The sequence below is a fragment of the Actinomyces sp. oral taxon 170 str. F0386 genome, from assembly GCF_000195595.1.
In the GTDB taxonomy this organism is placed as follows: domain Bacteria; phylum Actinomycetota; class Actinomycetes; order Actinomycetales; family Actinomycetaceae; genus Actinomyces.
Window position 1 is genome coordinate 1 of record NZ_GL882540.1, and the last position, 57671, is coordinate 57671.

The window sequence follows — 57671 nt, forward strand, 5'->3', positions numbered from 1 at the left end:
GCTTGACACACCACATAGGGGCACCCCCCACAACGCGTGCGAGATGTCAGTTGACCTTGTACTGCAGGTGGGTGATCCTGAACCGCTCCATGTCCGAGCTCAGCAGCAGCCAGGACCCGTACTGCTTCTGCTCACTGTTGTTCGTACTCGGCCTGGGTGCCATCCATGGCTTGGACGGATCGTCCAAGGCGATTGGGCAGATGATCGTTCCCTGATCCAGGTTCATGGAGTTGGCGACCGAGGCGCCTGAGGAGTCCTTGGGACCGGCCAGCAGGCAGGCAACCACCTTGCCTCCCTCAGGCAGGAAGGCGCTACGCATCGTGTCGCCCGTGCCCACCCGTTCAGCGGGCTGATCCATGAAGGGCAGGATCGTGGGATCGATATGCCCGGCCGCCTTGTCGTCCTGCCCTGAGGCAAGGGCGTCATAGACCTTCTGCACCTCGGCCAGGGACGGGCGCCGGTGGTCCCCACTCATAGGCAGGCTGCCCGGAATGTGGTAGACGACGTCGGCGAGCGTCAGGGCCTGACCGTCCCACTGCGCGGTGACCGTCGCCGAGGCGCTGCCGCCGCAGGTCCGGCAGGACTCGTCACCGTAGAGCCGCAGCTGCGACTCGTCGAAGATGACGGTGCCGCCGACGACACGCAGGTTCTCCATGCGCGGGGTGGGCACGTAACCGATCTCGTTGCTGCCCTCCATCATGAGGGAGCCGACCATCTCCTTGTCGGCGTTGTAGGCGGCGAGAACATCGAAGCCGTAGTCGGGAAGGTCGGCGTTGCAGTCCAGGACGGTGACCATCACCGGTGAGGTGCCGAACAGGCCCTGCTGGGTCGATTTCATGGCGATCGTGTTCGACGAGCCGCCACCCACACCGTTACCTCTGGCGGTGCCGCTGGCCTTGCCGTCAGAGAACGTGACTTTCGTCTTTTCCGGGGCTTGCTCGACCATGTCGGCCCTCGTCATCCCCCGCCCCCCTCGGCTGAAGGCCTCCGCGCAGATGCCCGGGACGTCGAGGCTCGCGTTCTCAAGCTCCTTCGGGTCGGGGGCGTCTGCGGAGACCGGGGTCGAGGTCGGCAGTGCCGTGGCGCGGGTGGAGCTCGAACCGGAGTCGAAGGCCAGTACCGACGTCGTCGAGCCGTTGAAGACCACGACGTAACCATTACCGGCCGCCCAGGACGTCACCGGCGTGGAGATCTGCCAGATCACGGAGCCGTCGACAGGGTCGAGGGCGCGCAGCGAGTCCGGGTGGGCCATGACGATGGCCCCCTTGCTCATCTGCCAGCGTGGTGGGGCCTCAGTGCCCAACCCGTTAAGGGCACCCACGCCGTCGGGCAGCTTGCTCGACCACAGCACAGTGGTGCCGTCGAGGGCGCCCACGGTGATGCCGTCGCTGACGACCCATGCCTCGCGGTCGACTGGAAGATTGACGCCGACGAGCTTGCGAGGCGCTTCGACCCGGGCCGCCCACACCGGCTTGGAACCGTCCAGAGCCAGACCGGAGACCTTGTCCTTGTTGACACTCACGGCGCCGTCCTTGCTCACGGATAGTGGTACGTCGCCTGTGGGAGCATCCCCCAGCCGCACCGAGGCGGGCGCTGGTACCTGTGCTGGGGCGCCTGACGCCGACGGCGCCGCCGAGCCGGCAGAAGAGGCTGCTGCGGAGCCCCCGGGTGACGGATCGGTAGATGCCGGTGAGGACGCCTCTGGGGAGTGCTCAGAAGAAGCGGCGCTGGACGGCGCGGTCGAGGCTGATTCGTCGGCCGACGTGCTGGATGCCCCCGGTTGCTGGCGGTCCTGTTCCTGTGAGGGGGAAGGGGCCGGTTCAGCAGCGGAGACGGTCGACGGCTTGGCGGGAGTGTTGATTCCGGAGATCAGATCGACGCTGATCCGCTCCCCGCAGTCGAGAGTCTTGGCACTCATCTTGCAATTGAGACTCTGCCCCGCCATCTCGTCGGGGACGGGAACCTGCCAGGCGGCGTAGGAGGCCGATGAGCTCACGTTCAGGGCTACCAGCGTCTCACGGCGATCCGCGATCACTCTTAGGACCATCAGCTGCTGGCTGAGGATTGCCGTTGTGCCGTTGGAGTCGAAGGGCGCCGCCGTGGGCTCCTTGCCGAGGTTGGACAGGTCCTGCTGGGCCTTGAGCAGTGGTGCCTTGACCAGCGAGAGCGGGTCAGAGCCGCGTGTCAGCGCCCATAGGCCTGTGCCACCGAGCGCCAGGACCAGGGCGACGATGACGCCCAGGATCACCAGACGTCCCCTGCGGCGTGGCGATGGTGGTGGGGATGCGAGAGAAGTGGGAGAGGGGGACTGGGATGAGGACGAGGGAGATTCGGGAGACGGAGACATGGGCACAGCGTAGAAGGAAACAAGTCGATCGAAAGGCGAAATAGATGATCGATCAATTGGTAGATATTTGAGTGCGTTCTTTGCTTAGAGGTGCGCGCCCAGGTGTTTTTATTTGTTCTGTTTTCTGACCTACAAAACTGTGTCGTATTTACGTGGTCGCATATTGCTTGCGCCTGAGGTGGCGGGGTGGCGTGTCTGAAGGTTGAGGTTGACGACGACGTCGATCTGTGTCACTGTGTTAGTGCAGTGATACAGAAGGTCTGACGAGGTCGTCTGTGCTGCGCTCATGAGCAGTCTCGTCCCCGAGCATCAGGAGAGCCATGGATCTCGACGACTCCCGTCCGATCTGGGTCCAGCTGGCCGACGACTTCCGTCACCGGATCGTCTCCGGCCAGTGGCCGCCGGGCTCCAAGGTCCCCAGCGTGCGCGAGCTCGCTGCGGGCACCGGAGTCAACCCCAACACCGTTCAGCGCGCACTGGGCGCACTGGACGGTGAGGGGCTCACCGCCACAGAACGCACCGCCGGGCGCTTCGTCACCACAAGGGCGAGCGTCATCGACTCCGTGCGCCGAGGCCTGGCCTCCGGGGCCACGGACGCCTATATCGACACCCTCACCGCCATCGGCATGGACCTGGACCAGACCACAGCGCTTGTCGCCGAGCGCTGGTGGGCTCCGGACCGCCAGGGCCACCAGACAACAGGAGATGCGTCATGAGCGCACACACCCTCAGCAGACCTGCCGCCATTCCCTCCCTCGACGGCGCCGCGCCGCTGGTCGTCGTCGAGAACCTCACCAAGACCTATCGGGGCCGGCCTGCCCTGGATGGGCTGAGCCTCGATCTCCCGTCCGGGCGGATCGTCGGCCTCATGGGCTCCAACGGATCGGGCAAGACCACTCTGCTCAAGATCCTGGCCGGGGTCCTGGCCGACTACGACGGCCGCGTCCGTATCGCCGGACATGATCCCGGTCCCGAGTCCAAGGCGCTCGTCTCCTTCCTGCCCGATGCGAGCTTCCTGGCCTCCGGCCTGACCGCCCCGGCGGCCATTGCTCAGTACCGGCGTTTCTTCGCCGACTTCGACGCCGACAAGGCCGCCGAGCTCGTGCGCTTCTTCAACCTGCCCACTGACCGCACGCTCAAGGAGATGAGCAAGGGCATGGGGGAGAAGCTGCGCATCAGCCTGGCCATGTCTCGCAGAGCCCGCGTCTACCTCCTCGATGAGCCGATCTCCGGCGTCGACCCCGCCGCCCGGGATGTCATCTTGAGCGGCATCCTGCGCGACTTCGACCCCGAGGCCCTCATGCTCATCTCCACCCACCTCATTGCCGACGTTGAGCCGATCATCGACTCCGTCGTCTTCCTCAAGGACGGGCGCCTGCTGCTGGCGGGCGACGCCGACGACCTGCGCCAGGACCGCGGTATGAGCCTGGACGCCCTGTTCAGGAAGGAGTACCGCTGATGTTTACCACACTGCTCATGGAGGAGGTCCGAACCCAGGCTCGGCGCAATGCCGGAGTCGTGGGGATCATCGGGGCCGTCGCGGCCGGTGCCATGCTCATGAGCCTGCTCGAGCTTCCCGTGCTCTCCTCGATGCTGCTGGTTGGCGCGTTCGTGGCGCTCGTGGCCATGCCCGCCGTCGTAAGTGTCCAGGCCGGTATCGAGTACTGGACGTCCATGTACGGAGCCCGCGGCTATCTCACCATGAGCCTGCCGGTGAAGGGACGCTCCGTGTTCGCCGCCAAGACGCTGTACGCGGTCATCGCGGTGCTGGCGTCGGCCGCGGCGGCGACGCTTCTCGGTGTCGGCTGGCTCGCCAGCTATGCGCACCTTCTCGGTACCACGCTGGAGCAGTTTCTCGAGCCGGTGCGTCAGATGATCAGCATGGTGGGAACCGGCGTTCTGGCCTTCTACGGGCTGACCGTGGTTGAGGGCGTTGTCGTGATGATTATCGAGGTCGCAGCGGTGATGAGCATTGGAGCGCAGGGGCGCTGGAATCGGCTTGGTTTCGGGGCGCCCGCAGTCGGCTTCATTGTCCTCTACGCGGTCAACCAGATTGTGGCCCTGGTCGCTACGATGCTGCTCCCGCTGTTGTTCGATGTGACCAGCGGGCGGATCGTCGCACGCATGATGCTCCCGCAGTTCATCGAGGCCGTCCAAGGGGGACAGGAACCGCATCTGGTGGGAATCGGTTCCGTAGTGGCGGCACCGATCATGGCCGCGGCCTTGGCCTGGTGGGCGGTGCACGCGATTGAGAGGCACACCTGCCTCCGTTGAACGGGACTGAGTGAGCTCGACGCCGAGGTGCTTGAGGTGCGGTGACTACGCCGTGGCCTCGGGCACCTCGACGCCGCCGGCCTTGGGGGCGGCCGCGTCGAAGGCGGCGGCGACCACGTCGGCGTAGTCGGCTGGATTGACCAGGGTGATCCCCTGGGTGCGATCCGCCAGGAGGAGCAGGTTGTCCCCCGGAGCCAGGTTGAAGATCTCCCGGACCTCCTTGGGGATGACGATCTGCGACTTGGGGCCGAGCTTGACGGTGGCGATGTAGCGCCCCGGGGCCGGGGCAGTGAGATCAGACGGGGAGCCGGGCTGCGTGTCCGACGGGGAATCGGCGGGCGTGTCGGCTGGCATGGTGGGAGGTCCCTTTCCTGCTGGTCCTGCTGGGCGCCGGGGTGCCTCAACCCTAGTCCTTTTGCACGGCGCTGGCGCGGCGGAAGCCCCAGAGACGCCCGTGAGATCAGGCGACAGTGCGGCTGGGGACCTGCGCGGAGGTGACGGTCGCCTGGGCGAGGACCTGGTCGCCGTTGGTGCCACCGTAGACAACCAGGCTCTGGCCAGCGGCGACGCCGCGCAGGGGAGTAGCCAGCTCGGCGCGTAGGAGGCCTGCGGCCTCATCGACACGGACTCGCGCCGAGACCGGACGGCCGTGGGCGCGCACCTGGACGCTGCCCTCCTGCCAGCCGACGGTGGGGGTATCGGAGTCACCGGTGAGTGGCTCGGGCTCGGCCAGCAGGACGAGCCCGTCGCCGTCGACCGTGGTGCGGCTGAGCAGCTCCTCAGGGCCGACGACGACCTCGTTGGTGGCCGGGCGGGTCTCGATGACGTAGCGGGGGCGGCCGTCGTCGGCTGGGCGGGACAGACCCAGACCCTTGCGCTGGCCGACGGTGAAGCCGAAGTAGCCCTGGTGGGTGCCCAGCACCTCGCCGTCGGGGGAGACCATGGCGCCCTCACTGGCGCCGAGCGAGCGGGTCAGGAAGCCTCTCGTGTCGCCGTCGGCCACGAAGCAGATGTCGTAGGAGTCCGGCTTGGAGGCCACCGGCAGGCCGCGGGCCTCGGCCTCGGCGCGCACCTGCGCCTTGGAGGACGCGTCACCCAGGGGGAGGAGGGCTCGGGCCAGGCCCTCACGGCCGGAGACCGCCAGGACGTAGGACTGGTCCTTGGCGGCGTCGACGGCGCGGCGCAGCGTGAGGCCGTTGGTGTCGCCGGGGCGGCCGGAGGCGGCGCCGCCGCTCAGGCGCGCGTAGTGGCCGGTGGCGACGGCGTCGAATCCCAGTGCCAGGGCGCGCTCCAGGAGGGCGTCGAACTTGACGCGCTCGTTGCAGCGCACGCAGGGGTTGGGGGTGCGGCCGGCGCGGTACTCGTCGAGGAAGTCGGCCACGACGCGCTCCTCGAACTCCTCGGACAGGTCCCACACGTAGAAGGGGATCCCCAGGATCTGGGCGGCCCAGCGAGCGTCGGCGGAGTCCTCGATGGAGCAGCAGCCACGCGAGCCCGAGCGGGTCTGGGACCGGTTGCGGGTCAGGGCCATGTGGACGCCCACGACCTCGTGACCGGCGTCGACGGCGCGCGCAGCGGCCACGGCGGAGTCGACTCCGCCGGACAGAGCGGCCAGGACGCGCACGAGGGTCTCCTTCAGGTGAGTGGTTGTCGGTGACGACGGCCGTGGCAGGCTACCGCAGGTCGGCCGCGGCGGGGCAACCGGAAGAACCCAGGGGACGTTGTGGTGACCGGCGTAGGTAGGATCGTGCTGGGGAAGGAGTTGTCACGACTGACGAGCACGCCATTGATGCCCGCAGCTTCACCCAGCCCCTGCGCGATCAGCGCCGATGCTCGGTGTTCTTCATTGTCCGTTGGGGGAGTACAAGCGCGTTCCCAGCGTGGTGGGCGGACACGAGGCGGTAGCGCCCGAGCATGTTCCAGCAGTGCCTGGACAACGACATCATGCCGTTCATCGTGCTCGACTCGACAAAGGGGGTGGTCGTCCGTGTCATTGTGTTTATGCCCAGTCATTCACGAAAGGAGCCGCGATGGAGGGCTGATCAACGGGCGGCCAACTCGTGGCCTGCGTGAATGAGGTCCCTGAGCCAGCTGCTCTCCGCGGCCTCCATCGTCTTGACGACGACGTGGTGGTTCCACCTGTTCGTGCTGATCTGGGTAATGCGGTGGAAGTGCGGATCCTCCAGGGGGCGGTCTCTTCGTTGTTCTCCTGTGCGGGAACGTCGGGATCCCGAGATACGGAGGACAGGATCTACATTGCCCCGGTCGTCGGTAACCGAGCGTACCTGTATGGACCTGACTGATTGTCAGGCTGCTGTGACTGCGGGCGCTGCAGCGGAATCCACCGCCACCAGGTGATGCAGCGCCACACCCACTCCAGAGGGCCGTAGGTGAACCGGGAGAGCCAAAGACGGCAGAGAATCCACTGGGCGGGGAGAACCACGGCGGCGACGATGAGTCCGGGAACCGTATCCTGGGTCGAACGTGAATGGAGCAGCAGCCCTGCCGGCACCATCACGAAGGTGGCGGTGACGTAGCAGGTCAGCGCCATACGGCCCAGGGGCACGAACACTGTGCTCAGGACCCACCGTACTGGTGTGCGCCACAGCAGTGCCAGGACGCAGACGTACAAGCAGGCCATAAATCCACCGGCAATACCTCCTGGCGTGGAGAACCTGGGGTCACCGATCTGGGTGGCTTGCCAGAGGATCGCGGCCGCGCTGGCGGCTGCGAAGATGAGCGCCGCCGCCCCGATCCGACGGTCGGCGTGCTCGAGCCGTGCCGGAAGGCCGTAGGCCTGGGCCGCCGATCCCAGAAGGAACAGCCCGGGCAGCGATAGTGCCCCTCCTCCTGAGAATGCGTAGGCGCCGACCGTCGCCAGCAGACCGAGTACCAGACGCACGGAGCGCGGGACCTTGAGGGCGAATGGCAAGAGGATGGCTCCCGCAACCGCGTAGTCGCGCAGGATCTCACCGGGATAGAGGATCGAGTGGAGTAGCCCGATCACCAGGAGCGCGGCCAGGCGGCGCAGCAGGATCTTCCAGGCGGGGGCGCCCCGGCGGATCGCGGAATCGATGACGAACCCCATACTCATTCCGAACATGAAGGAGAAGATCGGTACGAAGCGGGTCGCCACCAGGAAGTTCAGGACGTTCTCCGCCAACGGGACGGCTTGGAAGGGCCGGACCGGGACGTCATATCCCAGGCACATGAGATCGGCCGCGTTGACGAGGAGGATGCCCACGATGGCGAAGCCGCGCAAGGAGTCGAGGAAACGAAATCGGGTGCTGGTGCTCATGGAATCGACCGTAGAGTCCGACGGCGGTTATCGTGACTGGCGGGGTCCAGTTTCCATCCGAGGTTGGAAGGTACCGGGGCGGTTTCCAACCGGGGGACGCTCAGCCTGCGGGTTACTCGCCCACGCGCACGAGCCCGCTCTCGTAGGCCAGCACGATGAGCTGGGCGCGGTCCCGCAGTTCCAGCTTGTGCAGGATCCGGTTGAGATGAGACTTGATCGTCGACTCGGCCAGGACAAGGTGTTGCGCGATCTCGGCGTTGCTCATCGCGCGTCCCACCAGGGTGACGATCTCCTTCTCCCGATCGGACAGCGCACCGATGGACTCTGTGTGCACGGCGTCAGCTCTGCGCACCGAGAGTCCGCCCGGACCGGTAGGACCAGAGGGCGCAAACCACTGCTTCAGCAGCCGGCGTGTGGTCGATGGTGCCACCACCGAGTCTCCCCTTGCCACGGCGCGGATCCCGGCCAGCAGCTCGGGCGCCGTCGCGTCCTTGAGCAGGAATCCCGAGGCCCCGGCCCGCATCGCTGCCACAAGGTAGTCATCCAGGTCGAAGGTGGTCAGGATGAGTACCTTGAGGTCGGGATGGCTGCCCAGAACCGCATGGGTGGCGGAGATGCCGTCCAAGGCGGGCATCCTGATGTCCATGAGGACGATGTCGGGGTGAGTGGCCTTGACCATGTCCAGGGCGCTGACGCCGTCGGAGGCCTGACCGACCACACACATGTCCTTCTGGGCATCCAGAATCATGCGGAAGCCGGAGCGAACCAGGTCCTGGTCGTCCACCAGCGCGATGCGCAGCGGTCGGGTCATATCAGCTCACCTCCGGGTTGACGGGTGTCGGCTGCGAGGACTTGGTGGGGATGCGGGCGTACACGATGAATCCCCCATCGGGTCCGGGACCCGTCTTCAGGGATCCACCGACCGCCGCCAGGCGTTGGTGCAGGTTGGCCAGTCCCTGGCCCCTGCCGGCGGGTGCCGGAGTCGGCTCAGGCGAGAGATGACTGCCGAACGCCGGGGGAGAGGTCCCACTGCTGGCCGTGCCGGGGTGGTCGGCGATGGTCAGGACCACGCCCTTGTCGGGCGCGTTGTCACCGTACTCCAGTCTCACCTCGACCGAGGCTGCCTCAGCGTGCTTGAGCACATTGGTCAAGGACTCCTGAGCCGTCCGGTAGAGAGCGAGCTGCGCCTGCGCGCTGAGAAGGTTGAGGCCATTCGGTTGCATGTCCTCGCTCATGAGCCGATCGTCCACTGACAGGGTGACCGTGAGACCGGTCGTGCGAACGTCGTCAATGAGCCCAGGCAGGTCGGAGATCCGCGGGATCGGACGCAGTGTTTTATCGGTGACCTGGGAGGCGGGCCGGGCGTCGTCGGGCTCGGCGGAATCCGCAGCGCCTGGTGGTTCTCCCGGTTGTGGGGGAGAGGCCAGGGTCCGGGTGAGGCTGCGGGTGTCGGCCAGAGCCGAGCGCACCGTCGTCCGGATCTGCCCGAGAGCCTGCGCGGCCTGCTCCAGTCGCTCGTCGGCGGGGACGTCGATGTCATCCGAGCCGGCTGCCAGGTAGTGACCCGCCTCGGCCTGCACGGCGATCAGTGCCAGGGCGTGCCCGACGACGTCGTGAACCTCCCGGGCGATCTCGTTACGCAGCGCGGCGTCGTGCGCCGCCTGGCGGCTGGCCCGTAGCTGGCCGCGCTGCGTCACCAACCTGCCCAGCCCCCAGGTGGCAGCGGCGACGCACAGCTGAGTGACAAAGGCCTGCGCCATGTCCTGAGCCCAGAGGGAGAGCGGGACGACTCCAAGCTCATCCCGGTTCCAGTCCCACGCGCCCAGTGCCGCGCCGACGACGACGGCAGCCGCCCAGACAGGCGTGAGCTCGCGCCTGCCCCGCCGGCCGACCGCATAAAAGGACGCAGCGACCGCAAGGTCCGCAGGAAGCGGGGAGTCGACAACGACGAGCTGTAGCGCGCACAGGACAAGGTGGGTGCCGAGCACGGCATCGGGGTGCTTACGGCACCAGTACAGGACGATGAGGGCCAGGGCAGCGCCCGCTGTGATCCCCCAGGAGCTGGTGAGTGCCCAGGTGCTCGCGGTTGAGACGCATGCCAGGGCGCCGACACCAAGGACCTTCGCGCAACAGATCACAATGCGTTTGTTCTGCCCGAGCATGCTTCCCACTATGGCAGAGAGCGTTGGGCGGTTCTGCGCTTCCTCCAGGACGATGACTGCAGCTACCTCCTCGGGCTCGTTAAGGGCCTATTGGAGGCGAGGGGGCTGGATGCATCAAAGAGGGGAGCGGAGGCCCGAACAATCAACCTTCGCAATGCGGCTTGTGCGTCACTTTCCAAGCGCGCCTGGCCCCCTCAAGAGCCGCGGGGAGCGCGGCGAGCAGCCGGTCGACGTCGTCGGGGCCAGTCTCCCGGCCCAGAGAGCAGCGCAACGTGGAGCGGGCCGGCCCCTCCTCGAAGCCCATCGCCAGGAGCACGTGGCTCGGCTGAGCGACCCCGGCATGGCAGGCCGAACCCGCTGACGCGTCGATCCCCGCCAGGTCCAGGGCCATGAGCAGGGCCTCGGCGTCGGCCTCCTCGAACCACAGGTGCGCCGTGGAGGCCACATGGTCGGTGTCCTCCGGCAGCGTGGCGTGAACGCCCGGAAGCGCATTCACCCGTTCAAGAAGCCGGCGGCGCAGCACCGCCAACCGGGACTCCTGCTCCTCTCTCTCGGCGACCGCCAGCTCCACGGCCAAGGCCAGGGTCCGAGCCGCCACCACGTCCTGCGTACCCGAGCGGACACCCCGCTCCTGACGCCCCCCGCCCGTGGCCGGAGTCAGTGCCAGGTCACGGCGGGCCACGAGCACCCCCACACCCACCGGCGCCCCCAGCTTGTGCCCGCTCAGGCTCATCGCGTCCAGTCCCCAGCCATGGAAGTCCACGGGAACCTTCCCCAGGGCCGCAACGGCATCGGAGTGGACGGGCACGTAACCGGCCTCATTGGGGCGCCCGGCACCGCTGGCCTCGCGCACGCGTGCCACCAGCGCCGCCATGTCCTGAACCACGCCGGTCTCATTGTTCGCCGTCATGACCGAGACCAGGGAAACGTGGGAGCGGCCGGCGTCAGCCGAGGGCGCCATCGCCCGGGCCACCGAGTCGAGCACCACCCGTCCGGTGGCATCGACCTCCAGCAGGCCCAGCTCCGCGCCCAGCTCGGCCATTGCGGTCCGCGCCGAGTCCAGGACCGCCGGGTGCTCGATCGGAGAGACCACCAGCCGCCCACCCGGCACCGCTCGCGCCCGGCCCGAGACCACCAGGGCATCGGCCTCCGTACCTCCGGAGGTGAACATAACCTCGTGCGCGTCCACCCCCAGGGCACCCGCCAGCCGTGCACGCGCCTCCGCCAGCAACGCCCCGGCCCGCCGGCCCGCGGTGTGCTGCGCGCTCGGGTTCGCCCAGCCGCCGAGCCCACCGACCAGGTCCTCAGCGATCTGCTGGGCCACCTCGGGGCGGACCGGGGACGTGGCGGCGTGATCAAGATAGGTGCGCACGCCCCCAGCCTATTCCCCAGCCCGGACGAGCCGGACTTTCCCGCTGACATCGCCCCGGTGCAGGCCCATGCGTCGGGATCAACCAACGGCCCGCACCACCGATGTGGCAGGATCTCGTCTGATACTCAGAATCCAATCACCGGGGGCGTCTCGCTTCGGCCGCCCGTCACCTCACTCCCCGTCCGCGATCACCACTCAGCCCCTGCCCTTCGAACCCCGGAGAAAACGGTATGCGAACCGACAAGGACATCGCCGTCATCGGCTCCAACATGGTCGACCTCATCTCCTACATCCGCCGCATGCCTCGCGAGGGCGAGACCCTGGAGGCCCTCGACTTCCGCATGGACTGCGGCGGCAAGGGCGCCAACCAGGCCATTGCGGCCGCCCGCCTGGGCTCACGGGTCCTCATGCTCACCCGGGTCGGCAACGACGTCTTCGCCGCCAACACGGTGGACAACTTCGCCCGCAACGGCATCGACACCACCCACGTGCTCGCCACGGAGGCCTCCAGCGGTGTCGCCCCGATCTTCGTCGATGAGGCCTCCCGCAACTCGATCCTCATCATCAAGGGCGCCAACGGCCACCTCTCACCGGCCGACGTCCGTGACGCCGAGGAGGACATCGCCGCCTGCCGGCTCATCGTCCTCCAGCTCGAGATCCCCCTGGAGACCGTCTACGAGGCGATCGACCTGGGCCGCAGGCACGGCGTCCCAGTCCTGCTCAACCCCGCTCCCGCCGACCCCGACCTCCAGCTGGAGCGGATCCGCGGCTGCGACTACATCGTCCCCAACGAGACCGAGCTCGCCATGCTCACCGGCATGCCGACCGATACCTCCGACGCCGTCCGCCGGGCCGCCGCCACCTTGCGCGAGACCGGCATTCCCAACGTCATCGTCACCCTCGGGGAACAGGGCGCCCTGTGGCTCTCCGACGCCGGCGCACGACACCTGCCCGGAGTCCCCGTCGCCGCGCGCGACACCACCGGCGCCGGCGACGCCTTCATCGGCTGCTTCAGCCACCACTTGGTGCAAACCGACGACGTGGAGCGCTCCTTGGAGATGGCGGTGCGCTACTCCGCTGACTCCGTCACCAAGCGAGGCACTCAGGCCTCCTTCGCCACCGCCGCCGCGTTCGAGGCCAACCTCCCGGACTGACTCCGGTACCGGTAGGGCGTCCAGGCGTTACTGCCTGGGCCGACGCCTTTCCCCTCTTTGTATAGGTGTGCCCATGTGCACGTTGCAGCACGGGATGGGAGAGTGAGGTCATGCGCACCGACCAGCTCGCCCTGTCCCGCTCCGCCACCGACCGCGACGCCGAGCGGCGCAGTGAGCCCGGGCTGCTAGAGCGCCTCGCCGCCGACCCTGAGACCCGCCTGCTGCTGGTCGACGCCCGCGGCCGCGTCGCCCTGACCGGCCCAGCCATCCACCCCGACCTGCCCGACGACGGCCTCACCCCACCCAGCCTTATCGGCAGCCCCGGCGCCACCGCCTGGGAGGGCCCCGGCACCCGCAGCGGCTGGAGGCTGCCGGACCTGCGCGCCGGCTACCTCGGAGCCTCGGCGCCCACCTGCTGCCCGGATCTGACCATCCTCTACATGGGCCGCGAGCTCTCTGACGACGGCGCCCCCACCGGCCCCAGCTGGATCGCCGTCGTCGTACCTCAGGCCCTCGAGGTCCCCGATGCCCCCGAACCGCCCGCCACCGGCTCCGACGCCGAGGGCACCGCCGTCGACCATCCCGACCTGCGCCGCCTGCTGGAACGCTACCCGCTCTCCGCCCTGCGAGCCATGGGCGCCCAGATGACGGCCCGCGACGCCGGCCTGGCCACCACCGCCACCGCCCTGGCCGCCTGGCACGCCCGCTCCGCCTACTGCCCGGCCTGCGGTGGACGTACCGAGGTCACCGAGGCCGGCTGGGCCCGCAGGTGCACCGACTGCGCGACCGTTCACTTCCCGCGCACCGACCCGGCCGTCATCATGACGGTCTTCGACGAGTCCGACCGTCTCCTCCTTGTGCGCGGCTCCACCTGGGCGCCCCGGCGCTACTCGGTGGTGGCCGGCTTCGTCGAGGCCGGCGAGTCCGTCGAGGCCGCCGTGGCCCGCGAGGTGTGGGAGGAGGCCGGGCTGCGCGTGGCCGACGTCGAGTACGTCGCCTCCCAGCCCTGGCCCTTCCCACGCTCCCTCATGCTCGGCTGCCGCGCCCGTCTGGCCCCCGGCGAGGACCAGCCCCGCCCCGACGGCCAGGAGGTCGTCGAGGCACGCCTCGTCTCCCGTGACGAGCTCACCGCCGGCGTCGACGACGGCAGCATCCTCCTTCCCGGCCCCACCTCCATCGCCCGGCTCCTCATCGAGGACTGGTACGGCGGCCCCGTCGTCAGCTGACGACGGCCGGACAGGGCGACCGACGGCGGCGAATCCGCCTCTCCTCGCCCCGGCCTCGCCGACAACCACGGATTCTTGTCGTCCACCCGTGGCAGGCTGGTCCCGATGAGCCCGACCGCCCCCCGCCCCGCCCCGACCGGCTCGCCGCAGCGCCGGCCCGCCGCCCAGCTGGACGCCGCCCGCCTCCTGGAGGCCCTCGACCCCGACCAGCGCGAGGTCGCCGAGCACCTCGAAGGCCCCCTGTGCGTCCTGGCCGGTGCCGGAACTGGCAAGACCCGGGCCATCACCTACCGCATCGCCCACGGTGTGGTCACCGGCGCCTACCAGGCCACCCAGGTCCTGGCCGTCACCTTCACCGCCCGAGCCGCCGGCGAGATGCGATCGCGCCTGGCCGACCTCGGTGTTCCCGGCGTCCAGGCCCGCACCTTCCACGCTGCCGCCCTGCGCCAGCTCACCTACTTCTGGCCCACCGCCATCGGCGGGCGCCGCCCCGACATCCAGGCCCACAAGGCGCCCCTGGTCGGCGCCGCCGCCCGCCGCCTGGGCCTGCCCACCGACCGGGCCACCGTGCGGGACCTGGCCGCCGAGGTCGAGTGGGCCAAGGTCACCATGACCCTGCCCGAGGACTACGCTCAGGCCGCCGTCGCCGCCGGCCGCACCGGCGTGGCCGGCCAGGAGGCCGCCACGGTCGCCCAGGTGCTGTCCCTCTACGAGGAGGCCAAGAGCGAGCGCGGCGTCATCGACTTCGAGGACGTGCTCCTGCTGACCATCGGCATCCTCCTGGACCGCGAGGACGTCGCCTCCCAGGTGCGCGGCCAGTACAAGCACTTCGTCGTCGACGAGTACCAGGACGTCTCCCCGCTCCAGCAGCGCCTGCTGGACCTGTGGCTGGGGCGACGCCGCCAGCTGTGCGTCGTCGGAGACGTCTCCCAGACCATCTACTCCTTCACCGGGGCCACGCCTGCGTTCCTCACCGGTTTCACCACCCGCTACGAGGGCGCGCGCACCGTACGCCTGAGCCGCGACTACCGCTCCACCCCGCAGGTCGTCTCTCTGGCCAACCAGGTCCTCTCGCGCTCACGGCGAGAGGGAGACGGCCTGCACCTGCCGGCCGGCGCCGTCGAGCTGGTCGCCCAGCGCCCCGGCGGCCCCGCTGTGCGCTTCGAGGCCCACGACGACGATATTGCCGAGGCCGAGGGCGCCGTCGCCCAGGTGCGCCGCCTGCAGGCCGCCGGAGTTCCCCTGAGCGAGATCGCGATCCTGTACCGCACCAACTCCCAGTCCGAGGTCTTCGAGCAGGCCCTGGCCGGTGCCCAGATCGGCTACCTCGTGCGTGGCGGCGAGCGCTTCTTCGAGCGCGAGGAGGTCAAGCGCGCCATGGCCGTCATCCTCGGCGCCGCCCGCACCGAGAAGGCCACCCTGACCGGCGACCTCGGCCAGGACGCGCGCACCGTCCTGTCCCGTGAGGGATGGAGCGAGGAGCCGCCCGCTCCCCGCGGAGCCGTGCGCGAGCGCTGGGACGCTCTCAACGCCCTCGTGGCCCTGGCCGACGAGATGGTCCAGACCCGCGGCGCCGACCTCGACGCCTTCCACACCGAGCTGCGCGAGCGCGCCGACGCCCAGAACGCCCCCACCGTTGAGGGCGTCACCCTCTCCTCCCTGCACGCCGCCAAGGGCCTGGAGTGGGACGCCGTCATCCTCGTGGGCGCCTGCGAGGGCCTGCTGCCGATCTCCCTGGCCGAGGGGCAGGCCGCCATCGAGGAGGAGAGGCGCTTGCTCTACGTCGGTGTCACCCGCGCGCGAGAGCACCTCATCATCTCCTACGCCCGGGCCCGCAACGTCGGTGGCCGAGCCGCCCGCAAGCCCTCCCGCTTCCTGGACGGCCTGTGGCCCACTGCCCATGGCGGCCGAGACGCCTCCCGGCGTCGGAGCCGCCAGAGCGCCAAGGAGCGTTCCCGGCAGTCCGCCGCCGACTTCGAGGCCAGCAACGACCCGCGCACCATCGCCCTGTTCGAGGAGCTGCGGGCCTGGCGCTCACAGGTCGCCAAGGAGCGCTCCAAGCCCGCCTACACGGTCTTCGCCGACGCCACCTTGCGCGACATCGCCGTCGTCAAGCCCACCAGCCTGCCCCAGCTCTCCCTCATCCGGGGTGTGGGCGCCACCAAGCTCCAGGAGTACGGCGGACCGGTCCTCGCCCTCCTGCGGGACTTCGAGGCCGGGAGCTGAGCAGCATGAGCCGACCGGTGGTTGCACCGTTGCGGTTCGGCAACGCTCACAGCTGCGAGCACAGGCACTCGGGGTGGCGCTTCCACGACCGCTGCCGCCCCAGGGGCTCCTGGCCGGTGACCTCCACCGAGTGCGTCGCCCACCAGGCCGCCGAGCGCTCGGCCGGCCCGCTGACGTGGTCGACGTCGCCAGCAGCAACGTCAAGGGGAAGAGCCCGTCGTCCCAGGAGCGTGTCAATGACGGCCCGAGCCGTCAGCGCCGCGGCCTCGTGCAGGACCAGGTGCTCGACGTCGGGCATGGACAGGGTACGCATCTGCGTGGCCAGCGCCGGCCAGCACGGATCGGCGTCCTTCTCCCACAGGTTCAGGCAGGTCGAGCACAGGCCGTCTCCACCCAGCACCGGGCCGATACGCACCCCCGCCTCACCGACGACGACCGGGAGGTGGATGACATCCTCCTGAGCGAGCCTGCGAGCGGTCAGCGGCTCCACCACGTGCGCATCCACCGTCACCATGACATCGGGTCGGGTGCGCAACGGCGCCCGTGTCCTCAGGGCGGGAAAACGCGAGGACAGAAGCGGCTCCAGGCCGCCGTCCCCGGGGGAGCGGGTGGACAGGATCGTGCCCACCCCGGCCTCCGCCAGCCACAGAGCGGCCTCCTGCGCCAGGGCGCTGGTGCCGTGCACGGCCAGGACCGCCTGGGACAGGCCGGCGCTGCGGTCCTTGGCGTCGACGCCGAGCCGGTCCCAGTAGACGCCGTCGGCTCCGCCGAGCTCACTTGTCGCCGAGGAGACCAGAGCGCCCTGATGCTCCAGTTCCTCGACGATCTGCCGCGCCCGGGTCACCGGCACCCGACTGCGCCGAGCGGCCCGGTAGACACCGCCGACCTCCAGGTTGCGTCCGAGCTCGTCCAGCAGTCGCTGCTCGGCCAGGCTCAGGTCGCTGACGATGGTGCGCCGGTCGGGACTCGTGCCGATCTGGCTGACCCCCTGCTCTCGCCACAGAATGGCGCACCCGCCTCGAATACGCATCGTTCCTCCTCAAGCCCTCCTGGCCTCCGCGTGGGAGCACCAGCACCCTGATGTCCTGACGGCGTCGTCAGAACCCGAGCCGAGAGTGGCACGAGCAGGTCCGAGACGGCCAGAGGCGACCGCCGGCCTGTGGATAACTCGCCGAGCGCTCAGCCGGCGGAGCAGGTCGTCAAGCCGGAGGTGTTGCCCGAGGCGATCGCCTCAGTGGCGGTGACCGCCTCGTGCAGGGTGCTCACCGCGAAGACCTGCATCCCCTCGGGCTCGTGGCCCCTGACCTCATCGCAGTTACTGGCCGGGGCCAGGAAGAACCGCGAGCCGGAGTTACGGGCCCCCGCCATCTTCTGCTGGATGCCGCCGATCGGGCCGACCTGACCGTCCATGTTGATCGTCCCGGTTCCGGAGATGTCCTTGCCGCCGGTCAGGGAACCGGGGGTGATCTCGTCGACGACCCCGAGGGCGAACATCATCCCGGCGCTGGGTCCGCCGACGTCGGACAGCCCGAAGGAGGCCTCCACCGTGCTGTCCACCGAGATCTTCAGACTCAGTCCCAGTAGCGACCCGGTCGTTCCCTCCTGCGGGGCGATCGTGGTGAGCGCCGCCGTCGTCTGCTGCTCACCGCGGTTCACGCCGAGTGTCACCCGGGTGCCCTCGGGGATCGTGGTCATCAGCTCACGCAGCTGAGAGAAGGAGGTGATGGTCGTCGCCTCACCGCCTTCGGGCGTGATCGTCTCCAGGACATCCCCGGCCTGGATCTCGGTCGAGGTCTGCTGCTCGATCACCTCGGTGACAGTCAGGTGCATGGCGCCGGCCATACCGGTCTCGATGAGAGCGGCGATGACGGCGGAGTCCTGCGATGCGGTCATCTGGGCCTTACCCGTCTCCTCGACCTGCTGGGCGCTCTGGTCCTGGGGGCACACCTCGTTGCGGTCCACGATCCGCCTGTCCGATGAGATCCAGGCGGCGATGAGATCGGCAGTGGTCACCGGGTAGCCGGGGCAGCCCGACACCGAGACGGTGGTCATCCGCAGGGCGCCCTCGGTCGGATATGTCTCGGTGCCCGAGACCTTCAGGACGTCCTGATCCGCCGACTTGCCGTTGTCCAGCACGTTCCAAGTGGGGCCGGGTGCCTCGATGACCGCGTTGACCGGCACCAGGAAGACAGCCGCGATGAGGACGACAACCAGGACGAACGTCCCAGCGGCCACGGCTCTCCTCAGCCTGCGCCGACGCCGGTCCTCCTGGGACGAGCCCGTGTCAGACTCGTCCGTCTGCTCGGGCTGGCTGGCCTGACCGGGCGAGTTCTCCTCGATCGCCTGGGGCGACGTGGGGCGGCCGGAGCCGGCTGAGTCCGTCGTGTCGGCGGCGTCGGGCTGGTCTGGTTGCGTCACGCGCTCATCATGCGACATCTTTCTGGGGAAGACAGACAGTTATCGATACGAACTTGGCACGAAGACGACACAATGACGACACGGTGAGGGCCTGAGCCGCATCAAGACGCCGGCGGGCACGCCGTCGGCGAACGGATCATGGCCCCAGCACAGGAATGGGTGGGAGCATAAGGCCGTTAGAGACAGTGTCCAAACGGTCCAGACGTTGCCCTAGGGCCACCCGGCGAGAGGAAACCCCGTGAGCGAGGACGCCTTCGACGAGCTCGAGAAGATGCTCGCATCACTGTTCGGCGAGCAGATGGCCTCGGACGCCGTCGGAGCCCTGCGCTCGTCCGGGGTGGACCCCGGCTCCATCGCCCAGATGCCGGGGGTGGGGGACATCTCCCAGCTCAGCCCCGCCCAGCTGCTGGCGATGCGCGCTCAGTTCCAGCAGATGTTCTCTGCCTCCACCTCCGAGCCTGTCAACTGGCAGATGGGCCAGGAGCTGGCCCTTCAGCAGGCACGTGGCGACGGCGATCCCACGGTGACCGCCGCGGTCGCCGACTCCACGCGCCAGGCCCTTCAGGTGGCCGACCTGTGGCTCGATACCGCCACCGAGTTCATGCCCGCCCCCGGGCAGCGGGAGGCCTGGAGCCGCAGCGCTTGGGTCGAGCGCACCCTGCCGGTGTGGAAGGACGTGTGCGCCCCCGTGGCCGAGGCCGTCACCACCGCCCTGGCCCGTACCCTGGAGAAGCAGATCCGCGACATGCCGGCCGAGATGGAGCAGGCCGCCCAGCAGATGGGGGCGCTCGGATCCATCATGCGCACCATGGCCGGCACCGCTTTCGGCCTCCAGATCGGTCAGGCCATCGGCGAGCTCGCCAAGGAGGCCCTGGGCGCCACGGACACGGGCCTTCCTCTGACCCGTGAGCCGGGTACGGCTCTGGTTCCCGCCAACGTGGCCTCCTTCGCCGAGGGGCTGGAGGTCGACGAGGACGAGGCCCGTATGTTCCTGGCGGTGCGTGAGGCCGCCACCGCCCGCCTCTACGCCCACGTGCCCTGGCTGCGCGGACAGGTTCTCCAGGCCGTGGCCGCCTACGCCCGTGAGATCCGCATCGACACCGAGACCCTGGAGTCGGCGGTGGCCCAGGTGGACCCCAACGATCCCGACGCGCTCCGCGAGGCCCTCGAGAGCGGGCTGTTCGCACCTCAGGAGACCGAGGCCCAGCGGGAGGCCCTGGAGAACCTGGAGACCCTGCTGGCCCTCGTCGAGGGCTGGGTCGAGGTGGTCACGGCACGCGCTGCGGCACCCCACCTGCCCCACATCATGGCGCTGGCCGAGATGATGCGCCGACGCCGGGCCCAGGGCGGGGCCGCCGAGCAGGTCTTCGCCCGCCTCATCGGGCTGACCTTCCGACCCCGCCGGGCCCGTGAGGCCGCCGAGCTGTGGGCCCACCTGGGCGCCCAGGCCGACGACGCCGAGCGCGACGCCTTCTGGAACCACCCCGACGTCATGCCCACGGCCTCCGAGCTCGCCAACCCCAAGGACTTCCTCACCATGAGGCGCATGGCCCAGGACATCGACGCCGAGATCGACGCCGACCTGGCCTCCCTGCTGGATGGCACCCTCGGGTACGCCGAGGGCGCCAAGGAGGCGGACGAGAACAGCCCCGAGGGACTCGGGGACCAGATCCCACCGTCCACCCCCGCCTCCGACGGCGACGCTCCGCAGGAGCGCGATGAGTCAGCCGATCCCGCCGCCTCCGACGGTGACGACGATGACCGCTCCGACGGGTCGGGCTCCAGTGGTCCGGCAGCACCCTGAACCAGGCGGGATCGAGAGGAGACGTCGCTCGCCCGCAGGTGACCGGGCCGCACGAACCTCATAGGAATGTCGCCGCCATCGCCTCGACCAGGCCGGGCACCAGCTGCTCGCCCTGGTAGACGGAGGCGTCGTCGTCGTGGGTGCGGGAGCGCAGCGCGCACCAGGACTCGCCGCTGCGCAGGACCCCCACTACCATGCGGATGTCCTCGCGGTCGGGGCGCTCCTGGAGGAAGGCGAGGCGCTCAGCGGCGTCGGTGATGGTGTCGGCCTCCTCCTGTGCCGCGGGCGGCAGAACCAGCCGCTCGACGCTGATCGCGGCGCCGTGGACGGACTCGGGCCAGGCCAGCTGGGCCAGCAGGTGCTCCAGGTCGGCGGCAGCCGGCAGCCCTTCCTGCTCCACCACCATGAGGAGCTCGGGGTCGGCCTGGGCCTCCTCCACGGTGGCGGCGTCCAGGAGCCCGGCCACGTCCGGGTCGGCCCGGATGGCCGCGGCAGTACGCACCAGTGCGAAGACACGCACCGGCTGGTCCCAGCCGAAGGCGGCCACGTGGGCCTCGGTCTCCGTCACCGCGCGAGCCAGGGCCCGGCTCCGAGAGGACGGGGACTGCTGCGTGCTCGAGGCGGTGACATCGTCATGCTTATCGTCGCTCACCCCGTCATCGTCTCACCGGTGCCGGCGTTGGTTCCAATGACTTCCAATGACATGGCCCCGCACGTGCGGCTTCGGCGTTGCGGCTGCCCGGGATCGGTTTCTCATCCTGGAGAAGGTTGTGGGCGCGTCGGCGGTGTGTGGGACGATGGTCTGAGCGGCCCTTCCGGCCGACGGCGCCGCGCTGGACAGTGTGCGACGCAGCGCCACTACGTACGTCAGACAGGGAGCAGGATCGTGAGCAGCACGCCCGACGACGAGTCCCAGGACTCATCCTCCGAGGATTCCTCGAGCAAGCCGAACGGCTCCTCCCGGAAGAAGAAGCCGGGAGACGGGACCGGGCTGTTCGGCCTGGGACGTACGGGTGCCGGCGGAACCCGTCCGCCCCGCACACCGCGCAGCAGGACATCGCGCCGACGTCCGGGGCCTCTGGCACTGACCATCTCGATCCTCGCCGCGACAGCCGTCATCATCGGCATCATGTCCCAGGTGTGGACCGAGGTCCTCTGGTTCAGCCAGACCGGCTACGCCCGCGTGCTGTGGACCCAGTGGATCGCCCTCGTCGTCCTGTTCCTGCTGGGATTCGCGGTGATGTTCGGGGCCGTCTTCGTCTCGATGACCAGTGCCTACCGGGCTCGGGAGATCGGGGTGCCCGACGACGAGGCCACCCGCAACCTTGAGGCCTACCGCACGGTCATCGAGCCCCTGCGCCGTCGGCTGACCTGGGCGGTGCCCGCCGTCCTGGCCCTGTTCGGCTCGGCCTGGGAGCTCGCCCCCAGCTGGCGCGAGATGCTCCTGGCCCTCAATTCACAGTCCTTCGGCGTCAAGGACCCCCAGTTCGGGATCGACATCTCCTTCTACGTGTTCATCCTGCCCGCGGTGCTGACCCTCGTGTCCTTCCTGTCCGGCGTCGTGCTGTTCTCCGGTGTGGCGTCCGTGGTGGTCCACTACCTCTACGGTGGTATCTCCGTGGTGCGCAAACCCCACTTCACCAAGGCCGCACGCATCCACCTGGCGGTCTTCCTGGCGCTGTACGCCGCCATCAGGGCGGTGGGTTACTGGCTGGGTCGATACAGTGCCCTGTACGCCTCCAACTCCAAGTTCGACGGTGCCAACTACACCGACGTCAACGCGGTCATCCCCGCCAACGCGATCCTCGCCGCGATCGGGCTGGCTGTGGCGATCCTCTTCGTCGCCTCGGTGCGCTCCAGCTCCTGGCGCCTGCCGATCATCGGCGTGGCCGTCATGATCGTCTCCTCGCTGGTGGTGGGAACCGCCTACCCGCTGGTCATCCAGAAGTTCGTCGTCGACCCCAACGCCCAGCGCCAGGAGGCGGAGTACATCCAGCGCAACATCAACGCCACCAAGGCCGCCTACGGTCTGGAGAACGTGGAGACCACCAACTACGACGCCAAGACGGAGGCGACGGCCGGCCAGCTGGAGGAGGACGCCGAGGCCACCGCCTCGATCCGCCTGCTCGACCCGGGCCTGGTCTCACCGACCTTCCAGCAGCTCCAGCAGAACAAGCAGTACTACTCCTTCGCCAACCGCCTCAACGTGGACCGCTACAAGGTGGACTCCAGCAGTCGCGACACCGTCATCGCGGTGCGTGAGCTCAACCTGTCCGGCCTCGGTGAGGGGCAGCGGACCTGGGTCAACGAGCACACCGTCTACACCCACGGCTACGGAGTCGTGAACGCCTACGGCAACACGGTGGCCTCCGGTGGCTACCCCTCCTTCTGGGAGGGCGGCATCCCGTCCAAGGGGGACCTGGGCGAGTACGAGCCCCGGATCTACTTCGGCCAGTCCTCGCCCTCGTACTCCATCGTGGGTGGTAGGGACAACGGCTCGCCGCGCGAGCTGGACTACCCCGACGACGAGTCCAAGACCGGACAGGTCAACACCACCTTCTCCGGCAACGGCGGGCCGAGCGTGTCCAACCCGTTCAACCGGCTGCTCTACGCCGCCAAGTTCCAGGAGCCCAACATCCTCTTCTCCCAGGAGGTACGCGAGGGTTCCCAGATCCTCTACGACCGGGACCCGGCCAAGCGGGTCTCCAAGGTGGCTCCCTGGCTGACCCTGGACAACAGCCCCTACCCGGCCGTCGTCGACCATGACGACAACCCGGCCACACCCAAGCGGGTCATGTGGATCCTCGATGGCTACACCACGACGAACAACTACCCCTACGCCCAGCACGAGTCGTTGGCGAAGACGTCCGCGACCGCTGACGGCCAGGGTGGCCTGCTCGGAGCGCCGGAGGAGTCCAACTACGTGCGCAACTCCGTCAAGGCCGTCGTCGACGCCTATGATGGATCCGTCAAGCTCTACCAGTGGGATGACAAGGACCCGGTCCTCAAGACCTGGGAGAAGGTCTTCCCCGGCTCGGTCACGCCCATGAGCCAGATGAGCGCAGACCTCATCGCGCACATGCGCTACCCCGAGGACCTGTTCAACGTCCAGCGCACCATCATGGCGAACTATCACGTCAACGATGCTGCGGAGTTCTACTCCGGCGGTGACTTCTGGAAGATCCCCGACGACCCGACCACGCCCGGGCAGGATCAGCAGGCCCCCTACTACCTGACCCTCAAGATGCCGGGGCAGGAGCAGGCGAGCTTCTCGCTGTCCAGCGCCTACATCATCGGCGGTAACACCAACCGCAACGTGCTCACCGGTTTCCTCGCCGTGGACTCCGAGACCTCCCCCGGCACCGGGAAGAAGGGCGAGCGCAGCTCGAGCTACGGCAAGCTGAGACTTTTGGAGCTGCCGCGGTCCTCGAACGTCTCCGGGCCCGGGCAGGTGCAGAACATCTTCGACTCCAACCCGGATGCGTCTACCACGCTGAACCTGCTCTCCCAGCAGGGATCGCAGGTCATCAAGGGCAACCTGCTGACGCTGCCGGTGGGAGGCGGCCTGCTCTACGTCCAGCCGGTCTATGTCCAGTCCTCGTCCGGCACGCAGTATCCGCTGCTGCGCAAGGTGCTGGTCTCCTTCGGTGACAAGGTCGGCTTCGCAGACACTCTCTCCGGGGCGCTCGACCAGGTCTTTGGGGGCAACTCCGGGGCGACGACGGGGGAGCAGGCCGTCAACGGCGATGCCGGCGCGGCCAACGACACCAACGAGTCCACTGACGGTAAGGATCCGACGGCAGGTGGGGGAGCGGGGGCCTCGCCGGCACCGAGCGCCGAGCCCTCGGCCTCTGCGAGCACGCCGACGTCCCCGTCCGCGGACCCGTCCGCCGCTGGAGGCTCGGACCCGAGGGCGGAGCTCAACCAGGCCCTCTCGGACGCCCAGACCGCAATGACCGACTCGGACACGGCCAGGAGCAAGGGTGACTGGGCGGCCTACGGTGATGCGCAGAAGCGTCTCAACGACGCCGTCAACCGAGCCATCGCCGCACAGCAGAAGATGGGCTGAGTGCGCTCGATCGGCAGCGCGAGGGCGTGCCCTGCGACCCGCCTCACCGGGCGGTGAGCAAGGGCACGCCCTCGCTATTTGCCTCGAGGGCGGGGTGGCTCCTATGGTTGGTCTCACCGACGCGGGGTGGAGCAGTTCGGTAGCTCGCCGGGCTCATAACCCGGAGGTCGCAGGTTCGAATCCTGTCCCCGCTACCACTCCAGAGGAGCCCGATCCTTTCCAGGATCGGGCTCCTCTGCTCTGTCTGAACGGAGATCGTCGGGTTGTCTGCGCGCCTGGATGAGATCTGTGCGAAACTCAGGCATGGTAAAGAAGCACCCCACTATGGACCGTTCCCTGTACGAGGCCGAGCTGCTCAGGCTGCAGGCGGAGCTGGTCGAGATGCAGGAGTGGGTCAGGGCCACCGGAGCCCGCGTCGTCGTCATCTTCGAAGGGCGTGACGCGGCCGGCAAGGGCGGGGCGATCAAGCGGATCACCGAGTACCTCAACCCGCGTGTCGCGCGCGTGGTCGCGCTCCCGGTCCCCACTGAGCGCGAGCGCACCCAGTGGTACTTCCAGCGCTACATCGCACACCTGCCCGCCGCGGGCGAGATCTGCCTGTTCGACCGCTCCTGGTACAACCGCGGCGGTGTCGAGCACGTCATGGGCTACTGCACTCCCGAGGAGCACCGGCGCTTCCTTCAGCAGTGCCCGGTATTCGAGAGGATGCTCGTCGATGACGGCATCCTGCTGCGCAAGTACTGGTTCTCCGTGCCCCAGAAGGAGCAGTACAAGCGATTCAGGTCGAGGATGACCGACCCCATGCGCCGCTGGAAGCTCTCACCCACGGACCTGGAGGCCCTGCCCCGCTGGGAGGACTACTCGCGCGCCAAGGACGAGATGTTCGTCCACACCGACATCGACTCAGCGCGCTGGCACGTCGTGGAGTCGGCGGACAAACGCAAGGCGCGCATCAACATGATCCACCACCTGCTGGAGTCCATTCCCTACGAGCATGTGGAGCGCCCCGAGATGACCTTCCCGAAGAAGTCCTCGTTGCCGTCGTCGGGCTACCGCCGCACTGATCGAACCCTCCAGCACGAGGTGCCCGACTACGCGGCCACGCTCAGCGAGGCCGAGGCGCCCGAGTCCTACGTGGACCTCGAGGACCAGGGGATCGGCTAGGGTCGCGGCCTCAGGCGCTCCAGCTCGTGGAAGACCTGGCCGACCGGCTCGCGGATGATGAGGTCGGCACGGGAGTCGTAGGGTGTGGAGGTCGCGTTCATGAGGACCAGGCGCTCGCCGGTGTAGTAGTCGATGAGGCCTGCCGCCGGATGGACGACCAGGCTCGTGCCGGCCACGATCAGCAGGTCCGCCTCCGTGATCGCCCGGACAGCGCCCTCGATGACGTCGCCGTCCAGCATCTCCCCGTAGAACACGATATCCGGTCGCAGCACCGAGGCGCAGGTGGGGCAGTGGGGGACGGATCCGGAGCGGGCGTCGTCGACGTCGTTGAGGGTGACGTGCTCACCGCAGCCGGTGCAGGTCAGACGTGACCAGTTGCCGTGCAGCTCGAGGACCCGCTTGGAACCGGCCCATTGGTGAAGCCCGTCGATGTTCTGCGTGACCACGGCCGACAGCTTCCCGGCCTGCTCCAGGCTGGCCACGAACCTGTGGGCGGCGTTAGGGGCCACACCCTCGCGGGCGTTCTCCTGGGCGAACCACTCCCAGTAGGCCTGCGGGTGCACGGTGAAGAAGTCGATGGAGAGGACCTGCTCCAGGGGGATCTCCCGGTTCTGGTGGTAAAAGCCCTTGGCGCCGCGGAAGTCCGGGATCCCCGACTCTGTTGAGACCCCCGCCCCACCGAAGAAGACGATGTGCTCGGACTCCGCGATCCACTGAGCGAGCAGGCTCCGCTGGCTGTCCTGTTGGTCCATGCACTCCAGCCTAACGCCGGGCGTTGATTCGGCATGGGCAGAGACGGGTCCCGTCACGGTGCCAGACGAGGTACAGACTCAGGACGCAGGTGAGAGTCGACAGCGTCCCGGTGACGTAGCGTTCGAAGTCGCTGGCTGTGATGAAGAGGTTGAACGCCGAGGCGATGAACAGCCACAGGGTCGAGGCGTACACGATGCCACGTGCGGTGCGCTCCCGTAGAGGGCGACGCAGCAGACCGCCGTACCTGAGGTAGGCCAGGGCGCAACCGGACCAGGCCAGGAAGAAGGCCAGATTGAGCGGCCTGAGCATGACAGGGGAGACGGGGTAGACCCCGCCCAGGACGAACCGCCCCAGAGGAAGCCCCAGGGCCAGCAACAGCTGCAGCACGCCGTTGGCGAGGAAGGAAGCGGCGCACACAGCCGCGATCACGGGTGACCTCATGAGAGCGACTGTACTGGTCCACCTTCCGACGACGTGAGAGGCTGGTGCAGCAGGTAACTGGCGTTGGGCCGTGCGCCAGAGCCCGGCATCTTGACCTGGTCTCGTAGCGAATGGTGTGGGGATTCGAGCGACGGTGAACGCCCGATTCCCCGGACTCCCGGGATGTTGATCTCAGTGCTCTCGTAGGACGCTGAGCAGAACGGCAAAGGCCCAGATCAACGGCGGAACTGTTTGGTTGGACCGTTGTCCGCCAGATCTGGGCTCCTTGCGCGCTCGTCGAGAAGACGAGACTCAGATACCGAAGCCGACCCGGCGGGGCTCGGCCTCCCCGAGCTCGACGTAGGCCAGTGAGCCGGCCGGGACGAAGACCTTGCGGCCCTTGTCGTCGGTGAGGGTGACGGCCTTGGTCTCGGCGTCGGCCACGGCGGCCAGCACCTTCTCCTGAGAGTCGGAGGTCTCCAGCGAGAGCTCGCGGCTAGCGTGCTTGATTCCGATCGTGACCTGCATGGGACTCCTTTGCATCGTCTGTGTGCCGTATTGAGCGGCGTACCGCCCATCGGGGGAGAGGGGCGTGAACCTGACCTGATCCTAGATGTGCCCGGGGCGCTCGACGTCCGAGCGCCCCGGAAACCGCGCCGTTTCGCCTCACGCGGACAGGTGAGTCGTCGGCTTCCTGGGTGTTGAGGAACGGCCCTCGGTGACGATCCTTTAACGGTGCGCGTTCATGTCAGCGGCCCGTGATGAGATGGTCCCATGTCCCAGGACCCTGTTCGTCTCCTCCCGCCCGCAGAGGTGCCGGAGCTCCCCGTTGCCGACGCCGATGGGCGCCGGGTCCTGGATCGTGTGGCTGAAGGGGACAACGTCGTTGTCCTGGGGGCGCCTGGGACCGGCAAGACCTCGCTCGCCCTGAGGCTGCTGGCCGAGGCGGTCGCGGGTGGCCGGGACGCTCTTCTGCTCGCACCCACCCGCGCGCGTGCGGACTGGCTGCGTGGGCGAGCCGCCCTCCTGCTGCGAGAGGGATATGGCGACGGCGTCGTGCGAGTGCGTACCCCCGCCGCTCTCGCCCTGACGATCCTGACCACCTCGCTGACCAAGAGGCCTGCCCCGTTACCGGCCCCGGTTCTCCTGGCCGGTGCGGAGGAGGACTCGGTCCTGGCCTCCATGATCAGTGTCATCAGCTGGCCCGGGCTCCCCGCTGAGACGACCGGTTCGAGGGCCTTCCGCTCCGAGCTTCGCAATCTTCTGGCGCGCGCCGGAGAGCTCGGCATCACTGCTGACGAGCTGGCTGATCTGGGGCGCCGGCTCAACGTCCCCATCTGGGGACCCGCTGCCGAGCTCCTGCGCACCTGGGACGCGCAGGGCAGGCCCAGCGCCGACCGCAGGGCCCAGACCCGCAAGATGGACACCGCCCGCCTCCAGGACCGAGCCGTGGAAGCCCTGCGATCCTGGGACTCCGACGCCGTCACGGACCCTCCGCCCGTCCCGGACCTCGTTATCGTCGACGACTACCAGGACTGCACGGCCGCCACCGCCCGGCTCCTGACGGCCCTGGCCACCCCGGACCCTGATGGGCACCGGGCACAGATCGCGGTGCTGGGAGACCCGGACGTCGCTGTCGAGACCTTTCGTGGTGGTACACCCAGCCTGCTCGTGGCCGCCGAGGATCACTCGGGACTGGGGGCGAGCCGCCTGCAGCTGACCACCTGCTACCGGGGTAACCCGGAAACCGCGTCGGTGGTCGCCGACCAGAGCGCCCGGGTCCCGGTGACGGGCACGGCCTCTCACCGGCAGACGGCCCTGGCTCCCCCTCGATCGTCGTCACGCCTCTCGGAGGAACCCGAGAGGGAAGGGACGGCACCGGTCGGCGTCGAGGCGATCCTGGCCTCCTCCGTCTGGCAGGAACGTGCCCACGTCGCCCGGGCCCTCAGACTCGAGCACGTCCACCGCGGCACTGCCTGGTCGCAGATGGCCGTCATCGTCCGCAGCTCCGCCGACGCCGAGTCACTGGCCAGGGACCTGCGCAGACGGGGTGTGCCCCTGGCCTCCCGTACGCCCGCGGTACTCCTGCGCGCGGAGCCCGCGTCGGCGGCGCTCCTGGACATTGTGCGCGCCGCCGTCTCCGACCAGCTGGGGGGCGGCGGCGAGCTGCCGCAGCGGGAGGCCTCCGTCAACCTGCTCACCAGCCCCCTGGTGGGGCTGACCACCATGGATCTGCGCCGACTGCGCCGCAGGCTGCGCCAGGACATGGACACCGCGGGCAAGGGCGACGGTCGAGCTGAGTCCGCTGAATCCTCCGTGTCGTCTGAGTCAGCCGGGTCCGCCACGGCCACCGAGGCCGCCACGAGGCCCGGTGCTCGGACCGGAGCCGATACCGTACTCCTGTCCCTGGTGGCCGACGCCGGTCAGGCCGCTGCTTTTGCCCGGTCCCTGGATGGGGAGTCCCTCGGCGTCCAGGCGAGCCAGCTCCTCACCGCCGCCCGGATCATCGAGGCCCTGCGCACCCGCCTGCACGGCACACCCGACGACGCACCTCGTGATGTCGAGGCCCTCCTATGGGCCGCCTGGGCCGCATCCGGCAGGGCTGAGGCCTGGCGGTCCGTTGCCCTGCGATCCTCCAGCAGCTCAGTACGCTCGTTGCTGTCCGAGGCCGCCGAGCACGACCTCGACGTCGTCACCACGCTGTTCAAGCGTGCGGAGGTCTGGGCCGAGCGCCACCCCGGCCAGGACGCGTCCAGCTTCCTGGCCGAGCTCGACGCCGAGGTCCTGCCCTCGGACTCCGTCGCTCCCCGGGGACGGCGCCCGGAGGGTGTCGCCGTCATGACCCCGGCGCGCTGCGCGGGCCAGGAGTGGGAGCTCGTCGTTGTGACCGGGCTGGAGCGGGACCGCTGGCCGGACCTGCGCCTGCGGGACTCCCTGACTCGCACCGGCCTCCTCGTTGACGCGGTCACCGACCGTCTGCCGGCAGGAGCTAACGGCCCGGAAGCCGCGAGCGAGGGCAGTGGAGCCATCGCGGCTGCCCGTGCCCAGGTACGCGCCGACGAGCGCCGCATGCTCATCATGGCCCTCTCCCGCGCCACCCGCCGTCTTCTGCTGACAGCCACCGCCGACGCCGAGCACGCCCCGTCGCCCTTCCTGACAGAGATCGCCCAGGCCATTGGGATCCACCTGACCGACTCCGACGGTGCTCCGATCCTCGCCCCCGACACCGGAGACCTCATCCTGCGTGGCCTGGTCGGGGAGCTGCGCCACGCGGCCGTTGCCGGAAACCTGGAGACGGCCACCCCCACAGAACGCCAGCGCGGCCGAGCCGCCGTCGAGCTGCTGGCGGATCTCGCCCGCCAGGATGTTCCCGGCGCCGACCCGGCCGCCTGGATCGGCGCGACTGGTCCTACCTCCACCACCCCCCTCGTTGCCAAGGGGGAGAGAATTCGGGTGAGCCCCTCCGACGTCGAGGGCCTGGCCGCCTGCCCGCTTAAGTGGTTCCTGAACCGCAACGGCGGCTCGGCCCCTGCCAGCGACGCCCAGGCCCTGGGGAGCCTCATCCACGAGATCGCTGAGCGGGCGGAGAGTGAGCACCTGCGCGGTGCCGCCCTACGGGCGGCCTTCGAGGAGCGCCTGGGTGACCTCGGCTACCCCGACACCTGGCTGGGGGGCCTGGCCGCCGAGCGCGCTCGCGCCATGATCGAGCGCCTTGACGCCTACCTGACCGAGTGCGATGCCCTGGGGGTCCGCGCCGATGTCGAGCATCCCGTTCGCGCCGACGTCGACATCCCTCTTCAGGTCCTCAGCCCGGAGGTCCGAGGCCGGGTCGGCGTCCGGATGTCGGTGGGCGGCCTCGATGCCGTCCCCGTCAGGATATCCGGGCGTATTGACCGGCTCGAGCACCTGGGTGACCACGCGGGACAGGACTTGGACGACCCTGCCGCACCCGCTGGGAACAGCAGTGCGCGCGTCATCGACCTCAAGACCGGGCAACGTGTCCCCAAGGACGTCCAGCGCCACCCCCAGCTGGCCACCTACCGGCTCGCCCTGGCCTCGCAGGGCCGCGACGTTACTGGCGGAGCCCTCGTGCTGCTCGGCAAGGAGCCTTCCAAACGATCCGGTGACGGCTACGTCCTGGTCCCACCGGGTGCCGCACTCGACCCCAGCCCCGCATCCCAGGAGCCTGCGGACCGGCCCGGAGACGAGCCCAACGACGGAGACCCGGACGCCTCGGCTGAAGTCCGTGAGGAGTACTGGGCCGAGGACCTCCTGGCCGGTGCGGCAGTGTCCGGCCTGGGTCCCCTGCTTGAGGCCCGCACCGGGGAGCACTGTCGCACCTGCATGGTCAAGGACTCCTGCCCCGTCCAGATCGAGGGAAGGAGAGTCGTCTCATGACCCCCGCTGTCTCCCGTGAAATCACCCCGCAGGCGCTTGCGGCCTCGCTCGGGATCCACACTCCCACCGAGGAGCAGGCGCGCGTCATCGCCCACCGGCTGAGCCCGCTCCTGGTCGTCGCCGGTGCCGGCTCAGGCAAGACCGCCACCATGGCGCAACGGGTCGTCTACCTGGTCGCCACCGGGCAGGTCCGTCCCGACCAGGTCCTTGGACTGACCTTCACCCGCAAGGCCACTGCCGAGCTCGACCAGCGCGTCGCCTCCCGCCTGACCGGCCTCGGTGCCGCCGGCATGCTCCCGGCCACCGCACCCGACGGTGCCGAGACCGGTGGCGACACTGCCGACTCCACCGACGTCGGCGAGCCGATGATCGCCACCTACAACTCCTTCGCAGGCTCACTGGTGCGCGACCACGGCCTGCGCATCGGCGTCGACCCCGACTCGACCCTCATCACCCAGGCCCGATCCTGGCAGATCGTCACCTCCCTGCTCGAGGCGCGCACGCTTCCGCTACCGAGTGAGAGCCTCATCCACAACGCGAGTGCCGCCCTGGTCCTGAGCGACGCCCTGAGCCAGAATCTGCTGAGCCTCGATGAGGCCGCCACGGACCTGGCCGACCTGACCGAGCAGTTCACCGCCCTGGCCGCCATCAAGGGCTGCAAGACCCTGGTCGGCAAGGCACCCGCGGTCATGAGCGAGTGGGAGGCACTGCTCGACGTCGTCGCCGAGCTGCAGGGCTACAAGCGCCGCCACGGCCTGCTCGACTTCGGCGACCAGATCGCCCTGGCCTGCGCCATTGCCGAGTCCGTTCCTGAAGCGGCCGCCCAGGTGCGTTCCCAGTACCCCGCGGTCCTGCTCGACGAGTTCCAGGACACCTCGGTGGCCCAGGTTCGGCTCCTGTCCGCCCTCTTCGCCGACTCCGGGGTGACCGCCGTCGGCGACCCCCACCAGGCCATCTACGGGTGGCGCGGGGCGAGTGCCGGGGCCCTGGACACCTTCCACCAGCGCTTCAACCCCACCGGTAGTTCCGGCACGCCGCCGGCCGACGCCGCCCCCGTCCTGGATCTGTCAACCTCCTGGCGCAACGACTCCACCATCCTCGAGGTGGCCAACGCCGTCTCCGAGCCACTGCGCTCCGGCGTCGTCCAGGATGGTGACCCCATGGGGGAGCACATCGCCGTCGCCCCTCTGCGAGCACGCTCCGTCTCCTTCGGCCTGGAGCCCGGGGCGGTCCACGGAGCCTTCCTCCAGGACCCGGTCGAGGAGGCCCGTACTGTGGCCGCATTCCTCGCCGAGCGCTGGTCGCCCGGCGCCGAGATGGCCGTCCTGTGCCGGACCCGGACGCAGATGGAGCCCATCGCAGCTGAGCTGGAGGCGGCGGGCCTGCCTTACACGATCGTCGGTCTGGGCGGGATGCTCTACGTGCCCGAGGTCGCCGACGTCCGTGCCCTGCTGACCGCCGCCTCCGACCCCGAGCGTGGAGACCGGGTGGTCAGGCTCCTGACCGGCTTCGGCATCGGTGCCGGCGACCTGCGCGCCCTGGCGACGCTGGCCCGCGAGGTCATCAACCCCACCCCGGAGCCGAGCCGGAACGGCACCGAGGGCCGAGCCTCCCAGGACGAGGCCGACTCTCCGCTGCTCAGTGAGGCCCTGGACACCTTGCTGCGATGGGACGAGGAGGGCGTGGACCAGCCAGTGCCCGACGTCGTTCACGACCTGACCGCGGCGGGGCGGGCTGTCGCTCTGCGCACCGCCCGAGCGATCAGATGCGTCCGGGAGGCCATCGCCCTGCCCCTGCCCGACCTCGTCACCCTTGCCGAGCAGGTCCTCGACCTCGACATCGAGATCGCCGCACGCGTCGGTGACCCGATGGGGCACCGGGCCCTCGACTCCTTCCAGGAGACGGCTCTCACCTTCGCAGCCGACACCGACGCGGCCACGCTCACCGGGTTCCTGGAGTGGCTCGACGCCGCTGAGGAGCAGGAGGACGCCATGACCGCCCCCGAGGTGGACACCTCGCCCGGAGCGGTCCAGCTCCTCACCGTCCACGCCGCCAAGGGCCTGGAGTGGGACGTCGTTGCCGTACCCGGCATGGATGAACAGGTCTTCCCCTCCTACACCAGCAGCGTCAAGGAGGACCTGCGCGTGGTGGAGACCGGCTGGATGGGCAGCACCTCGACCTTCCCCTTCCCGCTACGGGCCGACGCCGACGACCTTCCCCCCTTCACCGTCGGAGACCTCGACCCGGCCGTCACGGACAAGCCCCTTCTGACCGAGACGATGAACGCCTACAAGGAGGCCCTGGGCCGTCAGAGCCTGCGCGAGGAGCGCCGCCTGGCCTACGTGGCCTTCACTCGGGCCCGCCACGAGCTCCTCCTGACCGGTTCCCACCTGTCCAAGACCGCATCCAAGCCCCGTCGGCCCTCACGCTTCCTCACCGAGCTCCGACGGCGTGACCTGCTCGCCACTTACGGTGACGGCTGGGTCGACTTCGATGACTCCCGCCCCAACCCGCTGACAGCCCTCACCCAGGTGGGCACCTGGCCGCTCGACGCCGATGAGCCGGAGGCACCGGGCACCGGGACCCCAGGCACCAGGGGAGCGCACGGCGACGAGGAGACGCTCACGGACCGGGCCGGCGGCCTGCGTAGGGCCCGGTGGGCGGCTGCCGCTCAGGTCGCGGCCGCCATGAGCGATACGAGACCCACTGAACCGGCTTCTGCAGAGCCGTCTGCCCCTGCCCAGGTCGCGCAGACGAGCGATGAGACTCTGCAGCGCTGGCAGCTCGAGGCGGGACTCCTCCTGGCCGAGCGCGCCAGAGCCACAACGGCCACGTCTACTGTCCGCCTGCCCGAGCACCTGGCCGCCACCCGCCTGGACGACCTGCGTGCTGACCGGCAGCGATTCGCCCTCGACCTGCGCCGGCCTCTCCCGCCCGAGCCACGCGCCGCGGGCCGGCTCGGAACCGTCTTCCACGACGCCGTCGCCCAGCGCCTGAGCGCCAGAGGCACCCTGTTCAGCCTGGGGGAGGCGGGCGTCCCGGACAATCTCGACCCCCAGGACCGGGCTCGTGTCGAGCGCTGGCTGGACACCGCCGAGAACCTGTCGCTCCTGGACGACTACGTCCTGGCCGAGACCGAGACCGACCGGGAGATCACCGTCGGCGCCACCACCCTGCGCTGCCGCATGGACGCTGTCTTCCGTCGCGTGGACAGGGCCGGTTGGCTCATCGTCGACTGGAAGACCGGGCGCCGCCAGGTCCCCGTGGACCAGCTCAGTGTCTACGTTCACGCCTGGGCGGCCTCCCAGGGCGTCCCCGTCGGCTCGGTGCGCGCTGTCTACGTGTACGTCGACTATCCCGGAGGTCGCGTCGACGAGCTCACCGATGCGGACCTGCTCAGTCTTGACCAGATCGAGTCAGCTCTGACAGTGGGGTAGCAGTGGCAGCGGGCTAGGAGTCGTCCTCGTCGTCGACGCGCACCATTGCCACCGGGTTGGTGACGGCGTCGGGCTCCGCGGGCTCGCGCTCCCCTGGTACCGGCGCCAGCCGGGGCGTGGCCGGCTCCACCAGCGGCGCGTCACCCACCTGGGCGGCCAGATCCTCCAGCATCGCCACCGCGTCATTGATGACCGGCTTGTCCCCGGTCCTCACCCCGTGCAGCAGCCAGCGCGCCAGGCTCAGCTCACTGACCAGCTCGGCCCGCTCGCGCAGGTGCCGGTCGACACCCTCGGAGCGGGCGATGTCGTAGGCGTCCTCGATGGAGTCCAGGCAGTCCACCGGCGCCGAGGAGTACACCCAGGCCAGGTCCTCAGCCGGGTCACCCACATGCGCCTGCGACCATCCGCGCACGGCCACCACCGTGCCCCCGGCCACCAGCACGTTCTCCTCGGCGAGATCGCCGTGGACCACTGTGGGGCGGAAACGCCACAGCGCCGTGTCCTCCAGAGCCTGCTCCCAGCGTCCCAGCAGGGTCGGCGGGGTCTTGCCGGTCGCAGCGGCGTCGTCCAGCAGGCTCAGCCAGCGCCGGCGTACCTCCTCGGCGTCATAGACCGGCATTCCCGCCTCGGAGATCACCGTCATCGCCAGCTCGTGGATCTCACCGAGGGCCTTGCCCAACCCCGCCGACATCCCCGGGCCCGGGCGGAGCGCCTCCACCGGGATCGGCTTGCCCTCCACGTGCGATCGGACCTGGACGTGGGCGCCCTGCTGGCGCAGGGACCCGGCGACGCGAGGCACGTCGAAGGAGAGCCGTCCGTCGTCGACGACCCGGCCGATGCGGCGCAGTACCTCGGCCTCCGCCTCCAGGGATGCGCCGACGGCGTCGGTGCGCGCCTCGTGGACCTCCCAGTGCCGACCCTGGGTGTCGATCACCCCGGTGATGTGCCGCTCCGGCGTCTCGGACTGCGGCAGCGCCAGCCGAGCCGGGTTGAGGCCGGCCACCGTGACCGTCGCCATCGCGGCCAGGGCCAGCGCGGAGTGGTGAGGACGAGGAGCCGCAGCGGGCTCGGACTGCGGAGCCGACTGGCTCTGCCGCGGTGGCCCGGCTGATGCGCCGGGCAGCGGTGCGACGACGACAGGAGCACGGTACTCGTCGTCATGACCTCCGGAGTGCTCAGTCCGGTGCCCGCTGCGCTCGTCGCGACTACCGGCAGCCGGAGCCGCAGCATGCTCGACGTCGGAGGCCGCCTCGTCGGTGAGGCTGCCGACACCGCCGTCGACGTCGGTGGTGCCGGGGGCGTCCGGGGACTGCGGAGGCTGTGACATGGTCCAACCGTAGGCGACAGGTCCTATATCTCGCAGGACAGCCGCGCCCGTCCGCTGGCGGCAAACGTCGAGAACCATGGGACCCCGCCCGACGAATCTGCAAGGCTCTCCGAGTTATCCACAGCCCTCGTTGAGATAGTGGCCATTTCGTGACCAGGTGGCCTAGAGTTTATGGGTGACATCGGTCACCGACCGGCCGGTGTTCCGGGGTTCAACGCTGAACCCCCGCTGGTCGATCCTCAATCATCCTCCCCTTCCCATCCACAACACACGCTGAGAGGCATCATGGATGCTGCCGATCTTCTCCTGACGGAGGTCCGTGAGCTGGTCCGCGCTCGCGGAATCGACCCGCTCAAGGACACCTCAGACCTCGAGCGGCTTGTCGCCGAGGCCGAGGACGACTATCTGCGCCGCTCCGACGCCGGACTCGTCCCGCCGCTCATCGACCCCGATGGCTCTCGCTCACACGTGCTGGACTCCATGGCGGGCCTGGGACCGCTCCAGAGCTATCTCGACGACGAGTCCATCGAGGAGATCTGGGTCAACGCCCCCGGCCGTGTCTTCATCGCCCGCTCCGGGCGCCCCGAGCTGACCACCACGATCCTGGAGAGCGAGGACCTCACGGTCCTGGTCGAGCGGATGCTGAGGGCCTCCGGGCGCCGTCTGGACCTGTCCAGCCCCTTCGTCGACGCCCAGCTGGCCGGGGGACAGCGCCTTCACGTCGTCATTCCGCCCATCACCTCTCAGCACTGGGCGGTCAACATCCGCAAGCACACCTCCCGGGCCTCACGCACCAGCGACCTCGTGCGCATGGGCTCACTGACCAGTCAGGTGGCCGCCTTCCTCGACGCCTCCGTGCAGTCCGGACTCAACATCCTTGTGTCCGGGGCCACCCAGGCCGGGAAGACCACGATGGTCCGGGCGCTGGCCGGAGCCATCCCGGGCGGACAGCGGGTCATCTCCTGCGAGGAGGTCTTCGAGCTGGCCCTGCGGAACCGGGACTGCGTGGCCATGCAGACCCGCCCGCCCAACCTCGAGGGCGTCGGAGAGATCAGCCTGCGTCGCCTGGTCAAGGAGGCCCTGCGCATGCGCCCCGATCGCCTCCTCATCGGAGAGGTGCGCGAGGCCGAGGCCCTCGATCTGCTGATCGCCATGAACTCCGGCCTGCCATCCATGTGCACATTGCATGCCAACTCCGCGCGAGAGGCGGTTATCAAGATCTGCACTCTACCACTGCTGGCGGGGGAGAACGTCTCCAGCGACTTCGTGGTCCCCACTGTCGCCAGTGCTATCGACCTGGTCGTTCACCTCGACCTTGACCTCAGCGGGCGCCGCACCGTCAGGGAGGTCGCGGCTCTGTCCGGCCGGGTCGAGAACGGGGTCATCGAGCTCTCCGACGTCTTCCACCGTGACCCCACCGGCAACCTCGTGCGGGGCACGGGTGTCCCTGGAGCCGCCGAGCGCTTCAGCCGCGCCGGGCACGATCTCGCCGCCCTGTTGAGTGCTCGCCCCGCCACCGGTCAGGAGGTCTACTGATGGGCGCAATCGCCGGTCTCCTCGCAGGTGTGGGGATGCTACTCATCTGGATGGCCTGCACCTCAGACCCGCCTCAGTGGCGCTCGCGGCGCTCTCGGCTCCTCGCCGACATCCTGGTTCAGGCCGGGGCCGGGCGTACCAGCCCCACGATGTTCGTCCTGGGATCGATCGGACTGGGCCTGCTCATCGGCCTGGTCTTCCTGGGGATGTCCCGGGCCTGGCCGGTGGCGGTCTCCTTCACCGCCATCTTCACCGCGATCCCCTTCCTCGTCATCTCCTCGCGGGCTCGCAACCGTCGCACCCGTCTGCGCGAGGTGTGGCCGGAGGCCGTCGATACCCTCGTCTCTGGGGTGCGGGCCGGTATGAGCCTGCCGGAGGCTCTGACCAACCTCGGTGAGCGCGGCCCGGAGGTCGTCCGCCCCCAGTTCCGGGCCTTTGCCAGCGACTACGCCGCCACCGCCCGCTTCGACAGCTCTCTGGACCGGCTCAAGGCCCGCTTCGCCGACCCTGTCGCCGACCGGATCGTTGAGGCCCTGCGCCTGGCCCATGAGGTCGGTGGCACTGATCTGGGGACGCTGCTGCGTTCCTTGTCGCAGATGCTGCGCGAGGACATGCGCACCCGTGGAGAGCTTGAGGCCCGCCAGTCCTGGACGGTCAACGGCGCCAAGGTCGCGGTCGCCGCCCCGTGGCTCGTCCTGGCGCTGCTGTCCACCCGAACCCAGGCCGCGGCCGCCTACGCCACCACGGCCGGCGCCGTCGTGCTTCTCATCGGCGCCGTCGTCTCGGTCGCCGCCTACCGGCTCATGCTGCGCCTGGGGCGGCTGCCAGAGGAGGAGAGGACACTGCGATGACCACGATGAACGCGGCGCTTACCGGAGGGGGCGCGGGGCTGGTCGGGGCTGTCGGGATCCTGACCATCATCACGGCCCTCCGCCGACGCCGTCCCACCCTCATGGCCAGGCTCGAACCCTACGTCCACCGGCAGCCCACCACATCGGGACTGCTGACCGCTCCAGCGGGGCTGGCCTCCGACGGACGAACCGTCGTCGGTCTGCTCATGGCCTCCACAGCCGGCACCCTCAACCTCGGACGGCTGCTCGACTCCCTGGGGTCGTCGGCCGACTCGGTGCGTCGGAGGCTGACGCGCTCCGGCTCGCCTCTCAGTCTCGACCAGTTCCGCCTTCAGCAGGTCCTGTGGTCGACGACGGCGCTCCTCCTGGTCCTGGCGGCTGGCGGGCTTGCGGCCCTGGTCAGGTCCGTCAACGTGCCCGCGCTCATCGTTCTTTCCCTCATGGCCACCGTGTCCGGGGCGGCCGCTCGTGACTGGTGGCTCAGCCGGGCTGTGGCGAAACGACTCTCACGGATCGAGACCCAGCTGCCCGACGTGGTCGAGCTCCTCGCTCTGGCCGTCGGAGCCGGTCAAGGGCCGGTGGCCGCCATCGAACGCGTCGTCGCACTCGGACGAGGCGACCTCATCGACGAGCTGGGTACCACGCTGACTGATATCCGATCCGGCACGGTCCTGTCCACCGCGCTGGACCGCATGGAGAGGCGAGTCGGCTCCGTTCACGTCACTCGTCTGTGCGAGGCGATCGTCGTGGCCCTTGAGCGAGGCACACCGCTGGCTGAGGTCCTGCGCTCCCAGGCCACCGACGTGCGCGAGGCGGCTCGTCAGGACCTCATGGAGGAGGGCGGCCGACGCGAGATCGCCCAGATGGTCCCCGTGGTCTTCCTCGTCCTGCCCATCACCGTCGTCTTCGCCCTCTTCCCAGGGCTGTTCGTCCTCAGGCTGGGGGTGTGAGCGTATCCGTCGTCCCCGAATCTCAGGGTCCCCCCGTCCATTGTCCTGTCGATCAGATTCCCACCTTCCTGCAAGGAGCAGTCATGAAGCGCACACTCCGTCTCCAGTCCCGCCCGTCTCGTTCCGGTTCCAGGTCATGGTGGTCCGCCTGCCTGTCCCGGATCGATCTGCGCGACGAGCGCGGTGACGTCCCCGGCTGGGTGCTGGTCACCCTCATGACCGCCGGTCTCGTCGTGGCCCTGTGGACGGTTGCCGGCAGCACGCTGACCGAGGTCTTCCTCAACGCCATCGCGAAGGTGACGAGTGCGATCTGAACGGGCTCCTTATCGTGGTTCGGCACCGCCTCCGGGCCGCGACGTCCCCCGGCACCGGTGGTGCCGAGTGAGCGCCTGCAACGAGTCTGGTTCCGCCGTCGTCGACTTCGTCATGGTCGGCGCGCTCGTCATCGTCGTGTTCGTGGCGCTGCTCCAGGTCGCCCTGGGGGTCTACGCTCGCAACGTCCTCACCGACGCCGCCGGCGACGGCGCCCGCCGGGCCGCACTGGTCGGAGGTACCGAGGCCGAGGCGCGCCGGCGGGTGCAGACCCTGTCCGACGCCGCACTGCGTCGCGGTTACGTGGACACCGTGACCGTGTCACGGGTCCCCTCCGGAGACCTGACGATCGTTGAGGTGACGGTGAAAGCACCCTTTCCGCTCCTGGGACTCCTCGGGCCCGGAGGGACGCTGACAGTGACGGGGCGCGCGGTCGACGAGTCCTCCCTCATTCGAGACAAGTGAGTGCGGGTGATGTCCATGCTCTTCCCAAGGATCCTCAGACACCGTGTTGCTCCACGGTTCTCACTGGTGAGCCGGGTCCCCGCGATCCGCCAGGGGGAATGCCGGACAGGTCGAGGGCTCCGAGGCGCTCTTAAGGGTGCCGGTCGGGGTACCTGGGGAGTCCTGTACCGGGAGGAAGGCAACGCCATCGTCGAGTTCATCGGGTGGAGCGCTGTTCTCGTGGTACCCGTCCTCTACCTCGTGGTCACCCTCGCCCAGATCCAGGCCACCACCTTCGCCGTCGCCTCGGCTGCCGACGCGGCCAGCCGGGTGCTGGAGGTCGACGACTCGCCAGCCGCCATGGACAAGGCTCAGGTGGCGATGGGTCTGTCCTTGTCGGATCAGGGGGTCGACGCCGACCCGGCCGGGTCCTTGTCGGTCGTCTGTGCCCACGGCTGCGCCAGGGGGCGGGCTGCGATCGTCAAGGTCGCGGTCGGTGTGGACCTCCCGGGCTTCGCCTCTCTGGGGATCGGTCGCGACGTCGTCGTCGTGGACACCGAGCGCGCCATCACCCTGCCGGGCGAGGAGGAGCCGTGAGCAGGAGACTGGGCCCAAGGATTACTCGGCGGCGGGTTCGCACACTGGTGCATCGGCTGCGCCGGGAGGAGGACGGCCAGACGCTTCTGCTGGGTGTCGGGCTCGTCTGTGTCGTCCTCGCGCTGCTGTTCGTCGCGGCCTCGGCCACGGCCATCTACCTCGATCTCAAGACCCTCACGTCGCTGGCGGACTCGGCAGCGGCGGCGGGGGCGGACGGTGTGGACGGGAGCCCGTACTACGGGGGCAACGGGACCGATGCTGCGCCGGGTGCTCTCACTGACGCCGCGGTCAGTGAGAGCGCGGCCGCGGACGTGTCGGCCCAACCGGTCGCTGCGAGACTGGAGGGAGTCACCATCGTCAGCGCTCGGGCCGCGGACGCTCAGACCGCCGTGGTGACGCTGCAGGCCCGCTCCCGTCCGCCTTTCCTGCCCTGGGGGATCATCCCGGCTGAGGGCTTCACCATCACTGCCACCGGATCGGCCCGGATGACGACGACGCAGTGAGCCTTCAGGACTCACTGCGTCGGAACTGGTGGATGGTTGGTTGTCGGCAGGAGGGGCCGGCGGAGCGGATACTGTCAGGCCTGCTCGACGAAGCTCGTCGAGATGGCGGGGGAGGGGCGTCGGTGCCAGTGCATCCGGGCCCGTAGCTCCTCCTTCTGCCTACGCGAGAGCTGGGCGATGTAGGCCCGCTTCACCGTGAACAGGATATTGATGCCCACCAGCAGGTAGAAGGCGTTGGCGATGACGCTGGGCCAGGCCCCGGAGCTCGCGCAGTTGATGGTCAGGAGCACGGAGCCGGTGATGTTGAGGGCCTGGTACTTGAGTGAATCGCCTGCGATCGTGCCCTTGGAGACCAGGAAGTAGGCCACGAGGAGCTCAGCGGCGCCGATCCAGCCGCCGAGGGAGATGAGGGAGGAGAGCACGTCGTTCACGGGGATGATTCTTGGATGCGCCTCGATGAAGGTCAATCGCATCTCTCTGCATGAGAGATGTAGTTTTACTTCATGCATGTACTGCCTCAGAGACTCTCGGTTCTATTGGCCGTCCACCGGGCCGGGGGAGTCGTCGCAGCGGCGGATCTCCTTCACATCACGCCGTCTGCCGTGTCCCAGCAGATTCGCCTCCTGGAGCGCGAGTGCGGTGCGCGGGTCCTGGATCGCACACCGACCGGAGCCGTGCTCACCGCGGCCGGGAAGGTCCTGGCCGACGCGGCCGAGCGCATTGAGGACGAGCTGACCACCGTGCGCCGCGAGCTGGCGGACCTGGACGACTCCATCCCCTCCGGCGTGGTGCGTGTGGGGAGCTTCGCCTCCGCCGTCCGTGCGCTCCTGCTGCCCCTGCTGTCCTCACTGGCGACCACCAGCCCGGAGCTGGAGGTCATCGTCGAGGAGGCCGAGGAGCGCAGCGCCCTGTCCCGGCTGCGCCGCGGTGAGCTCGACCTGGTCCTCATTGAGCGGGACGAGCACACGCTACCGGCCGCTCCCCGGGGCATGGCCGACATCCCGCTGCTGGACGAGTCCTGGCTCGTCGTCGTACCCGCCGAGCAGGCGACCCCCTCCACCCTGGCGGACCTGGTGCGGGCCACCTGGATCGACCTGGCCCCGGGGACCGCGGGCGCCTTCGCCCTGGACCGTCTGGAGCGCCAGCTCGGGACACCGCTGACGATGCGGCACGTCGCCTACGACTACGACGTCGTCCTGGCCATGGTCAGTCAAGGCCTGGGGTGCGCGCTCCTGCCCGAGCTGGCCGTCTACTCCGGCCTCGTCCCCGACGAGCTCAGCGTGGTGCGCCTGCCCGGACTGGGCGTGCGCCAGCTGGTGGTGCGCCACCGCTCGACCCGCACCGAACCGAGCCCTGCGACGCGTGCGGTGCTCGATACGCTGCTCACTCAGGCCCAGGCGCTTGAGCTGGGGTGATGCCCCGCGGCCGGCGGGCCGGGACCAACAGGACCGACGGGCCCGATCCGCCCCGACGGCGCCCCCGGTGGGTTCTGCCGTAGACTCCCCTTCGTGGCCATTGACTTCTCCACCGAGATCGAACGACTCCGACACACCTACGCCTCCATCGCCGCGGTGACCGACCCCGAGGCCCTGCGCGCCCGCATCGCCGAGCTCTCCGAGCAGGCCTCCGCCCCCGACCTGTGGGACGACCCGGACTCCGCCCAGGTGGTCACCTCCGCACTGTCCCACGCCCAGGCCGACCTCAAGCGGGTCGAGAGCCTGGGAGAGCGAATCGAGGACCTCGAGGCCATGGTCGAGCTCGCCGGGGAGGAGGAGGGCGACGACGCCGCCGAGATCCTCGCCGAGGCCGAGTCGGATCTGACCGCCATCAGCAAGGACCTCTCCGACCTGGAGATCCGCACGCTGCTGAGCGGCGAGTACGACCCCCGCGACGCCGTTGTCACCATCCGCTCGGGTGCTGGTGGCGTCGACGCCGCCGACTTCGCCGAGATGCTCCTGCGCATGTACACCCGTTGGGCCGAACGGCACGAGTATCCCGTCAAGGTCCTCAACACCTCGTACGCCGAGGAGGCGGGCCTGAAGTCGGTCACCTTCGAGGTCCACGCCCCCTACGCCTACGGGACCCTGAGTGTCGAGGGCGGGACGCACCGTCTGGTGCGTATCAGCCCCTTCGACAACCAGGGCCGTCGCCAGACCTCCTTCGCCGCCGTCGAAGTCATTCCGCTCATCGAGTCCACCGACCACATCGACATCCCTGAGACCGACATCCGCATCGACGTCTTCCGCTCCTCAGGACCCGGCGGTCAGAGCGTCAACACCACGGACTCCGCCGTGCGCATCACCCATCTGCCCACGGGACTGGTGGTCTCCATGCAGGACGAGAAGTCCCAGATCCAGAACCGCGCCGCCGCCATGCGTGTCCTCCAGTCGCGACTGCTCCTGCTCAAGCAGCAGGAGGAGGACGCCAAGAAGAAGGAGCTCGCCGGGGACGTCAAGGCCTCCTGGGGGGACCAGATGCGCTCCTACGTCCTTAACCCCTACCAGATGGTCAAGGACCTGCGGACCAGCTTCGAGGTCGGCAATCCTGACTCGGTGTTCGACGGCGATATCGACGGCTTCATCGACGCCGGCATCCGCTGGCGCAAGCAGCAGGAGACCGCCGAGGACTGATCGGCTCACTTCCTCTGGAAGTGTCACTGACGTCAGGGATCCCCCGGAGGGGTCCCTGATTTCTTTTCTGCACGCCCCTGGTTCTTCTGGCTTGAGATTGAGGGGGCACAATAGTCGGCGTACCGTGAATTATATGAGTACACCACATGGAAAACCTCAGTCAGAGGAAATGTTATCAACGCACTCGTCTCTCGAAGCCTCGGGTCTCAGCAGATGCCGGTCGGATCGAGAGAATCAACTGAATTTAGGCGGGAGGGCTCTACGGATCGTCATCGCAGTTGCGATGATGTTCGCCTGCGCATTCACGCCACCTTTGTTGAAGCAGGTTCCTGTCATCCAGTCCTTTGCTCTCGCACATGAGAATCCCGATGATCTCTTGGAGTCCTTCGCGGTGGGGTCGTGTGTGTTGCTGATCTACGGGGCGGCGGCAGTGCTCGCTCTGATCCTGTGCTATGTCCTGTGTCGCACGCTTGACCGAGGTCGGCATGTCAATATGGGGCTGCGCATTGACAGACGCGCGCTGCTCTGGCTGGCGGGGATGATTCTGGCTGCGCTCGTCGTGGACCTTGTGGTGGCCAGCATGGTTCATGTGCTCGGGCTTGCTGGTGGAGACCAGCCGGTACCCCAGGGCCCACCGTGGCTCGTGATCGTCGAGTCCTTCTCCGTAGCCTTCCTTCTTCAAGGAATTCCTGAGGAGATAATTTGGAGAGGGTGGCTCTTCCCCTCACTGGGTGAGACGCGTTTTGCGGCAGCTTCCAGCGTCCTCGGGTTCACCGTTCTTCATCTCCTATCCCAAGTAGGTCAGCAGAATCTCATCGAGCACATCACATACCTCGTTTTGCCGTGCGGTTTCGCGGTGACCGCGTTGATTGTTCGGCTGGTATCGGGGTCGACCTGGGCGGCGATCGGAGTGCACGGAGGATTTCATATGGTGAACTACTTCGTGTCCAGTTCCATGCATCTCCCCGGTGACTCGGTGACCTGGGTGCTTCAAGGACTTCTCTTGGCCGTCGTCGGCCTTCTTATTCTCGTGTTCCACCGCCGTCATCGGCGGTTGGCGGCGTTGGCAGGCCGGCCATGTTGACCCCCTCCATCTCCAGGAGACGTTCCTTCCGGTCGACCCCGCCCGCGTAGCCGCGCAGACTGCCGTTGGTCGCGACCACGCGGTGGCACGGCACGATGAGAGTGATCGGGTTGTGCCCGACCGCGCCACCCACGGCCTGGGCGGACATCTGCTCTCGGCCGGTACGCCGGGCCACCTCGGCAGCGATCTGGGCGTAGGTGCTGGTGGTACCGAAGGGGATGGAGAGCATGATGGAGGTGACCATCTCCCTGAAGTCGGAGCCCTCGACCCTGATCGGCGGGGTGAAGCCGGGGTCCGCACCCTCGAAGTAGGTGTCGAGCCACTGGGTCGTCCGCAGGAAGACGGGCAGATACGGCTTGAGCACCGCGTCGCCGTCGATCGTCGAGCGGTCATACTTCTGCCCGTCGAACCACAGACCCGTGAGATACTCACCGTCGCTGGCCATGGTCATGGCGCCCAGGGGCGATTCGTAGTGACTGAGGTAGTGCATCGCTTCCTTCTTCTCGTTCCGCTTCTTGCTTCTGGCGGTGCGCTCGGGCGCTGACTCTGCTCCCACCCGGTTCCACAGGCACATGACGGCGTAGGCCCGCCACGGTCGCCAACGTTCGACCAAAGTGAGGATCTTCCTCGGGCTCCGGGTTCCCAGAGCCTTCCTGACCTCCAGGTCGGTGGCGAGGAACGCGTCGGGCCAGCCCAGACAGCGCATGGCGATGTAGCCGGCGGTCCACGCCCCAATACCTGGGACCTCCGTGAACCCAACGGCTGCGGCTTCAGGATCGGGACAGCAGACGGCGTCGATGACGCCGGAGCTCATCAGCTCGGCCAGGCCGTGAATCGCCCGCGCCCGAGCAGCGATGATGCCGAGCGGCCCCAGGTGCTGCTCGATCGCCCCGTCGAGACCGAGGACCTCCTGGGCGGTGGGGGAGGTCATGGTCAGTCCGTTGATTCCGGTGTCCACCGGCGAGCCGAGGGCCTGGACGAATCGACCGGCCAGTGTCCTGGCCGCCTGGACCGTGACCTGCTGCCCCAGCACCGCCAGGACGGCGGTCTCGAAGGCGTCGAAGCAGCCCGGCACGCGGATGCCCGGAATGAACGGCCCGAGTGCGGACTCGTCCAGCGATGCGAGCGTCCGAGCCACCGTGTCGGGCTCGCAGTGGAGGTCGAACAGATTCTTGACCCCATCCAGCACCACCGGTAGTACGGGGAGCAGGGAAGCGGAGACGGTCACCGCCAGCCGGTTGTGCCCGGCGTCGTTGCTCACGACCACCCAGCCGGTGAGATCACGTCCCGAGAAGCGCAGACGAACCGTCCTGGCGTAACGATCGTCCTCGACCTTCTCGACGCCGGGAATCGCCCTATGCGCCAGGAACTCCAGCATGAGGTCCCAACGGTACGGGGGCCGGTACCCCAGCCTGAGCTGGACGGCGTCACCCTCGGTCCTGCTGAACCGTGCCTGGCTGCGCAGAGCGGTGGGCGTCAGCCGGTACCGGTGTCGGAACACCTCGTTGAAGCGGCGCAGGCTGCCAAAGCCCGCGGCATGGGCCACGTCCGTCACCGTCAGGCCCGTGTCGGTCAGGAGGCTCTTGGCCAGCAGGAGCCGGCAGGTCTGGCGGTACTCGACGGGGCGCACGTGGTAGGCGTGCTCGAAGACGCGGCGCAGATGGCGGTCGGAACAGGCCAGGTGACGAGCGATATCCGTGATGCTTCCATGGGCACCGCAGTTCCTCTCGATGTACCGTGCTGCGGCGCGAGCCAGCGATGCCGAGGGGTCCACGGATGCGCACCCGGGCGCCAGCTCGGGCCGGCACAGCAGGCATGGCCGGAAACCGGCCTGTTCGGCCTCGGCCGCCGTGGTGTAGAAGGAGCAGTTGGCCGCGAGCGGCTTGCGCGCCCGGCACACTGGACGGCAGTAGACGCCGGTCGTGACGACCCCGACGAAGAACCGCCCGTCGAAGCGGGCATCCCTGGCCAGCAGGGCCTCATACAGCGAGTCGTTGTCCAGATCCGGCATGGTCCTCCTCCGAAACGCTCCAAGCATGGCATCGCTGTGTCGAGGAGTCCGGCCGTTTTCGGACATCGATATCCCGTCCTGGACGTTTCTGTGCCATGGAATCGCGTGCACCGTCTCACCTCCGCCGTCGTCGCCATTGCTCCGGGGCTCCCTTAGGCTTGGCCACGGTGCGCACGGACGGTCCGATCGATCGCCGTCGTCGCGCAGAACCTCCGCTCACACCCTGACGAAAGGCGCACACGAGCAGTGGCTGAGTACATCTACCAGATGATCAAGGCGCGCAAGGCCCACGGTGACAAGGTCATCCTCGACGACGTCACGATGGCCTTCCTTCCAGGAGCCAAGATCGGCATGGTCGGTCCCAACGGCGCCGGCAAGTCCTCCATCCTCAAGATCATGGCAGGCATCGACCAGCCCTCCAATGGTGAGGCCCGCCTGACCCCCGGGTACAGCGTCGGCATCCTCCTTCAGGAGCCTCCGCTCAACGAGGACAAGACGGTGCTCGGCAACGTCGAGGAGGGCGTTGCCGAGATCAAGTCCAAGCTGGACCGCTACAACGAGATCAGTGCCGCCATGGCGGACCCGGACGCCGACTTCGATGCCCTCATGGCGGAGATGGGCACCCTTCAGGACGCCCTGGACGCCGCTAACGCCTGGGACCTCGACTCCCAGCTGGAGCAGGCTATGGACGCCTTGCGCTGCCCCCCGCCGGACGCCGAGGTCAAGAACCTCTCCGGCGGTGAGCGCCGCCGAGTGGCCCTGTGCAAGCTGCTCCTCGAGGCCCCGGACCTCCTCCTCCTGGACGAGCCCACCAACCATCTCGACGCCGAGTCCGTCCTGTGGCTCGAGCAGCACCTGGCCAGCTACCAGGGCGCCGTCATCGCCGTCACCCACGACCGCTACTTCCTCGACCACGTCGCCCAGTGGATCGCCGAGGTCGACCGCGGCCACCTCTACCCTTACGAGGGCAACTACTCCACCTACCTGGAGACCAAGGAGAAGCGCCTCGAGGTCCAGGGCAAGAAGGACGCCAAACTCGCCAAGCGCCTCAAGGAGGAGCTCGAGTGGGTGCGATCCTCCGCCAAGGGGCGCCAGGCCAAGTCCAAGGCACGTCTGGCCCGCTACGAGGAGATGGCCGCCGAGGCCGAGCGCACCCGCAAGCTCGACTTCGAGGAGATCCAGATCCCGCCGGGTCCCCGCCTGGGCAACCAGGTCCTGGAGGCCACCAACCTCAACAAGGGCTTCGACGGGCGCACTCTCATCGACGGGCTCTCCTTCACCCTGCCGCGCAACGGCATCGTCGGGGTCGTCGGCCCCAACGGCGTCGGAAAGTCCACCCTGTTCAAGACCATCGTGGGCCTGGAGCCGCTCGACGGCGGGGATCTCAAGATCGGTCAGACCGTCAAGCTCTCCTACGTCGACCAGTCCCGAGCCGGCATCGACCCCAAGAAGACCCTCTGGGAGGTCGTCTCCGACGGGCTGGACTACATTCAGGTGGGCAACGTGGAGATGCCTTCGCGCGCCTACGTCGCCTCCTTCGGTTTCAAGGGGGCTGACCAGCAAAAGCCTGCCGGCGTGCTCTCCGGCGGTGAGCGCAACCGCCTCAACCTGGCCCTGACCCTCAAGCAGGGCGGCAACCTCATTCTCCTTGACGAGCCCACCAACGATCTCGACGTTGAGACCCTGGGGTCGCTGGAGAACGCTCTGCTGGAGTTCCCCGGCTGCGCCGTGGTCATCACCCACGACCGCTGGTTCCTCGACCGTGTGGCCACCCACATCCTCGCCTGGGAGGGAACCGAGGAGAACCCGGCCAGCTGGTACTGGTTCGAGGGGAACTTCGCCTCCTACGAGGAGAACAAGGTTGAGCGCCTCGGACCCGAGGCGGCCCGTCCCCACCGGGTCACCTACCGGAAGCTGACCCGGGACTGACTCCTGAGTGAACGAGCTCCGGCTCGATTCGCCATCTCAGACAGAGACGCCATTCTTTCAGCCGACTGGCTGAGGGGATGGCGTCTCTGTTACGGACAATGAGGGCGCCGCGTCATGGTGCTGAAAACCGTCATCGCTGGAGACTCTGAGACCTGCACCAAGAGCGGTGATGCCTGTGTCGGAGCGGCTCAGTTCAGAAAATTGACTATGATAGTGCTTGGAGTAGGTGATCGTCAAGGGGGATTGACCGCTCTGGTGTGATTTACAAGGTGGCTTTTATGGTTTTTTCAGGCGGTAACCTTGTGTGGCTGGGTTGCCGTCTTGAGTACTCCGCCACTTTGAAAGGACAATTATCATGGGTGCAACAATGGCTCGCCGTATCGCAAGTGCCGGCTCACTTCTCGCACTCGCCGCCGGCGCTCTCCTGATTCCGACCTCGACAGCAAGTGCCGCTGAGAGAGACGGTGTCTGCGACGCCGGAGAGGTCTGCTTCTACTACAACACCGATGGGCATGGATCGATTGCCGACTTCAATGGGTCCATCCCCAACTATGGGGGAAGTCAACCCAACTGCTATGAGTTCAGGGGAGCTGGCAACGGGCAAGGAAAGTGCGTGAAGAACAACGCGGCCGCGGTCTGGAACAGGACGGGCACGCAAGTGGTTGTATACTACAACTCATACTTCTGGGGGGATAATGAGCTTATTCCCGATGGTAAGTTGGTCAACCTCAAGCCTGGCCTCAAGAACAATAACGCCTCCCACAAGATCTTCTGGTAAGTTGGTGATCCTCAAGCCTGGCCTCAAGAACAACTCCGCCTCCCGCAAGTTCTTCTATCCCTCGTGGTGATGAAGTGACTGAATGTCCCTCTTCTAGATCTGGTGAAGGGATGTTGGTGACAGTGGCGTCGGTCGGCTCCGGAAGGTGTCGGCTGACGCCACTGTCACGATAAACACCCCGATTGCGTCTCGCGCATCTTGCCCGGCGACATTGACTGTGCATAGGGTGTCGTACGTTGGAAGGTGCGTGATGAGCAGGAAGACGCCCATCTTCATTCCCGAAGGCGGTGTGATAGGCAGGCTCCCGTTCGACGGGCGGTGGCTGAGCGAGGTCAGTCCCACGCGCCGCGTCCCGAGCCACGGGACCGATCTTTTCGGCACCACTTACGCGCTCGACTTCATCGCCGTCGACGATGACGGTCGCACGGCGCCTGCGCGCAGCCTACGCACGGTCCTCACCACCGAACCGCCGGAGCTCTTCTACGCCTTCGGGCGCTCTCTGTACTCGCCCGTCGCAGGAACCGTGGTGTCTGTTCACGACGGCGAACCCGACCACGAGGCGCGCCGCTCGATCCTGACGCTCATCCCGTACGGGCTGAGCCAGCCCCGGCGGATTCGGCGGGGACTGACCGCGGTCCTTGGGAATCACGTCATCATCCAGGTTGCAGAAAGCCCTTATTACGTTGGACTCGTGCACCTTCAGCGAGGCTCTGTTCAGGTGTCGCCTGGTGAGCGGGTGTGCGCCGGCGATCAGATCGGCAGATGCGGCAACTCCGGGAACTCCACGCAGCCCCATCTCCACATTCAGGCGATGAACAGCCCTGATCCCTATGCCGCGAAGGGTGTGCCGCTCCGTTTCGACGAGTTCCGGCAACGCGGTCCAGAACAAGGTGCCCCGTGGTCGCTGTGCGAGCAGGCCTGCCCCGAGCAGGGCTCAGTCATCGCTCGACTTTGATGTGACGCCATAGAATGAATCTCAGATCTGGCGTGATGATCCGTCGCGGGGCTGCTGCGGCCCGATTGCGACGAGAAGTAGGGGATGAGCCTACGGTGCGATGCGCTGGTTCTGATCCGGGACGTGCTTTTCCGGCGAGGACTGCGTCTTCCTGCAAACCTCTGAGGTCCGGTGGCAGTCGCTTGTAGGAGAAGTACGTCCTGGATGGAAAACGCAGTCCCCAACCCGCACCATTCCGGTGTCCACACAGCGGACATGAACGCTGCGGCGACGTAGGGGGCCAAGTAGAACTCCCGAGATTCCGGGGTCGTCGTCCAACCGCATCTACTGTGGAGTCAGCCATGTCCGCTGTGTGGACACCGAGTCGCTGACGCGACGCGGGAGAAAAACAAAGGCATCAGTTTGGATCATTTAATGAGAGGAATTTTGCGACCGAGGCATGAACTTCTGATTTTCCGGCCCAGTATGCATGCCTGGCGTCCGGAATCATGAATACTTCCGCATTTGGGATTCGATTTCCAAGGATTGCTGCGTTGCCAGGATCGGAGATAGGGTCGTTCGTGCCGTGGAGGATCAAAGTGGGGGCCGTAATATTTTCTGGGGCTGGCCCGTCAGGGCGGTCTGAGGCCTTGCTGTGGATGCTCATTGCTTCTGGTGAATGAGGCGCGGGGAAGACGCTGGTGGCTTGTTGAGGATGTGCTGCGATCCAAGGATCCGGATAGAAGAGTGAAGCTAGTGCGCTTGGGTCGCCGGATGCTAGGGCCGCTGCTCCAGTGGTAGGGCGAGGTAGTCCGGTTCCGTCGCCAGCGCTGGTGCCCCCAATGGTGAGTGTAATAATGCGGTCTGCATGCTCCGCTCCGAGCCACTGAGCAATTCTTCCTCCCATTGAGTGTCCGTAAACGTGCGCCCTATCGATACCCGCGTGATCGAGGATGGTTACTACATCCTTTGCGAAATCTCTCGTCGACCATTCTGAGTTCAGCGGCGCTGTGTTCTGGCCGGTACCTCTGTGGTCAAGGAGTACGATGGTTCGATTGGTGAATTCGTTGAGAACGGAGTCCCATCCGTGGTGGTCGAGTCCCCTTCCTTGGATGAGCACTAATGGAGCTTTGGGTGATGATGTGTTTCTTATGGAGTACCAAAGGCTGCTGCCGTTTGACAGTGTCACAGAAGTCATGATTTGATCATATCATGAAAACTTAAAAGCTGTTCACTGGGGTGGCGGGGATGATGAGATTGCGCTCACGAGTGGGAGATTGTTTTTGCTGGCAGTGGCTCTTGTATGCGGTTCCGCTTGCATTCTTGTCTCGAATCGCCCCCTGAGTCTCACGTCCTCTCTCTGTCATTTTGACGCCTAGACTAACCCTATTCTCTCCTCTTGAGAAAGAATCTGAATAAATGCGTTTATGTCAGCCAGGCTGTGAGGCCGTGGACGATGGCCGCGATCGACGGGCCGATGATCATGGTCACCTCTCTGCGTCGGACGCCGATGCCGGCGTCGACGACCTGGACCACCATTGCAGCCATGAGGACCAGCCTCACGGTACTGATATCTGAAGCAGCGATAAAAGGTACGACTGCCGTCACCGCGCCGAGGGGAACCGCTCGAGCCGCATACATCTGAGCGAAGAACCTCTCGCCAGCGCTGACCTCTTGCGACTTACTCATGATCTGAGGTCGGAAGACAGCCAGCAGTGATGACACTGTACTAATTGTTGCGGCGATAGCGTTGAGAACCTGAAGTACGGCAATCGACACCGGAACCACCAGAGAGGAGAGTAAGGATGCAGAAGGCCTCAGCCGGGGATCGCGCTGCCGTCGTCGCCCTCGCCCATACGGATCCGCCAACGGCCTGAGCCGGCGTCGACCCCTGAGTCCGTGGGCATGCGCACCATGCCTTCCTGGGCGATGGTCGACACGAGCCCGCCGGATGAGTCGAAGACCTGGGCTCGCGCCATCCCGCGGCCACCCCGCGAGGAGGGGGAGTCCTGCACATAGAGCAGCCAGTCACCCATGTCCACGTTCCGGTGGAACCACTGGGCGTGGTCGAGGGTCGCCAGGCTCATGCCCTCGCTGCGCCAGGACAGCCCCTGGCTGCGCAGCACCGGCTCCAGCATCACTTGATCGCACACGTAGGCCAACAGCGCCCGATGCACGGTCTGGGAGGTCTGCTCCGGGATACGGCTGCGCGAGCGCATCCACAGGTGCTGGACGTCGCTGCGTTCCTTGGAGGGGCGCAGATAGAGGTTGCCCTCCACGTGCCTGAGGTCGAAGGCCGCCGTACGCCCCAGAAAGCGCGCCACCGGATGGTCGATGGTGCGGAAGATCTCCAGGGCGCTCGTCAGGTCCTCGGGACGCGGAACCGAGGGCGCTGCGACGTGAAGGTCGGCACCCTCCTGCTCCTCCTGGAAGGAGGTGAGCATCGTGAGGATCGGCGTCCCCTCCTGGGAGGCGGCGGTGCGTCTCTGGGAGAAGGATCGGCCGTCGTGCAACCGCTCGACGGCGAAGCTGATCGGCCTGTCCGGCTGACCGCCCCGCATGAAGAAGGCATGGACCGAGTGCGGCAGACGCTCCCCGTCGCCGTCGTCCTCGACCGTGGCAGCGGCGGCCAGCATCCCCTGGGCCACCACCTGGCCGCCATAGACCCGACCCGAGAGCTGCGGCAGGGATCCGCCGGTGAAGAGATCCTCCCCGTCTCCCGCCGCCAGGCCGAGGACCCGGGTCACTGAGCCGAGGGGCTCCTCCGTGGCGGCGGGGACGGGATAGGGGGTGGTCACAGACCGAGCTCCTCCAGGATCGGCAGCTGGGCGCGCACCTCGGAGCGGGCATCCTCGGCGGTGGCGGAGGCGACGGCGATCCTGGCCAGCTCCCGGCACTCGTCGAGAGTGACGGACTTCAGCACGGCGTCGACATCGGGCAGTGCGCGCGCCGTCATCGACAACGAGGCGACCCCCAGACCCACCAGCACGGCGGCCAGTGCCGGGTCCGCGGCGGCCTCACCGCACACGCCCACCGGGCGTCCCTTGGGGGAGGCACCCTCGCACGCCGTACCGATCAGGCGCAGCACGGCCGGCTGCCAGGCCGTGGAAAGGTCCGCCAGCGAGGACAGCAGGCGGTCGGCCGCCATGACGTACTGGGTGAGGTCGTTGGTGCCCACGGAGGCGAAGTCCGCGTGCTCGAAGAGCTTGTCCGCCATGAGCGCGGCGGAGGGCACCTCGATCATCATGCCGGCCGTCTTCAGGCCGTAGGACCGGGCCCTCTCGGTGAAGGCCCTGGCCTCGTCCGCTGTGGAGATCATCGGGGCCATGACCCAGACCTTGGCCTCTGTGGCGGCCTCGGCCTTGGCCAGTGCCTCGAGCTGGTGCTCCAGAACCTCGGGGTCGCGGCGCGTGGTGCGGTAGGCGCGTACGCCGAGTGCCGGGTTGGCCTCGGTGGCGTCGGTCAGGAACGGCAGTGGCTTGTCGGCTCCGGCGTCGAGTGTGCGCACCACGACCTTCTTGCCAGGGAAGGCCTCCAGGACCCCCTGGTAGGCCTCCACCTGGGCTTCTACCGTCGGCTCCTCGGGCTGGTCGAGGAAGCAGAACTCGGTGCGGAACAGGCCGATACCCATCGCCCCGGCCTCCGCGGCGCTACGGGCTCCGGCCGCGTCACCGACATTGGCCAGCAGCTGGACCTCGTGGCCGTCCTTGGTGGCTCCGTCGCCGTTGAAGACGCGCACGCGCGAGGCGATCTCGCGGGCCCGGCGCAGTGCGTCCTCGGACGGATTGATGGTGATTGTTCCCTTGGTCCCGTCTACCAGGACGATGTCACCCTCGCCCAGTGCATCGGTGACCTCCTCGCCGGTGCCCACGATCGCCGGCATGCCCAGGGCCCGCGCCAGGATGGCGGTGTGGGAGGTGGGCCCGCCCTCGGAGGTGATGAAGGCGATGACCTTCTCGGGATCCAGCAGCGCGGTGTCGGCCGGGGCAAGGTCGGTGGCCACGAGCACGAAGGGCTCGGGCAGGCGGGGGATGCCCGGCATGGGGGACTCGGTGAGGACCGCGACGATCCGGTCACGCACGTCCTGCACGTCACGGGTGCGCTCAGCCATGTATCCGCCCAGGGACTCCAGCATCGCTGCCAGCGTCCCCGCCGACTCCCAGACGGCTCGCTCGGGCACCAGGTGCTTCTCGCGCACCATGGCCTGCGCCGTCGAGGTCAGAGTGGGGTCGGCCGCCATCTGCGCGGTGGTCTCAAGAAGGGTGCGAGCCTCGGCCTTGGCCTCAGCGGCGGACAGCTCCAGGCCCTTCTTGACCTGCTGAGCCGCCAGAGCGATGCGCTCGCACTCCTTCTCGATGTCGCGGCTGGGCTCGAGGGTGGCGATCTCGGGCTCAGGAATAGGGGGCGCCATCCTAGCGACGGGGCCGGCCACAAGGCCAGGGCTCACACCGATGCCGGACAGGGTTGTGGAAGTGGTGTCGGACGCTGTCATGTGGTGCTCCTCATCGGAGACGAAAGGGGGATCATCGCTCATTGTGCCCTGACTACGGCCGAAATGAGACGTTTCCGCCAGGGGAATAACGATCTCCTCTGTGGCATCGTCAAGGCATCTGTCGCGTTCCCGCAAGGTTACGTGAGGGAACGTCGTTGAGCGAGGAGGGCCCTCCTGTGATAACACCTCTCGTCCCTCATCCTCCCCTGCAGCCTCCTCACCGTTCTGCTGCTGCACCGGCCGGGCTCCTTCGCCGCGAACGGCGTGGAGGTGGGATAAAGTGATCGTGACCACGAGGACCCCAGCTGCCCGACCGACCGCATGACAGACGGGAACTGCGTGAGGACGGGAACCCAGAAGGAGTAGCCATGAGCACTGCATCAGACATCGTCGCCGGTCTCGGCGGCCAGGAGAACATCACCGACCTTGAGCCTTGCATCACGCGTCTGCGCGTGGAGGTCGCCGACCAGGCGAAGGTCGATGAGGAGGCGCTGCGGGCGGCCGGTGCCTTCGGCGTGGTGCGTTCCGGACGCGTCGTCCAGGTTGTCGTCGGCCCGACGGCGGACACCCTCGCCTCAGAGATCGCATCCCTCTGACGCCGCCCCGCCCTCGGGCGCTCAGCAGGTCGCTCGGCCCCAGCACCCACGTGCTTGGGGCCGAGCCCTGCTTCTGGGCGACTGATCGACGATGACGGGGTGAGGTTCCGGGGTGTGGACGCCTGGCGGGAAAAGGGAGGAACAGAGCGGAGCGCTATCTCGCCGATCGTTTCACCGGCCTCCCAACCGACTGTGCGGTCCTGACCGCATGCCGCCGATGCTCACCATCCGTGTCGGCTCCGTCCCCGGGTATCAGCAGTAGAACAGTTGCAGCAAAACGTCAGCGGACACGGTGCGGCAGGGTGCACAACCGTCAGCCGCTAGGGCACACTTGGGCACTGCTAGCCCTCCTGGCGCCCGCGTCCCGCTCCGACCCACCATTCCCTCAGGGCCGACGGCGGAGCGCAGCGCCGCTTCACGGCGCACCACCGCACATCTGCTCACGCAAGGCTGACCCACGCACATGAACGAGTTCAACGACGACCAGCGACCTGCTTCTGAGAGCCTCAAGCACCTTGCTGAGGCGCATGGTGTCTCCACCGAGTACTGGGACTACCATGGCAACCTCGCCTCGCCCTCACGTGCCACCCTCAAGGCCGTGCTCACCGCGCTCGGCGTGAGCGCCCGCACCGATGAGGAGATCGAGCGCTCCCTGCGGGATGTCGAGGACGCTCCGTGGCGGCAGACGCTCGCCCCCACCGTTGTCACGCGCGGTGGCGTGGAGTCCACTGTGCCCGTCTACGTTCCCGACGGCGCCAGGGTGCGGGTGCGCGTCGAGCTCGAGGGCGGTGAGGTCCGTGAGCTCACGCAGACCGAGGACTGGACTGTTCCCCGAGAGGTCGACGGGATCAGGCGCGGCCGAGCCTCCTTCATCCTGGGGGCCGACCTGCCGCTGGGCTGGCACCGACTCATCGCCGAGGTCAGTCCTGGCTCCGACTCCACCGACCAGGAGGCGCTCCAGGGCGCGCACGCCGCCCCGCCGGCCAACGGCGAGGCCGAGACGGTGACAGTGACCTCCGCTCTGGCCGTCACCCCCAACCATCTCGATCTGCCCACGACCCTGGGGGAGCGCGGCTGGGGCGTCATGACCCAGCTGTACTCGATCCGCTCACGAGGCTCCTGGGGGACCGGCGACACCGACGACCTCACCGAACTCGCCTCCTTCCTGGGAGACCAGGGCGCAGACTTCCTGCTCATCAATCCGCTGCACGCCGCTGAGCCCGTGGCGCCGATGACTCCCTCGCCCTACCTGCCGGTGACGCGTCGCTTCGTCAACCCCCTCTACATCCGGCCTGAGAACATCCCCGAGGTGGCCCGACTGTCCGGCCCCAAGCGCTCGCTGGTGCAGTGGGCCTTCGAGGAGGTCAAGGACAGCGACCTGAGCACCGAGCCGATCGACCGTGACGTGGTGTGGAAGGCCAAGCGCGAGGCCCTCGAGGTCATCTTCGCCGCCGGCCGCTCCTACTCCCGTCAGCGCGACTTCGAACGGTTCCGCGCTGAGCAGGGCGAGGGGCTGGAGCGTTTCGCTTTGTGGAGCGCCTTGGTGGAGAAGCACGGCCCCCTGGAGACGTGGCCGGCTACCCTGCGCGAGGCGGACTCGGCCTATGTGGCCAATGAGGCGCACCAGCTGGCCGAGCGCATCGACTTCTTCGCCTGGCTGCAGTGGATCGTCGACGAGCAGCTGGCCCGCGCCCAGGCCGAGGCTTTGGCCTCGGGAATGGCCCTGGGCATCATGGACGATCTCGCCGTGGGCGTGCACTCGCAGGGCGCGGACGTGTGGTCCAACCCGGAGGCCTTCGCCTCCGGAGTCACGGTGGGCGCACCGCCGGACATGTACAACCAGCAGGGTCAGAACTGGTCCCAGCCGCCGTGGAACCCCGAGTACCTGGCACGCAGCGCCTATGCCCCTCTGCGTGACATGGTGAGGACGGTGCTGCGTCACGCCGGCGCTCTGCGCGTGGACCACGTCATCGGCCTGTTCCGACTGTGGTGGATCCCCGAGGGCATGGGCGCCGACCACGGCGCCTACGTGCGCTACGACCACGAGGCCATGCTCGGCGTCGTCCTCCTGGAGGCCTACCGGGCCGGCGCCGTCGTCATCGGCGAGGATCTGGGAACCGTGGAGCCCTGGGCCCGCGACTACCTGGCCAGTCGAGGTGTGCTGGGGACCAGTGT

47 protein-coding genes and 1 tRNA gene (1 of these 48 running past the window's edge) are annotated in these 57671 nt (G+C 68.1%); 27 read left to right on the forward strand and 21 right to left on the reverse strand.

Annotated elements, in window-relative coordinates:
* Window positions 1-46: 46 nt before the first annotated feature.
* Window positions 47-2347, reverse strand: coding sequence for a hypothetical protein (locus HMPREF9056_RS07475; protein ID WP_253269976.1), 2301 nt, complete (start codon window positions 2345-2347; stop codon window positions 47-49).
* 320 nt (window positions 2348-2667) lie between these two features.
* Here HMPREF9056_RS07475 and HMPREF9056_RS07480 point away from each other — a divergent pair, with 320 nt between their 5' ends.
* Genes HMPREF9056_RS07480 through HMPREF9056_RS07490 form a run of 3 tightly spaced genes read left to right on the forward strand, consistent with a single transcriptional unit; the run spans window position 2668 to window position 4621 of the window.
* Window positions 2668-3063 carry a GntR family transcriptional regulator gene (locus tag HMPREF9056_RS07480; RefSeq protein WP_009404007.1) on the forward strand — a complete coding sequence of 132 codons (396 nt, stop codon included), beginning with the start codon at window positions 2668-2670 and terminating at the stop codon, window positions 3061-3063.
* The gene (locus tag HMPREF9056_RS07485; protein WP_009404008.1) at window positions 3060-3806 is read left to right on the forward strand and encodes an ABC transporter ATP-binding protein; all 747 of its coding nucleotides are present in this window, start codon (window positions 3060-3062) and stop codon (window positions 3804-3806) included. The genes HMPREF9056_RS07480 and HMPREF9056_RS07485 overlap by 4 nt, the downstream gene beginning before the upstream one ends.
* Window positions 3806-4621 (forward strand): hypothetical protein, encoded by an 816-nt coding sequence (locus HMPREF9056_RS07490; RefSeq protein WP_009404009.1) that lies wholly within the window; start codon window positions 3806-3808, stop codon window positions 4619-4621. The genes HMPREF9056_RS07485 and HMPREF9056_RS07490 overlap by 1 nt, the downstream gene beginning before the upstream one ends.
* Before the next feature lie 45 nt (window positions 4622-4666).
* On the opposite strand, the gene HMPREF9056_RS13115 is transcribed toward HMPREF9056_RS07490, so the two are convergent.
* The 7 genes from HMPREF9056_RS13115 to HMPREF9056_RS07520 all read right to left on the reverse strand — a co-directional run bounded on the left by HMPREF9056_RS13115 (window position 4667) and on the right by HMPREF9056_RS07520 (window position 11453).
* Entirely contained in the window at window positions 4667-4975 is a 309-nt protein-coding gene (locus HMPREF9056_RS13115) for an AbrB/MazE/SpoVT family DNA-binding domain-containing protein (RefSeq protein WP_009404010.1), read from the reverse strand.
* A 106-nt stretch (window positions 4976-5081) separates the two neighbouring features.
* Window positions 5082-6245 (reverse strand): tRNA 2-thiouridine(34) synthase MnmA, encoded by a 1164-nt coding sequence (gene mnmA, locus HMPREF9056_RS07500; RefSeq protein ID WP_009404011.1) that lies wholly within the window; start codon window positions 6243-6245, stop codon window positions 5082-5084.
* Window positions 6246-6663: 418 nt separating this feature from the next.
* Entirely contained in the window at window positions 6664-6912 is a 249-nt protein-coding gene (locus tag HMPREF9056_RS14895) for a DUF5655 domain-containing protein (RefSeq protein WP_314210355.1), read from the reverse strand.
* Entirely contained in the window at window positions 6873-7919 is a 1047-nt protein-coding gene (locus HMPREF9056_RS07505; RefSeq protein ID WP_009404016.1) for a DUF418 domain-containing protein, read from the reverse strand. The genes HMPREF9056_RS14895 and HMPREF9056_RS07505 overlap by 40 nt, the downstream gene beginning before the upstream one ends.
* Before the next feature lie 112 nt (window positions 7920-8031).
* On the reverse strand, window positions 8032-8730 hold the full coding sequence (locus HMPREF9056_RS07510; RefSeq protein WP_009404017.1) for a response regulator transcription factor: 699 nt from the start codon (window positions 8728-8730) through the stop codon (window positions 8032-8034).
* Between the two features lies 1 nt (window position 8731).
* Window positions 8732-10081: a sensor histidine kinase gene (locus tag HMPREF9056_RS07515; RefSeq protein WP_009404018.1), complete on the reverse strand. Its 1350-nt coding sequence runs from the start codon at window positions 10079-10081 to the stop codon at window positions 8732-8734.
* A 142-nt stretch (window positions 10082-10223) separates the two neighbouring features.
* Window positions 10224-11453: a cysteine desulfurase family protein gene (locus tag HMPREF9056_RS07520; protein WP_009404019.1), complete on the reverse strand. Its 1230-nt coding sequence runs from the start codon at window positions 11451-11453 to the stop codon at window positions 10224-10226.
* Between the two features lie 230 nt (window positions 11454-11683).
* Between HMPREF9056_RS07520 and rbsK the strand changes: the two genes are divergently transcribed.
* From rbsK to HMPREF9056_RS07535, 3 genes are all read left to right on the forward strand, one after another.
* Entirely contained in the window at window positions 11684-12607 is a 924-nt protein-coding gene (gene rbsK, locus HMPREF9056_RS07525) for a ribokinase (RefSeq protein ID WP_009404020.1), read from the forward strand.
* A 110-nt stretch (window positions 12608-12717) separates the two neighbouring features.
* Window positions 12718-13833, forward strand: a complete 1116-nt coding sequence (nudC, locus tag HMPREF9056_RS07530; protein WP_009404021.1) for an NAD(+) diphosphatase — start codon at window positions 12718-12720, stop codon at window positions 13831-13833.
* Window positions 13834-13938: 105 nt separating this feature from the next.
* Window positions 13939-16059, forward strand: coding sequence for an ATP-dependent helicase (locus HMPREF9056_RS07535; protein WP_009404023.1), 2121 nt, complete (start codon window positions 13939-13941; stop codon window positions 16057-16059).
* Between the two features lie 46 nt (window positions 16060-16105).
* Here HMPREF9056_RS07535 and HMPREF9056_RS07540 read toward each other — a convergent pair whose 3' ends face one another.
* Window positions 16106-17089, reverse strand: coding sequence for a hypothetical protein (locus HMPREF9056_RS07540; RefSeq protein WP_009404024.1), 984 nt, complete (start codon window positions 17087-17089; stop codon window positions 16106-16108).
* A gap of 149 nt (window positions 17090-17238) precedes the next feature.
* Window positions 17239-18495, reverse strand: a complete 1257-nt coding sequence (locus HMPREF9056_RS07545) for a PDZ domain-containing protein (protein ID WP_009404025.1) — start codon at window positions 18493-18495, stop codon at window positions 17239-17241.
* 220 nt (window positions 18496-18715) lie between these two features.
* Here HMPREF9056_RS07545 and HMPREF9056_RS07550 point away from each other — a divergent pair, with 220 nt between their 5' ends.
* A complete protein-coding gene (locus HMPREF9056_RS07550) occupies window positions 18716-20281 on the forward strand; it encodes a zinc-dependent metalloprotease (RefSeq protein ID WP_009404026.1) in 1566 nt (521 codons plus the stop codon).
* Window positions 20282-20339: 58 nt separating this feature from the next.
* On the opposite strand, the gene HMPREF9056_RS07555 is transcribed toward HMPREF9056_RS07550, so the two are convergent.
* On the reverse strand, window positions 20340-20933 hold the full coding sequence (locus HMPREF9056_RS07555; RefSeq protein ID WP_009404027.1) for a PPA1309 family protein: 594 nt from the start codon (window positions 20931-20933) through the stop codon (window positions 20340-20342).
* A gap of 234 nt (window positions 20934-21167) precedes the next feature.
* Here HMPREF9056_RS07555 and HMPREF9056_RS07560 point away from each other — a divergent pair, with 234 nt between their 5' ends.
* The 3 genes from HMPREF9056_RS07560 to ppk2 all read left to right on the forward strand — a co-directional run bounded on the left by HMPREF9056_RS07560 (window position 21168) and on the right by ppk2 (window position 25514).
* Window positions 21168-24350 (forward strand): UPF0182 family protein, encoded by a 3183-nt coding sequence (locus tag HMPREF9056_RS07560; RefSeq protein WP_034514242.1) that lies wholly within the window; start codon window positions 21168-21170, stop codon window positions 24348-24350.
* 120 nt (window positions 24351-24470) lie between these two features.
* Window positions 24471-24547: transfer RNA gene (locus HMPREF9056_RS07565), tRNA-Met, on the forward strand.
* A 127-nt stretch (window positions 24548-24674) separates the two neighbouring features.
* Complete coding sequence (ppk2, locus tag HMPREF9056_RS07570) at window positions 24675-25514, forward strand: polyphosphate kinase 2 (protein ID WP_034514243.1); 840 nt, start codon at window positions 24675-24677, stop codon at window positions 25512-25514.
* Here ppk2 and HMPREF9056_RS07575 read toward each other — a convergent pair.
* The 3 genes from HMPREF9056_RS07575 to HMPREF9056_RS07585 all read right to left on the reverse strand — a co-directional run bounded on the left by HMPREF9056_RS07575 (window position 25511) and on the right by HMPREF9056_RS07585 (window position 27215).
* Entirely contained in the window at window positions 25511-26266 is a 756-nt protein-coding gene (locus HMPREF9056_RS07575; protein WP_009404031.1) for an NAD-dependent protein deacylase, read from the reverse strand. The two genes, ppk2 and HMPREF9056_RS07575, sit on opposite strands and share 4 nt — an antisense overlap.
* 10 nt (window positions 26267-26276) lie before the next feature.
* A complete protein-coding gene (locus tag HMPREF9056_RS07580; protein WP_009404032.1) occupies window positions 26277-26708 on the reverse strand; it encodes a hypothetical protein in 432 nt (143 codons plus the stop codon).
* A gap of 291 nt (window positions 26709-26999) precedes the next feature.
* Window positions 27000-27215 carry a DUF3107 domain-containing protein gene (locus tag HMPREF9056_RS07585; protein WP_009232349.1) on the reverse strand — a complete coding sequence of 72 codons (216 nt, stop codon included), beginning with the start codon at window positions 27213-27215 and terminating at the stop codon, window positions 27000-27002.
* Window positions 27216-27461: 246 nt separating this feature from the next.
* On the opposite strand from HMPREF9056_RS07585, the gene HMPREF9056_RS07590 reads away from it, so the two are divergent.
* Window positions 27462-31085 (forward strand): UrvD/REP family ATP-dependent DNA helicase, encoded by a 3624-nt coding sequence (locus HMPREF9056_RS07590; RefSeq protein ID WP_009404033.1) that lies wholly within the window; start codon window positions 27462-27464, stop codon window positions 31083-31085.
* The gene (locus HMPREF9056_RS07595; RefSeq protein WP_009404034.1) at window positions 31082-34522 is read left to right on the forward strand and encodes an ATP-dependent DNA helicase; all 3441 of its coding nucleotides are present in this window, start codon (window positions 31082-31084) and stop codon (window positions 34520-34522) included. Before HMPREF9056_RS07590 ends, HMPREF9056_RS07595 begins: the two co-directional genes overlap by 4 nt.
* A gap of 13 nt (window positions 34523-34535) precedes the next feature.
* Here the strand turns inward: HMPREF9056_RS07595 and HMPREF9056_RS07600 are convergent, their stop codons facing one another.
* On the reverse strand, window positions 34536-35849 hold the full coding sequence (locus HMPREF9056_RS07600) for a phosphotransferase (RefSeq protein ID WP_034514246.1): 1314 nt from the start codon (window positions 35847-35849) through the stop codon (window positions 34536-34538).
* Window positions 35850-36134: 285 nt separating this feature from the next.
* Between HMPREF9056_RS07600 and HMPREF9056_RS07605 the strand changes: the two genes are divergently transcribed.
* The 7 genes from HMPREF9056_RS07605 to HMPREF9056_RS07635 all read left to right on the forward strand — a co-directional run bounded on the left by HMPREF9056_RS07605 (window position 36135) and on the right by HMPREF9056_RS07635 (window position 41042).
* The gene (locus HMPREF9056_RS07605) at window positions 36135-37385 is read left to right on the forward strand and encodes a CpaF family protein (RefSeq protein ID WP_009404037.1); all 1251 of its coding nucleotides are present in this window, start codon (window positions 36135-36137) and stop codon (window positions 37383-37385) included.
* Window positions 37385-38236, forward strand: a complete 852-nt coding sequence (locus HMPREF9056_RS07610) for a type II secretion system F family protein (protein ID WP_009404038.1) — start codon at window positions 37385-37387, stop codon at window positions 38234-38236. The genes HMPREF9056_RS07605 and HMPREF9056_RS07610 overlap by 1 nt, the downstream gene beginning before the upstream one ends.
* Window positions 38233-39186 (forward strand): type II secretion system F family protein, encoded by a 954-nt coding sequence (locus HMPREF9056_RS07615; RefSeq protein WP_009404039.1) that lies wholly within the window; start codon window positions 38233-38235, stop codon window positions 39184-39186. The genes HMPREF9056_RS07610 and HMPREF9056_RS07615 overlap by 4 nt, the downstream gene beginning before the upstream one ends.
* Window positions 39187-39269: 83 nt before the next feature.
* A complete protein-coding gene (locus HMPREF9056_RS07620; protein WP_009404040.1) occupies window positions 39270-39500 on the forward strand; it encodes a hypothetical protein in 231 nt (76 codons plus the stop codon).
* Between the two features lie 67 nt (window positions 39501-39567).
* Window positions 39568-39963, forward strand: a complete 396-nt coding sequence (locus HMPREF9056_RS07625) for a TadE/TadG family type IV pilus assembly protein (protein ID WP_009404042.1) — start codon at window positions 39568-39570, stop codon at window positions 39961-39963.
* A gap of 66 nt (window positions 39964-40029) precedes the next feature.
* Entirely contained in the window at window positions 40030-40539 is a 510-nt protein-coding gene (locus HMPREF9056_RS07630) for a hypothetical protein (protein WP_253269977.1), read from the forward strand.
* A complete protein-coding gene (locus tag HMPREF9056_RS07635) occupies window positions 40536-41042 on the forward strand; it encodes a hypothetical protein (RefSeq protein ID WP_034514249.1) in 507 nt (168 codons plus the stop codon). Before HMPREF9056_RS07630 ends, HMPREF9056_RS07635 begins: the two co-directional genes overlap by 4 nt.
* A gap of 74 nt (window positions 41043-41116) precedes the next feature.
* On the opposite strand, the gene HMPREF9056_RS07640 is transcribed toward HMPREF9056_RS07635, so the two are convergent.
* Complete coding sequence (locus HMPREF9056_RS07640) at window positions 41117-41515, reverse strand: hypothetical protein (RefSeq protein WP_009404047.1); 399 nt, start codon at window positions 41513-41515, stop codon at window positions 41117-41119.
* 30 nt (window positions 41516-41545) lie between these two features.
* Between HMPREF9056_RS07640 and HMPREF9056_RS07645 the strand changes: the two genes are divergently transcribed.
* The 3 genes from HMPREF9056_RS07645 (at window position 41546) to HMPREF9056_RS07655 (ending at window position 44756) form a co-directional block, all read left to right on the forward strand.
* Window positions 41546-42457, forward strand: coding sequence for a LysR family transcriptional regulator (locus tag HMPREF9056_RS07645; protein ID WP_009404048.1), 912 nt, complete (start codon window positions 41546-41548; stop codon window positions 42455-42457).
* 93 nt (window positions 42458-42550) lie between these two features.
* Complete coding sequence (gene prfB / locus HMPREF9056_RS07650; RefSeq protein WP_009404049.1) at window positions 42551-43672, forward strand: peptide chain release factor 2; 1122 nt, start codon at window positions 42551-42553, stop codon at window positions 43670-43672.
* Between the two features lie 283 nt (window positions 43673-43955).
* On the forward strand, window positions 43956-44756 hold the full coding sequence (locus tag HMPREF9056_RS07655) for a CPBP family intramembrane glutamic endopeptidase (RefSeq protein ID WP_050793019.1): 801 nt from the start codon (window positions 43956-43958) through the stop codon (window positions 44754-44756).
* Here HMPREF9056_RS07655 and HMPREF9056_RS07660 read toward each other — a convergent pair.
* Window positions 44695-46767: a methylated-DNA--[protein]-cysteine S-methyltransferase gene (locus HMPREF9056_RS07660; protein WP_253269978.1), complete on the reverse strand. Its 2073-nt coding sequence runs from the start codon at window positions 46765-46767 to the stop codon at window positions 44695-44697. The two genes, HMPREF9056_RS07655 and HMPREF9056_RS07660, sit on opposite strands and share 62 nt — an antisense overlap.
* Before the next feature lie 246 nt (window positions 46768-47013).
* On the opposite strand from HMPREF9056_RS07660, the gene ettA reads away from it, so the two are divergent.
* From ettA to HMPREF9056_RS07675, 3 genes are all read left to right on the forward strand, one after another.
* Window positions 47014-48696, forward strand: coding sequence for an energy-dependent translational throttle protein EttA (gene ettA, locus HMPREF9056_RS07665; protein WP_009404054.1), 1683 nt, complete (start codon window positions 47014-47016; stop codon window positions 48694-48696).
* A gap of 355 nt (window positions 48697-49051) precedes the next feature.
* Complete coding sequence (locus HMPREF9056_RS13680) at window positions 49052-49474, forward strand: peptidase inhibitor family I36 protein (RefSeq protein WP_087942227.1); 423 nt, start codon at window positions 49052-49054, stop codon at window positions 49472-49474.
* Between the two features lie 250 nt (window positions 49475-49724).
* Entirely contained in the window at window positions 49725-50429 is a 705-nt protein-coding gene (locus tag HMPREF9056_RS07675; protein WP_009404057.1) for a M23 family metallopeptidase, read from the forward strand.
* A 397-nt stretch (window positions 50430-50826) separates the two neighbouring features.
* Here HMPREF9056_RS07675 and HMPREF9056_RS13685 read toward each other — a convergent pair whose 3' ends face one another.
* The 4 genes from HMPREF9056_RS13685 to ptsP form a co-directional block, all read right to left on the reverse strand.
* The gene (locus tag HMPREF9056_RS13685) at window positions 50827-51606 is read right to left on the reverse strand and encodes an alpha/beta fold hydrolase (RefSeq protein ID WP_087942228.1); all 780 of its coding nucleotides are present in this window, start codon (window positions 51604-51606) and stop codon (window positions 50827-50829) included.
* Between the two features lie 227 nt (window positions 51607-51833).
* Window positions 51834-52097 (reverse strand): hypothetical protein, encoded by a 264-nt coding sequence (locus HMPREF9056_RS07680; protein WP_009404060.1) that lies wholly within the window; start codon window positions 52095-52097, stop codon window positions 51834-51836.
* A gap of 128 nt (window positions 52098-52225) precedes the next feature.
* Entirely contained in the window at window positions 52226-53206 is a 981-nt protein-coding gene (locus tag HMPREF9056_RS07685; RefSeq protein ID WP_009404063.1) for an acyl-CoA thioesterase II, read from the reverse strand.
* Window positions 53203-54900, reverse strand: a complete 1698-nt coding sequence (gene ptsP, locus HMPREF9056_RS07690; protein WP_034514293.1) for a phosphoenolpyruvate--protein phosphotransferase — start codon at window positions 54898-54900, stop codon at window positions 53203-53205. The genes HMPREF9056_RS07685 and ptsP overlap by 4 nt, the downstream gene beginning before the upstream one ends.
* A 335-nt stretch (window positions 54901-55235) precedes the next feature.
* Here ptsP and HMPREF9056_RS07695 point away from each other — a divergent pair, with 335 nt between their 5' ends.
* The gene (locus tag HMPREF9056_RS07695) at window positions 55236-55496 is read left to right on the forward strand and encodes a glucose PTS transporter subunit EIIB (RefSeq protein ID WP_087942229.1); all 261 of its coding nucleotides are present in this window, start codon (window positions 55236-55238) and stop codon (window positions 55494-55496) included.
* A 463-nt stretch (window positions 55497-55959) separates the two neighbouring features.
* Window positions 55960-57671: the 5' portion of a 4-alpha-glucanotransferase gene (gene malQ / locus HMPREF9056_RS07700; RefSeq protein WP_009404075.1), read on the forward strand. Its footprint extends 508 nt past the window's final position; 1712 of the gene's 2220 nt are visible here — the first part of the coding sequence; its start codon is at window positions 55960-55962; the stop codon falls past the right edge of the window.

Excerpts from the sequence above, each read along its gene's own strand:
- rbsK (WP_009404020.1), top strand. The coding sequence starts at position 11,684 with ATGCGAACCGACAAGGACATCGCCGTCATCGGCTCCAACATGGTCGAC.
- HMPREF9056_RS07615 (WP_009404039.1), top strand. The coding sequence starts at position 38,233 with ATGACCACGATGAACGCGGCGCTTACCGGAGGGGGCGCGGGGCTGGTC.
- HMPREF9056_RS07485 (WP_009404008.1), top strand. The coding sequence starts at position 3,060 with ATGAGCGCACACACCCTCAGCAGACCTGCCGCCATTCCCTCCCTCGAC.
- HMPREF9056_RS07645 (WP_009404048.1), top strand. The coding sequence starts at position 41,546 with ATGCATGTACTGCCTCAGAGACTCTCGGTTCTATTGGCCGTCCACCGG.
- HMPREF9056_RS07610 (WP_009404038.1), top strand. The coding sequence starts at position 37,385 with ATGGGCGCAATCGCCGGTCTCCTCGCAGGTGTGGGGATGCTACTCATC.
- HMPREF9056_RS07535 (WP_009404023.1), top strand. The coding sequence starts at position 13,939 with ATGAGCCCGACCGCCCCCCGCCCCGCCCCGACCGGCTCGCCGCAGCGC.
- HMPREF9056_RS07510 (WP_009404017.1), bottom strand. The coding sequence starts at position 8,730 with ATGACCCGACCGCTGCGCATCGCGCTGGTGGACGACCAGGACCTGGTT.
- HMPREF9056_RS07515 (WP_009404018.1), bottom strand. The coding sequence starts at position 10,081 with ATGCTCGGGCAGAACAAACGCATTGTGATCTGTTGCGCGAAGGTCCTT.
- HMPREF9056_RS07540 (WP_009404024.1), bottom strand. The coding sequence starts at position 17,089 with ATGCGTATTCGAGGCGGGTGCGCCATTCTGTGGCGAGAGCAGGGGGTC.
- HMPREF9056_RS07480 (WP_009404007.1), top strand. The coding sequence starts at position 2,668 with ATGGATCTCGACGACTCCCGTCCGATCTGGGTCCAGCTGGCCGACGAC.
- HMPREF9056_RS07585 (WP_009232349.1), bottom strand. The coding sequence starts at position 27,215 with ATGCAGGTCACGATCGGAATCAAGCACGCTAGCCGCGAGCTCTCGCTG.
- HMPREF9056_RS07680 (WP_009404060.1), bottom strand. The coding sequence starts at position 52,097 with ATGAGTAAGTCGCAAGAGGTCAGCGCTGGCGAGAGGTTCTTCGCTCAG.
- HMPREF9056_RS07590 (WP_009404033.1), top strand. The coding sequence starts at position 27,462 with ATGTCCCAGGACCCTGTTCGTCTCCTCCCGCCCGCAGAGGTGCCGGAG.
- HMPREF9056_RS13115 (WP_009404010.1), bottom strand. The coding sequence starts at position 4,975 with ATGCCAGCCGACACGCCCGCCGATTCCCCGTCGGACACGCAGCCCGGC.
- HMPREF9056_RS13680 (WP_087942227.1), top strand. The coding sequence starts at position 49,052 with ATGGGTGCAACAATGGCTCGCCGTATCGCAAGTGCCGGCTCACTTCTC.
- HMPREF9056_RS07595 (WP_009404034.1), top strand. The coding sequence starts at position 31,082 with ATGACCCCCGCTGTCTCCCGTGAAATCACCCCGCAGGCGCTTGCGGCC.
- HMPREF9056_RS07490 (WP_009404009.1), top strand. The coding sequence starts at position 3,806 with ATGTTTACCACACTGCTCATGGAGGAGGTCCGAACCCAGGCTCGGCGC.
- HMPREF9056_RS07580 (WP_009404032.1), bottom strand. The coding sequence starts at position 26,708 with ATGAGGTCACCCGTGATCGCGGCTGTGTGCGCCGCTTCCTTCCTCGCC.
- HMPREF9056_RS07475 (WP_253269976.1), bottom strand. The coding sequence starts at position 2,347 with ATGTCTCCGTCTCCCGAATCTCCCTCGTCCTCATCCCAGTCCCCCTCT.
- HMPREF9056_RS07620 (WP_009404040.1), top strand. The coding sequence starts at position 39,270 with ATGAAGCGCACACTCCGTCTCCAGTCCCGCCCGTCTCGTTCCGGTTCC.
- ptsP (WP_034514293.1), bottom strand. The coding sequence starts at position 54,900 with ATGACAGCGTCCGACACCACTTCCACAACCCTGTCCGGCATCGGTGTG.
- HMPREF9056_RS07505 (WP_009404016.1), bottom strand. The coding sequence starts at position 7,919 with ATGAGCACCAGCACCCGATTTCGTTTCCTCGACTCCTTGCGCGGCTTC.
- HMPREF9056_RS07605 (WP_009404037.1), top strand. The coding sequence starts at position 36,135 with ATGGATGCTGCCGATCTTCTCCTGACGGAGGTCCGTGAGCTGGTCCGC.
- HMPREF9056_RS07655 (WP_050793019.1), top strand. The coding sequence starts at position 43,956 with ATGATGTTCGCCTGCGCATTCACGCCACCTTTGTTGAAGCAGGTTCCT.
- ppk2 (WP_034514243.1), top strand. The coding sequence starts at position 24,675 with ATGGACCGTTCCCTGTACGAGGCCGAGCTGCTCAGGCTGCAGGCGGAG.
- HMPREF9056_RS07660 (WP_253269978.1), bottom strand. The coding sequence starts at position 46,767 with ATGCCGGATCTGGACAACGACTCGCTGTATGAGGCCCTGCTGGCCAGG.
- HMPREF9056_RS07640 (WP_009404047.1), bottom strand. The coding sequence starts at position 41,515 with ATGCGATTGACCTTCATCGAGGCGCATCCAAGAATCATCCCCGTGAAC.
- HMPREF9056_RS07545 (WP_009404025.1), bottom strand. The coding sequence starts at position 18,495 with ATGTCGCATGATGAGCGCGTGACGCAACCAGACCAGCCCGACGCCGCC.
- nudC (WP_009404021.1), top strand. The coding sequence starts at position 12,718 with ATGCGCACCGACCAGCTCGCCCTGTCCCGCTCCGCCACCGACCGCGAC.
- HMPREF9056_RS13685 (WP_087942228.1), bottom strand. The coding sequence starts at position 51,606 with ATGACTTCTGTGACACTGTCAAACGGCAGCAGCCTTTGGTACTCCATA.
- HMPREF9056_RS07600 (WP_034514246.1), bottom strand. The coding sequence starts at position 35,849 with ATGTCACAGCCTCCGCAGTCCCCGGACGCCCCCGGCACCACCGACGTC.
- HMPREF9056_RS07675 (WP_009404057.1), top strand. The coding sequence starts at position 49,725 with ATGAGCAGGAAGACGCCCATCTTCATTCCCGAAGGCGGTGTGATAGGC.
- HMPREF9056_RS07575 (WP_009404031.1), bottom strand. The coding sequence starts at position 26,266 with ATGGACCAACAGGACAGCCAGCGGAGCCTGCTCGCTCAGTGGATCGCG.